The sequence below is a fragment of the Halorubrum sp. DM2 genome, assembly GCF_901686465.1.
Classification (GTDB): Archaea; Halobacteriota; Halobacteria; order Halobacteriales; family Haloferacaceae; genus Halorubrum.
Genome location: NZ_LR594487.1, coordinates 2263020 through 2319111, shown reverse-complemented (window position 1 = coordinate 2319111; position 56092 = coordinate 2263020). Strand labels below are relative to the sequence as shown.

General features: G+C 68.1%; 55 protein-coding genes. 30 read left to right on the top strand and 25 right to left on the bottom strand.

Annotated elements, in window-relative coordinates; genetic code table 11:
* Positions 1-118 precede the first annotated feature (118 nt).
* The gene (locus QOL69_RS11705) at positions 119-964 is read left to right on the top strand and encodes a beta clamp domain-containing protein (protein WP_283403307.1); all 846 of its coding nucleotides are present in this window, start codon (positions 119-121) and stop codon (positions 962-964) included.
* Positions 965-1214: 250 nt separating this feature from the next.
* On the opposite strand, the gene QOL69_RS11700 is transcribed toward QOL69_RS11705, so the two are convergent.
* Together QOL69_RS11700 and QOL69_RS11695 are read right to left on the bottom strand one after the other, a co-directional pair.
* The gene (locus QOL69_RS11700; protein ID WP_283403306.1) at positions 1215-1679 is read right to left on the bottom strand and encodes an NUDIX domain-containing protein; all 465 of its coding nucleotides are present in this window, start codon (positions 1677-1679) and stop codon (positions 1215-1217) included.
* Positions 1680-2099: 420 nt separating this feature from the next.
* A complete protein-coding gene (locus tag QOL69_RS11695; protein ID WP_283403305.1) occupies positions 2100-3035 on the bottom strand; it encodes an NAD-dependent epimerase/dehydratase family protein in 936 nt (311 codons plus the stop codon).
* Positions 3036-3157: 122 nt separating this feature from the next.
* Here QOL69_RS11695 and QOL69_RS11690 point away from each other — a divergent pair, with 122 nt between their 5' ends.
* From QOL69_RS11690 to QOL69_RS11680, 3 genes are all read left to right on the top strand, one after another.
* Complete coding sequence (locus QOL69_RS11690; RefSeq protein WP_154018069.1) at positions 3158-3394, top strand: hypothetical protein; 237 nt, start codon at positions 3158-3160, stop codon at positions 3392-3394.
* 106 nt (positions 3395-3500) lie between these two features.
* Complete coding sequence (locus QOL69_RS11685) at positions 3501-4472, top strand: phosphoadenosine phosphosulfate reductase family protein (protein ID WP_283403304.1); 972 nt, start codon at positions 3501-3503, stop codon at positions 4470-4472.
* A gap of 38 nt (positions 4473-4510) precedes the next feature.
* Entirely contained in the window at positions 4511-5032 is a 522-nt protein-coding gene (locus QOL69_RS11680) for a metal-dependent hydrolase (RefSeq protein ID WP_283403303.1), read from the top strand.
* A 54-nt stretch (positions 5033-5086) separates the two neighbouring features.
* Here QOL69_RS11680 and QOL69_RS11675 read toward each other — a convergent pair whose 3' ends face one another.
* Positions 5087-6130 carry a hypothetical protein gene (locus QOL69_RS11675; protein ID WP_283403302.1) on the bottom strand — a complete coding sequence of 348 codons (1044 nt, stop codon included), beginning with the start codon at positions 6128-6130 and terminating at the stop codon, positions 5087-5089.
* 435 nt (positions 6131-6565) lie between these two features.
* Here QOL69_RS11675 and QOL69_RS11670 point away from each other — a divergent pair, with 435 nt between their 5' ends.
* The 3 genes from QOL69_RS11670 (at position 6566) to QOL69_RS11660 (ending at position 10362) form a co-directional block, all read left to right on the top strand.
* Positions 6566-7987 carry a DUF7504 family protein gene (locus QOL69_RS11670; protein WP_283403301.1) on the top strand — a complete coding sequence of 474 codons (1422 nt, stop codon included), beginning with the start codon at positions 6566-6568 and terminating at the stop codon, positions 7985-7987.
* Between the two features lie 4 nt (positions 7988-7991).
* On the top strand, positions 7992-9110 hold the full coding sequence (locus QOL69_RS11665; protein WP_283403300.1) for a DUF5305 domain-containing protein: 1119 nt from the start codon (positions 7992-7994) through the stop codon (positions 9108-9110).
* A gap of 85 nt (positions 9111-9195) precedes the next feature.
* Positions 9196-10362 carry a signal peptidase I gene (locus QOL69_RS11660; RefSeq protein ID WP_283403299.1) on the top strand — a complete coding sequence of 389 codons (1167 nt, stop codon included), beginning with the start codon at positions 9196-9198 and terminating at the stop codon, positions 10360-10362.
* Positions 10363-10373: 11 nt separating this feature from the next.
* Here QOL69_RS11660 and QOL69_RS11655 read toward each other — a convergent pair whose 3' ends face one another.
* The gene (locus QOL69_RS11655) at positions 10374-11315 is read right to left on the bottom strand and encodes a response regulator transcription factor (protein WP_283403298.1); all 942 of its coding nucleotides are present in this window, start codon (positions 11313-11315) and stop codon (positions 10374-10376) included.
* 97 nt (positions 11316-11412) lie between these two features.
* Entirely contained in the window at positions 11413-12069 is a 657-nt protein-coding gene (locus QOL69_RS11650; protein WP_283403297.1) for a hypothetical protein, read from the bottom strand.
* Between the two features lie 185 nt (positions 12070-12254).
* Between QOL69_RS11650 and QOL69_RS11645 the strand changes: the two genes are divergently transcribed.
* Entirely contained in the window at positions 12255-12803 is a 549-nt protein-coding gene (locus tag QOL69_RS11645) for a hypothetical protein (RefSeq protein WP_048077003.1), read from the top strand.
* Positions 12804-12821: 18 nt separating this feature from the next.
* Here QOL69_RS11645 and QOL69_RS11640 read toward each other — a convergent pair whose 3' ends face one another.
* The 3 genes from QOL69_RS11640 to QOL69_RS11630 all read right to left on the bottom strand — a co-directional run bounded on the left by QOL69_RS11640 (position 12822) and on the right by QOL69_RS11630 (position 15524).
* Positions 12822-14261, bottom strand: a complete 1440-nt coding sequence (locus QOL69_RS11640) for a hypothetical protein (protein WP_283403296.1) — start codon at positions 14259-14261, stop codon at positions 12822-12824.
* Positions 14262-14468: 207 nt separating this feature from the next.
* Complete coding sequence (locus QOL69_RS11635; RefSeq protein ID WP_048077091.1) at positions 14469-15014, bottom strand: DUF7344 domain-containing protein; 546 nt, start codon at positions 15012-15014, stop codon at positions 14469-14471.
* A gap of 186 nt (positions 15015-15200) precedes the next feature.
* Entirely contained in the window at positions 15201-15524 is a 324-nt protein-coding gene (locus QOL69_RS11630) for a hypothetical protein (protein WP_283403295.1), read from the bottom strand.
* 450 nt (positions 15525-15974) lie between these two features.
* On the opposite strand from QOL69_RS11630, the gene QOL69_RS11625 reads away from it, so the two are divergent.
* From QOL69_RS11625 to QOL69_RS11605, 5 genes are all read left to right on the top strand, one after another.
* Entirely contained in the window at positions 15975-16883 is a 909-nt protein-coding gene (locus QOL69_RS11625; RefSeq protein ID WP_283403294.1) for a hypothetical protein, read from the top strand.
* Between the two features lie 341 nt (positions 16884-17224).
* Positions 17225-17581, top strand: coding sequence for a response regulator (locus QOL69_RS11620; protein ID WP_283403293.1), 357 nt, complete (start codon positions 17225-17227; stop codon positions 17579-17581).
* Between the two features lie 600 nt (positions 17582-18181).
* Positions 18182-18523, top strand: coding sequence for a DUF5658 family protein (locus QOL69_RS11615; RefSeq protein WP_283403292.1), 342 nt, complete (start codon positions 18182-18184; stop codon positions 18521-18523).
* A gap of 49 nt (positions 18524-18572) precedes the next feature.
* Positions 18573-18722, top strand: a complete 150-nt coding sequence (locus tag QOL69_RS11610; protein WP_195155733.1) for a DUF7550 family protein — start codon at positions 18573-18575, stop codon at positions 18720-18722.
* 14 nt (positions 18723-18736) lie between these two features.
* Positions 18737-19474, top strand: a complete 738-nt coding sequence (locus QOL69_RS11605) for a cobalt-precorrin-7 (C(5))-methyltransferase (RefSeq protein WP_283403291.1) — start codon at positions 18737-18739, stop codon at positions 19472-19474.
* Positions 19475-19521: 47 nt separating this feature from the next.
* On the opposite strand, the gene QOL69_RS11600 is transcribed toward QOL69_RS11605, so the two are convergent.
* From QOL69_RS11600 to QOL69_RS11590, 3 genes are all read right to left on the bottom strand, one after another.
* Positions 19522-20709 (bottom strand): ABC transporter ATP-binding protein, encoded by a 1188-nt coding sequence (locus tag QOL69_RS11600; RefSeq protein ID WP_283403290.1) that lies wholly within the window; start codon positions 20707-20709, stop codon positions 19522-19524.
* 159 nt (positions 20710-20868) lie between these two features.
* A complete protein-coding gene (purL, locus tag QOL69_RS11595) occupies positions 20869-23118 on the bottom strand; it encodes a phosphoribosylformylglycinamidine synthase subunit PurL (RefSeq protein ID WP_283403289.1) in 2250 nt (749 codons plus the stop codon).
* 493 nt (positions 23119-23611) lie between these two features.
* Entirely contained in the window at positions 23612-23989 is a 378-nt protein-coding gene (locus QOL69_RS11590) for a hypothetical protein (RefSeq protein WP_283403288.1), read from the bottom strand.
* A 112-nt stretch (positions 23990-24101) separates the two neighbouring features.
* On the opposite strand from QOL69_RS11590, the gene QOL69_RS11585 reads away from it, so the two are divergent.
* The 12 genes from QOL69_RS11585 to mtnP all read left to right on the top strand — a co-directional run bounded on the left by QOL69_RS11585 (position 24102) and on the right by mtnP (position 35312).
* Entirely contained in the window at positions 24102-25244 is a 1143-nt protein-coding gene (locus QOL69_RS11585; RefSeq protein ID WP_283403287.1) for a two-component system sensor histidine kinase NtrB, read from the top strand.
* A 66-nt stretch (positions 25245-25310) separates the two neighbouring features.
* A complete protein-coding gene (locus QOL69_RS11580; protein WP_283403286.1) occupies positions 25311-26360 on the top strand; it encodes an MBL fold metallo-hydrolase in 1050 nt (349 codons plus the stop codon).
* Between the two features lie 63 nt (positions 26361-26423).
* Positions 26424-27368, top strand: a complete 945-nt coding sequence (locus QOL69_RS11575) for a DUF4129 domain-containing protein (protein WP_283403285.1) — start codon at positions 26424-26426, stop codon at positions 27366-27368.
* A gap of 76 nt (positions 27369-27444) precedes the next feature.
* The gene (locus QOL69_RS11570) at positions 27445-27999 is read left to right on the top strand and encodes a DUF7269 family protein (RefSeq protein ID WP_283403284.1); all 555 of its coding nucleotides are present in this window, start codon (positions 27445-27447) and stop codon (positions 27997-27999) included.
* Positions 27996-29414, top strand: coding sequence for a DUF58 domain-containing protein (locus tag QOL69_RS11565; protein ID WP_283403283.1), 1419 nt, complete (start codon positions 27996-27998; stop codon positions 29412-29414). The genes QOL69_RS11570 and QOL69_RS11565 overlap by 4 nt, the downstream gene beginning before the upstream one ends.
* On the top strand, positions 29354-30013 hold the full coding sequence (locus QOL69_RS11560) for a DUF7519 family protein (protein WP_283403282.1): 660 nt from the start codon (positions 29354-29356) through the stop codon (positions 30011-30013). Before QOL69_RS11565 ends, QOL69_RS11560 begins: the two co-directional genes overlap by 61 nt.
* Before the next feature lie 138 nt (positions 30014-30151).
* Positions 30152-30847 (top strand): phosphoribosyltransferase, encoded by a 696-nt coding sequence (locus QOL69_RS11555; protein WP_283403281.1) that lies wholly within the window; start codon positions 30152-30154, stop codon positions 30845-30847.
* Positions 30848-30859: 12 nt separating this feature from the next.
* On the top strand, positions 30860-31567 hold the full coding sequence (locus QOL69_RS11550) for an HD domain-containing protein (RefSeq protein ID WP_283403280.1): 708 nt from the start codon (positions 30860-30862) through the stop codon (positions 31565-31567).
* A 167-nt stretch (positions 31568-31734) separates the two neighbouring features.
* Positions 31735-33171, top strand: coding sequence for an FAD-dependent oxidoreductase (locus tag QOL69_RS11545; protein ID WP_283403279.1), 1437 nt, complete (start codon positions 31735-31737; stop codon positions 33169-33171).
* A 54-nt stretch (positions 33172-33225) separates the two neighbouring features.
* Positions 33226-33393: a hypothetical protein gene (locus QOL69_RS11540; protein WP_283403278.1), complete on the top strand. Its 168-nt coding sequence runs from the start codon at positions 33226-33228 to the stop codon at positions 33391-33393.
* Positions 33390-34388, top strand: a complete 999-nt coding sequence (locus QOL69_RS11535) for a YeiH family protein (protein ID WP_283403277.1) — start codon at positions 33390-33392, stop codon at positions 34386-34388. The genes QOL69_RS11540 and QOL69_RS11535 overlap by 4 nt, the downstream gene beginning before the upstream one ends.
* Before the next feature lie 57 nt (positions 34389-34445).
* Positions 34446-35312, top strand: coding sequence for an S-methyl-5'-thioadenosine phosphorylase (gene mtnP / locus QOL69_RS11530; protein ID WP_283403276.1), 867 nt, complete (start codon positions 34446-34448; stop codon positions 35310-35312).
* A gap of 350 nt (positions 35313-35662) precedes the next feature.
* Here mtnP and QOL69_RS11525 read toward each other — a convergent pair whose 3' ends face one another.
* From QOL69_RS11525 to QOL69_RS11515, 3 genes are read right to left on the bottom strand one after another with little or no spacing between them, the layout of a single operon-like run.
* Positions 35663-36670, bottom strand: coding sequence for a segregation and condensation protein A (locus QOL69_RS11525; RefSeq protein ID WP_283403275.1), 1008 nt, complete (start codon positions 36668-36670; stop codon positions 35663-35665).
* Entirely contained in the window at positions 36663-40256 is a 3594-nt protein-coding gene (gene smc / locus QOL69_RS11520) for a chromosome segregation protein SMC (RefSeq protein WP_283403274.1), read from the bottom strand. Before smc ends, QOL69_RS11525 begins: the two co-directional genes overlap by 8 nt.
* Positions 40257-40274: 18 nt before the next feature.
* Entirely contained in the window at positions 40275-40751 is a 477-nt protein-coding gene (locus QOL69_RS11515) for a DUF7518 family protein (RefSeq protein WP_283403273.1), read from the bottom strand.
* A gap of 158 nt (positions 40752-40909) precedes the next feature.
* Here QOL69_RS11515 and QOL69_RS11510 point away from each other — a divergent pair, with 158 nt between their 5' ends.
* The 3 genes from QOL69_RS11510 (at position 40910) to ftsZ (ending at position 43159) form a co-directional block, all read left to right on the top strand.
* Complete coding sequence (locus tag QOL69_RS11510) at positions 40910-41518, top strand: double zinc ribbon domain-containing protein (RefSeq protein ID WP_283403272.1); 609 nt, start codon at positions 40910-40912, stop codon at positions 41516-41518.
* A gap of 215 nt (positions 41519-41733) precedes the next feature.
* Positions 41734-41913 carry a transcriptional regulator CdrS gene (locus QOL69_RS11505; protein ID WP_048076990.1) on the top strand — a complete coding sequence of 60 codons (180 nt, stop codon included), beginning with the start codon at positions 41734-41736 and terminating at the stop codon, positions 41911-41913.
* 4 nt (positions 41914-41917) lie between these two features.
* Entirely contained in the window at positions 41918-43159 is a 1242-nt protein-coding gene (gene ftsZ / locus QOL69_RS11500) for a cell division protein FtsZ (RefSeq protein ID WP_283403271.1), read from the top strand.
* A 73-nt stretch (positions 43160-43232) separates the two neighbouring features.
* On the opposite strand, the gene QOL69_RS11495 is transcribed toward ftsZ, so the two are convergent.
* Positions 43233-44243, bottom strand: coding sequence for a tRNA 2-thiolation protein NcsA (locus tag QOL69_RS11495; protein ID WP_283403270.1), 1011 nt, complete (start codon positions 44241-44243; stop codon positions 43233-43235).
* Between the two features lie 573 nt (positions 44244-44816).
* Here QOL69_RS11495 and QOL69_RS11490 point away from each other — a divergent pair.
* Positions 44817-45335 (top strand): DUF4442 domain-containing protein, encoded by a 519-nt coding sequence (locus QOL69_RS11490; protein ID WP_283403269.1) that lies wholly within the window; start codon positions 44817-44819, stop codon positions 45333-45335.
* A 20-nt stretch (positions 45336-45355) separates the two neighbouring features.
* Here the strand turns inward: QOL69_RS11490 and QOL69_RS11485 are convergent, their stop codons facing one another.
* The 3 genes from QOL69_RS11485 to QOL69_RS11475 are packed head-to-tail and all read right to left on the bottom strand — an operon-like array spanning position 45356 to position 47963.
* Complete coding sequence (locus tag QOL69_RS11485; protein ID WP_283403268.1) at positions 45356-46309, bottom strand: alpha/beta fold hydrolase; 954 nt, start codon at positions 46307-46309, stop codon at positions 45356-45358.
* Between the two features lie 46 nt (positions 46310-46355).
* Positions 46356-47543, bottom strand: coding sequence for a methylmalonyl Co-A mutase-associated GTPase MeaB (meaB, locus tag QOL69_RS11480; protein WP_283403267.1), 1188 nt, complete (start codon positions 47541-47543; stop codon positions 46356-46358).
* On the bottom strand, positions 47544-47963 hold the full coding sequence (locus QOL69_RS11475; RefSeq protein WP_048076987.1) for a cobalamin B12-binding domain-containing protein: 420 nt from the start codon (positions 47961-47963) through the stop codon (positions 47544-47546).
* Between the two features lie 141 nt (positions 47964-48104).
* Here QOL69_RS11475 and QOL69_RS11470 point away from each other — a divergent pair, with 141 nt between their 5' ends.
* Positions 48105-49040 carry a VOC family protein gene (locus QOL69_RS11470; protein WP_283403266.1) on the top strand — a complete coding sequence of 312 codons (936 nt, stop codon included), beginning with the start codon at positions 48105-48107 and terminating at the stop codon, positions 49038-49040.
* 45 nt (positions 49041-49085) lie between these two features.
* Here the strand turns inward: QOL69_RS11470 and QOL69_RS11465 are convergent, their stop codons facing one another.
* The 7 genes from QOL69_RS11465 to QOL69_RS11435 form a co-directional block, all read right to left on the bottom strand.
* On the bottom strand, positions 49086-50138 hold the full coding sequence (locus tag QOL69_RS11465; RefSeq protein ID WP_283403265.1) for a sodium:calcium antiporter: 1053 nt from the start codon (positions 50136-50138) through the stop codon (positions 49086-49088).
* Between the two features lie 49 nt (positions 50139-50187).
* Complete coding sequence (locus QOL69_RS11460) at positions 50188-50649, bottom strand: arsenate-mycothiol transferase ArsC (RefSeq protein ID WP_048076985.1); 462 nt, start codon at positions 50647-50649, stop codon at positions 50188-50190.
* A gap of 52 nt (positions 50650-50701) precedes the next feature.
* A complete protein-coding gene (phoU, locus tag QOL69_RS11455; protein WP_283403264.1) occupies positions 50702-51418 on the bottom strand; it encodes a phosphate signaling complex protein PhoU in 717 nt (238 codons plus the stop codon).
* On the bottom strand, positions 51419-52255 hold the full coding sequence (gene pstB / locus QOL69_RS11450; protein WP_048076984.1) for a phosphate ABC transporter ATP-binding protein PstB: 837 nt from the start codon (positions 52253-52255) through the stop codon (positions 51419-51421). It abuts the gene before it with no gap.
* Positions 52256-52258: 3 nt separating this feature from the next.
* A complete protein-coding gene (gene pstA / locus QOL69_RS11445; RefSeq protein WP_283403263.1) occupies positions 52259-53881 on the bottom strand; it encodes a phosphate ABC transporter permease PstA in 1623 nt (540 codons plus the stop codon).
* A gap of 1 nt (position 53882) precedes the next feature.
* Entirely contained in the window at positions 53883-54818 is a 936-nt protein-coding gene (gene pstC, locus QOL69_RS11440; protein WP_048076983.1) for a phosphate ABC transporter permease subunit PstC, read from the bottom strand.
* Between the two features lie 70 nt (positions 54819-54888).
* Positions 54889-55914, bottom strand: coding sequence for a PstS family phosphate ABC transporter substrate-binding protein (locus QOL69_RS11435; protein WP_283403262.1), 1026 nt, complete (start codon positions 55912-55914; stop codon positions 54889-54891).
* Between the last annotated feature and the right edge of the window lie 178 nt (positions 55915-56092).

Genomic DNA, 56092 nt, shown 5'->3' with positions numbered 1-56092 from the left:
GCCCTCAGCGGGGAGGTCGACATGATGGCAAACCGGGTCGTCGGTGACGCCAACGGATCAGCGAGGGTCCCGACGGAGACCGAAAAATACCTGTTACTGGAATGACGTGCTGGGTGTAATGCGCTCGTGGTTCCCGGCTACGTCCGCGCCCCCGCCGCGGCTCGAAGCCACAATCGACCGGCGTCACCTCCGGCGACTGTTCGCACCGGTCGCGGCCGTCGACGGCCCCACCGAACTCGCGGTGGCGGACGACGGACTCGTCGCCGCGAGCGTCGACGATGCCATGGTGACAGCCGTCCAGGCGAACCTCCACCGGACGCTGTGTGACCGATACGACGCCACCCCCGGCACGGTCGGCGTCGACGCAACCGCGCTCGCGGACGTCCTCGCGGCCGAGGGCGCTGACGGGCCCGCGACGCTCGGCTGTGACCCCGACGAGGAGACGCTCACCCTCGAACAATCAGCGTTCGTTCACACGCAGGCAGTCGAGACGGACGCGTCCGTGGAGCTGCCCGATGTCGGTGACCCGCCGCAGGGGGCGACGACGTACCACCACGGCGACGCGCTCGCCGACGCCCTCGACTACTTCGAGGACCGGACGGAGGTCGTCGCGCTCGGCTACGACGAGGTCACGGACGCGTTCTACGTCGAGCCGGCCACGACCGCCTCGCAGACGGCGACCGCCGACACCCGATACCGCCGCCCGCGGGCCGACCTCCCCGGCCCGGTCACGGCCGGGCCAGCGCGGTCGGCGTTCGGGGTCGACGCGCTCGCGGCCGTACTCGAAACGGTGCCGTCCGAGACGGTCGTTCGCCTCGACCACGCCGAGGCGTTTCCCGCGCGGTTCGCGTGGGACCTCACCGGGGGCGACGGGATCCGCGAGGGAACGCTCACGGAGGTCACGGCCACCGTCGCGCCCCGGGAGACCCCCGGAACGACGCCGGCCGACGACTCGTCGTCGTGACGCGGCCCGCCGACACGAGACGCCGATCGTCTACTCGGCCTGATGATCCGGTCTAGAACCGGGATACCGGCAGCAAACTCGACGGGGTCGATCGACAGGTATCGTCCCCGGAGGCGGCGTCACAGCGCGTCTTGGTAGTGACCGGCTGGGTTTTCCTACAGAAGCGTCTCGTGTCTCGAGTTGCGGAGTTGCGACGCCAACGTGTCGACCACGGGAGAGGGGCTATCACGCCGGCTGACCCCCGGTCGGCTCACGAGCGCTCACCGCGCTCTCGCCCCGAGGACGGAGCGGCGGCCGACCCCCGGTCGACCGCGCGTCGGTGCCGTGTGACCGCCGCCTCGACGGCCGCGGTCTGGGGGTCGCTCAGCCGCTCCGTGGCCGCCGCGGCCGGCCGCCACGCGGCGGTGTCGTGTTCGGGCGACAGCGACACCGGCTGCCGGGAGCCGCGACAGTAGTAGTACACCGCAAACCGGCCGTTATCGTCGTCGTTCACCCACGTGACGGTGTCCACCGGCGCGACGACCTCCGGGTCGAGTGACGTCTCCTCGCGCAGTTCGCGCACGAGCCCCGCAGTGGCATCCTCCCGGCGATCGACTCGACCACCCGGAAGCTCCCACCCGCCGTCTGACGCCCGTTGGACGACGAGGACGTGCTCGTCCGGCGTGACGACGACGCCACGCTGGGTGACCGTCGCTCGGAGCGGTGTGTCAGTCATACGTCTTGTTTCAGATCAGTAGTATATTAACGTGTTCCTCAGGGGAAGCCCGCACCCGAGGGGGCAACACAAACGCGGCGAGGGTGGCGGACTCACAGAGGCACGAAGCGGAAGCCCACGACTTCAGTCGTGGGTCACTGACGAGCAGTCAAAAGCGATCGCACGGAGCGACAGCACACCACTTGTCGGATACACCGAACCGGTCGGGTACAAGACCGAGGAGAGAGTGAGCCGTGTAACGACCGTGTGTCGGTGACATCGTCCGCGTACTCTGTACGCTGCTCGATCGCGAGTCCAATTTACACACCTTCGCTTGGGAGTGACGGGGTCGTCGGCGACCCGCACCGCTTCCCGACGACGACCGAGCCACCGGCGGCGCTGGGTTCAACGAGAGAACGACAGACCGACGACGGTTCGGCTTCAGTCCACGATCTCGTCGATCAGCTGCCGCGCCGCACGTCGGACGGCCGTGTCGCTCTCGATCGAGGGCTCCCAACCGAGCGCGGCCAGCTTCTCGATCGACAGCCGCATCTTCGGCACGTCGCCGGTCCAGCCGCGGTCGCCGCCGGTGTAGCTGTACTCGGGGTCGACGCCCAGCTCCTCGCTGACGATGTCCGCGATCCGGGTCACCGAGGTGGTCGTCCGCGTCCCGAGGTTGTACGTGTTCAGGTCGTCGTCCGCGGTCTCGACGACGTGCTGGATCGCATCGACGCACTCGGAGACGTGCATGTACGACTTCTCTTGTCGGCCGTCGCCGAGGATCTCCAGTTCGGTCGGGTCGGCGTCAAGCTTCTCGATGAAGTCGGGGATCACGTTCCCGCGCTGGCGCGGGCCGACGATGTTCGCGAAGCGGAACACCCACGACTGGACGCCGTACGAGTGCGCGAACGTCGAGATCAACGCCTCGTCCGCGAGCTTCGCGGAGCCGTACACGGAGATGGGTTCCATCGGCGCGTAGTCCTCGGGCGTCGGCCGGGGGGCCTCGCCGTACACCGTCGACGAGGAGGTGAACGCGAAGCGGTCGATACCGACCTCGCGCATCCGCTCTAACACGTTGTACGTCATCGCGGTGTTGTCCTCGAACAGCGCGCGGTCGTCGTCGTAGTTCGTGTCGGTGTACGCCGCGAAGTGGAAGACGATATCGAGGTCGTCGGTCACCGCGCGGGCGACATCCGCAGGGTCGGTCAGGTCCGCCTCGACGAACGCGGCACCGTCGGGCACGCGGTCGCGGGTCCCCTTCGAGAGGTCGTCGGCGACGCGGACGGTCGCGCCGCGGTCGAGTAGGCTCGCGGCGAGGTGACTCCCGACGAGGCCGGCACCCCCGGTCACGAGGACGCGTGAATCAGCGAGGTTCATACCCTCCCCTCACGGGAGACCTGTAAATGTGTTTGGAAGTACACGCCACCCCATCTTGATATCAGAATTGATAATATCCCGCGTAGATTTATACATAATGGCTCGCGAGAAGACATATGTTGATGACAGGCGTCAAGACGGTGATCGGGGCGGTGCGATTCCTCGCGCTCTTCGTCGTCTACGTTACGGCGCTGACCGCGATGGGCGTTATCAGAGTTGGGCGGGCAGCCTCTCGGCGGGCCGTCGGGCTGGTCTCCAGATCGGATCCAGCTCCGGGCCGAACGTCAGACGTCGACGTGACCGGGAGTTCGCATCCGGCCGCCGATGGGGACGGCATCGAAGAGTCGGCCAGTCCCTGATCGGCGGCCGCGACCGGACAGTCGGTCACGGACGGGCACAGACGCGGTTCTGACAGGCCGAGAGAGACGGAAAGATTCTTTTTATCATAACGACAGGTCAACTCGTATGAGCGAGGACTTCCCGGCGAGCGTCGACGTCGATTACGCCGACGGCGAGGGCGAGGACCCCGAGGACTACCCGTCGATCCAGCACAAAATCGAGAAGGCGGTCGAGGTCACCCGCCGCGGACTCGAACAGTACGACAATCCGGCGGTGATGTGGACCGGCGGCAAAGACTCCACGCTAACGCTGTACTTCATCAATCAGGTCGCCGAGGAGTACGGCTACGAGAAGCCGACCGCCGTCTTCATCGACCACTTCCAGCACTTCGATTCGATCACCGACTTCGTCGAACACTGGGCCGACGAGTGGAACATCGACCTGGTGTACGCCCGCAACGACGACGTGGGCGCGTACGTCGACGAACACGGCTTAGAGCCGGGCGACGACATTCCTGTTTCGGAACTCTCCGAGCACAACCAGCATCACATCCGCGACATCTTAGAGTTCGAGGAGGACACGTTCCCGTTCCTGTTGGACACGTACGTGGGCAACCACCTGCTGAAGACGGTCGCGCTCAACGACGCGTTAGAAGAGTACGACATCGACGGCGTCATCTCGGGGGTCCGCTGGGACGAACAGGAGGCCCGCGCCGACGAGACGTTCTTTTCGCCGCGCCACGACCCCGACCTGTTCCCGCCGCACGACCGCATCCAGCCCATCCTCCAGTTCGCCGAGGCCGACGTGTGGGACGCGTTCTGGAACTTCGTGGTACCCGACACGGTCGAGGCGTTCCCCGACGAGGGCTACGTCCCGCAAGCCGACGACGACCTCCCCGAGGGCGTCACCCAAGCGGACGTGCCCATCTCGCCGAAGTACTTCGCCGGCTTCCGCTCGCTCGGCAGCGAAGTGAGTACTGATAAGACGACCGAAGAGCCCGCGTGGCTCCAAGACCTCGAAGGAACGACCGAACGCGCCGGCCGCGCCCAGGACAAAGAAGACCTGATGGAACGGCTTCGCGACCTCGGCTACATGTGAACTGCGGACCCACCGCTCGCGGTCGGTATCGACACTGAATGTTTCCGATCGAGCATTGTATCGTTGCGGTCATCCCGATCATCGCGTACGTCCTCGTTCGCGACCGAGACGTTCCGACGGGAGGATTTCTCGCGATCGTGTTCGTCGGGAGCCAGCTGCCGGACCTCGTCGACAAGCCGCTCGCCCACCAGTTCGGTCTGATCCCGAGCGGCCGCGTCTTCGTCCACTCGCTGCCGGTCGCGGTTCCGATCCTCTGTCTCGCAGGATGGTACGCGTGGCGAACCGACCGGCTCCGAGCGGGCGGCGCGTTCGCGTTCGCGTACCTCTCGCATATCGTCGCGGACAACCGTCGGGTACTGTCACTACCGAACCCGACGCTGTCTGACGACATGCTGTGGCCGTTTCGGCCGGCGACCCCGCGGCCGGACGTTCCCTACTGGGCCGGCGAAGCGTCGATCAATGTCCGGCTGTGGACGCTGTTCTCCGCGGTCGTACTAGCGATCACCGTGTACTACCTCTATCGGGACATCAACGAGCAACTCCGGTCTAGCGCAACTTGACATCCACCCACGGCTACAGCCGTGAGATTCCCCCACGAGGGGGAAGAAGAGTCCTCAGTTCACACGCTCGGCGGTCCGAAGCACCGGTTTCGCGAAGGGGTTCCAGCTTTCGGCCGGTTCCGCGGCGACGAACGTCGCGTCGCAGTCGGGACACCTCGGTTCGTCGAGCATCGAGATGTCGATCGTCGTCTCACAGCGTTCGCAGCGACCGGTGTCGGTTCCGAGATCGAGGGCGTCTCGCCGGAGCGCGGCGAGCCGGTCGGTCTCCTCGTCGTCGCGGAGCGTGCTCACCGCGGTGTCGAGCGTATCGAGCCGCTCTTCGAGCGTGCCGGTCGTGTCGAGGAGCTGTTTGAACAGCCCCTCGATCTCGTCGAACTCCTCGTCGATCCACGTCTCAAACTCGCGCTGTGTTGAGTCGAGCCGGTCGATCTCGGCGGAGAACTCCTCGGCGATCCGATCGAGCTCCGTCTCGTCGACCGCGCCCTCGTCAAGCCGATCGTCGAGTGTTTCGACCCGACTGTGGAGCCGCGTCAGGTTGTCGGAGTACCGGTCGGCGAATTCCTCTTGCCGCGAGCGCTGCTGTTCGACATCGAGCGACAGGTCCGAGACCTGCCGCCGGAGCTCGGTGACCGTCTGGGTCACCTCGAGTTGCCCGTACATCGACTCCCGGAGCGACCGGACCTCGTCGGCGACCGCTCCGGACTCCGGCTTCTCGGGACCGTCGGCCGGTTCGGTTTCCTCCTGAGACCGGTCGTCAGCGGCTTCGTCGTCGGACGCGGTCTCATCCTCGTCGCCGTCTCGTCCGGCACTGCTACTACCGGATCGGTCGGCTGCGACGCCGGACGCGGCCTCGGCGTCGCCGACTGACCGCCGGTCGGGGTCGGACAGCTCCGGCGGATAAGGGGACGTCCCACCGCCGACCGGGTCGCGCTCCTCGGTGACGCCGTTCATCTCGTCGAGGATCCAGAACGCGGAGACCAGCTGGTTCAACAGCTCCTGTTCGTCGATATCTCGGGTCTCCGCGGTGTGTTCGACCCACTCCTGGAAGGCGTCGGCGTCTATCGGCGGACCGCTGTCTCGGCCCGTGGAGTCGGCCATATGATGCCGTTATACGGCCGTACAGGTGTTAATTGTTCCGAAGCATAACGCGAGCGTCGGCTACCCCACGACTGAAGTCGTGAGCTTCCGGCCTTGTACCGCGTGACTCAGGGCGTGACGGGAGCGTCTCGGTGGGGACTCCGCGCCCGATCCGAACAGAAACGCGGAGGGGACGCCGCTCGCGCTCGGACGATATATTTATCATTTGCGTCACCATAGTTGGTATCAGACCGCTGGAATGAGGGAACCGGCCGCGTCGATCGACGGACAGACACCGAGCGGAGTACCCGCAGCGGCGTCCACGTCCACCCTGCGGGCCGAGAGCCGGCCCATGACCGGACGCGTCCCGTCGCGACCGCCGGAACCCGTCGTGCGACCGAGCGGACACGCTCCGAACGACTCTGTGATCGCCCGGAGAGCGGACCGGTGTCGACGATGAGCGACGAGCGCGACGACGGTAAGCGACAAGCCGACGAGCCCGACACGGAAGTGACCGGGACGGACGACCGATCGTCGCGGTTCGGCGAGTTCAGAGAGCGGCTTGAGGGATCGACCTCGTCCGGCTCGGACGGGTCGACCGAGGCTGACGCCGACGGGAGCGACGGCGGCGAGAACGACGTCGACGGAACGGACTCAGCCGGACCGGAAGACACGGAAGAGCGGTCCGGGAACGGTCCGGCAGACTCGTGGGAGTGGATCGGGGATGACAACGAGCGCGACACGCGCGAGTCGACGGAGTCCGGACGCGACGGAGGGCCCGCCGAGGCGTCCGACGGCGAGGCCGACGACGAGGGGCGGAGAGACGAGCAGGCGCAGATCGACGATGCGTCGGCCGGTCGCCGGGTCTGGGATGACGACAGAGCGGACGACGAGGCGTCTCTCAGCGAACCGGACGCGACGGCGGACGACGACCCGGACGACGCCGTTCCCGCCGACGCGTCCGAGCGGAACGGAGACGCCGAGACCGAGTCGACTGCCGACGCGGCCGGGCAAAACGACTCTCGTGGAGACGACGACTCGCGTGGGGACGACGACTCGCGTGGGGACGACGACTCGCGTGGGGACGACGACTCGCGTGGGGACGACGACTCGCGTGGGGACGATGAGGGGGAAGAACGCTCCGAGCGTCGTCGACTGTGGAACCGTGAGGACAGTCGCGAGGGCACTTCGAGGGCGTCTCCGGAGTCTGGTACGACGGAGGAGGGTCAGTCGGAGCCGCTGTTGCGCGGCGGGACCGCGTCGACGAGCGGCGGTGACCTTGCCGCTGGGCCCGAGGAGAGCTACCAACGGCCGGCCGGACTCGATCTGGAGCCGGGAACGAGCGCCCTCGTCGAGTGCGGGTCACAGGACGAGCGAAAACACGCCGCCTGTCGGGACCTGCTCGGCCTCGAAACGGCGGCGACCGCGCGCGACGTACTCCTCGTCAGATACCGCCGAATGGATCCCGAGCAGCTCGAAGCGATCGCGAGCGCGGCACACCGAACGAAACTCGTCGCGATCGGTTACTCACAGTCCGTTCCGGACGACGTGCGCGACGAGGTGGAAGTCGCCTCGATCAACAATCCGAACGACATCACCCGGCTCGGGATCCTCATCTCGGGAACCGTCGAGAGCTGGGCGGAAGACGACAACGGGATCGTCGTGTGTTACGACTCGGTGAACGTCCTCCTCAAGTACAAGGACGTCCAGAGCGCGTTCCGGTTCCTCCACGTCTTCCTCGGGACGCTTCAGGGAGCGGGCGTGATCGCGCACTTCCACGTCGACCCGCGTGCGGGCGACCCGCAGAACGTCAACACGCTCAAGCCGCTGTTCGACGAGGTCGTCTCGATCGACTCGGTCGGCGTCCGACTGGAGTGATCGGATGGGCGAGATCGACCGCTCAGTCCGGATACGGGCGCTGCTCGATCGGTGGTTCCTCGTCGTCGCCGTCGCACTCCTCGTCGTCGCGGTCGCGGGCGGCACGTGGGCGTATCAGGTTCACGCCACCGAGACCGTCGAGACCGATCAGGTGACGACCGAGCGGTGGTCCGAGACCACGAGCTACGAACACAGCTCGGTCATCGTGAACGAGTCGATCCCCTTCGACGAGGGCGAGCGCGTCACGAACCGCCCGGTGTACTACACGAGGCTGTCCGAGGAGGTCGACGTCAGCTATCGGTACGAGTACGCGGCCAACGACGGTGCGGTACAGGTAAACACGGAGACGCGGGTTCAGTACCGTGGGATCGAGGGCGAAACGACTCTCTGGGAGTACTCGGAGCCGCTCGCGACAGGCACCGCGACGGGGCTCGATCCGGGGACACCACACACGGTCAACGCGACGCTAGTCATTACGGACGTATACGAGACGATCAACACGGTTGAACAACAGCTCGGTACCGTAGGAACCATCGAGATCCGGATCGTCTCGACATCGAATATCGAGGGAACGATCGACGGTGACTCGGTCGAGCACACCTACGAGAGCGAGATGCCGATCACGGTGACGCCGACGACGTTCCGCGTTCTCGAGATGGAGACCGTCGACGAGACCGAAACGCAGACGCGAACGGTCGAACGGCCCGTCAGATCGGGAGCAGTCGAGTCGACCGCACCGGTGGTCCTGTCGCTGCTCGCGCTGGCCGGGCTCGGCGGGCTTGTCCACGCGAGACGCACGGGACGTGTCGGCCTCTCCGCCGACGAGCGGGAACTCCTCGAACTCCACCAACAGGAACAGGAGTTCTCCGAGTGGATCACCCGCGGCACGTTCCCGTCCGAACGCGACTACGAGCAGACCATCCTCGTCGACGACCTAGAGGGGCTCGTCGACGTCGCCATCGACACGAACAAACGCGTGATCAAAGACGAACAGCTGGGCGTGAGCACCGTCCTCGACGGCGACTACATCTACGTGTACGTCCGACCCGACTCGCCGGCTGAGGACTGGCTCATCAACTACGCGGACACGACGATGGAGGAGTTCGAACGGTTTGGCGGATGATCGGACGACAGCGAACGCGCCCAGCACACGTGGCTTGGCCGCGGCGTATATACGTATGACCGACGAACGCACCGACGAATAGGGGATGGAACTTCGATCGTCTCTCGGCTCGGTCGCGACGCTCGCGCTCGTGGCCGTTATCGTCGCCATGCTCGTCGGTCAGCAGCTTGGCCAGCCGATCCTCCTCGGGTTCGTCGTCACCGGGAGCATGTCGCCGACGCTCGAACCGGGCGACGGGTTCGTCGCGGTCCCCCCGGTGCTGGCTGACGACATCGAGGAGGGAGACGTCGTGACCTTCGACGCACGGGAACTCCAGGGCGGCGGGCTCACCACCCACCGCGTGGTCGGCGAGACCGACGAGGGATACGTCACCCGCGGCGACGCCAATCCGTTCACCGATCAGGACGGCGATGAGCCACCGGTACAGGAGTCGCAGATCGTCTCGGTAGCGCTCCAGTTCGACGGCGAGTTGGTCGTCATCCCGTCGATCGGGACCGTCGCGCTCGCACTCCAAGGCGCGTTCGGCGCGGTGATAGGCGTCCTATCCGGCCTCCCGGGCGGCGACGCGGTCGCGGACGGGAACGTGGAGACGCTCATGGTCGGCGGCGGCGTCCTGCTGTTGCTGTACAGCTTCGCCGCCGATCTGCTGGGGAGCGACCGCGGCGGCAGAGACCGATCGCGGTCGCGGAAGGGGGCGACGCGGGCCGGTCTCGTGCTCGCCGTCATCCTGTTGCTAATCTTGGTGCCGGCGACCGCGAGCATGGTGATTCCCTCGGGCGTCAACGAGATCACGGTCGTGAGCTCGGAGTCGCCGAGTTCGAACCCGACGACCATCGAACGAGGGGGATCCCAGACCGTGACGTACAACATCTCGAACAGCGGCGTCTTCCCGCAGGTGGCGATCATCGAGCCCGCCAGCACGGGCGTCGAGGTGGCGGAGACGACCCACTGGATCTGGCGCGGGCAGAGCGCGGGCACCACCGCGACCATCCACGCGCCCGACGAGACCGGCGTCTACTACCGGTCGATCTCCGAGCGCCAGTACCTCGGACTCCTTCCGCTGTCGGTTATCGTGGCCCTTCACGCCGTCCATCCTGTCGTCGCGATCGCGGCGATCGACCTCGTGATCGCCGTCGTCGTCACCGTCGTCTTCGCGCTCGCCGTCGGGTTCCAGCCGCTCCGGTTCCGCGACACCGGCCGCGACACCTCCGTCGTCGACACCGTTCGCCGGACGGTCCGCAAGTGGCTGTGAGTCCGGCGTCCTCACCCGGCACCCGCGATCGTCGCGAGGTTCCACGCGGTGAGACCCACGCCGAGCAGCGCCATCACCACCGGCGGCCAGTAGTACGAGAACCGGTCGGCGGTCCGAGCGCCCTGAACGCTCACGGAGATCAACACAAGAAAGACAAGGAACTTCAGGAGGAGAAAGCCCGGTATGCCGAAGGTCGTCAGGAGCGACCCCACCACCGGGTTGACCTCGTCGATTCCGGTGACTCCGAGGACCGCGTACAGCGTCGAGACCACGTCGCCGACGCCGTACGTCAGCGCCGCGAGCAACCAGAGTCCGTAGAACTCGGTCGGTCGAGAGCGGTAGAGCGGCGGCTCTCCCGCCCCGGTCTCGCCGGTGCCGTCGACGCGCCCTTCGTCGTCCGGAAACATGGCCGAGGACTCGTCGGCGGGCGTTCCCAGCCGGACGAGCAGCGACTCGATCTGTCGGCGGCGCGCGAGCAGTTCCCCGGACGACGAGTCGGACCGTGAATCGGACGCCGGCTCCCCGTGGGAAGAGTCCGCCTCGCTCGCCCGTTTTTTCGCCAGAAGTGAGAGGTAGCCGTCGACCGCCTCCTCGACCGCCCGCCGGTCCGTGAGCCGCTCGACGAGCGCGCGGAGTTCGTCGCGCTTGACGGGTTTCGTGACGTACTCGTCGACATCGAGCTGTAAGACTCTGAAGTCGGGCTTGATCCCGGTTATCATCGCGGCCGCGAAGTCGCCGTCCCGCGCCCTGAGTCGGCCGAGCAGTCCGGCCCCGGAGGCGTCCGGAAGCTGGCGGTCGAGGAGGACGACGTCGACCGATTCGTCGAACTCTTCGAGGGCCGTCTCGGCGTCGATTGTGGTCCGGACCTCGTAGTCGTCGTCGAGCCACGCCGCGTACTGGTCGGCGAGGTTGGGTTCGTCCTCGACGATGAGGACGACGGGGGGGCGCGGCATTCGTGTACGGGTATACTTGGCCGCTTGTTAAATGGATGTACTGAAAAATCAGGTGCGCTCGATATCCAAAGGACCAGCGACGAAAATGAGAGTTATTCTACGGTGGGTTGGTGGCGGTGATGGTCGCTTCCGTCTCGAACAACGGGGCATCTGTGTTGAGATCGGTACTGTCGAATCCGACCGTGTCGATTTGAAGTGCCACGTCAACGGAGTTTCCAGATTCTAAACCAGTCAAATCGGTTGCGACGAGGTTCCCGATGTCACCTCCGATGTCTTCAGTCCCGCTCGCATCAGTCCAGAGCTTGAGAATGTCTTCTGGATTAGTACCACTCGGAAGTGAGTTCTGATTTCCGTTAAACCCGATATCGAAGCTGATGTCGACAGTTTGAGAGCCGTTATTCGTGATTGTGAACGCTGCCGTGTCCACTGTATCCGGAGGATCACCGCCGCTCACGGCACCGATAGTCGTCCGCGCGTTGAGATTGACGCCCCCTGCGAGATCATCCCCCGATCCGTTCTCACCGCTGGCGTTGTCGAAGTTGATCGTTAGAAGACCGTCGACGATATTTACGACATCCGAGCCTGTACCATCACCGGCTTCTGCAAATGCGAGGAGCGCGGAACTGTCGCCGGCAGTGTTCACCGTCACGGTCCGCTCTGCTTCCACCGTCGTGAACGCGCCCGTACCGATGAGCGCGCCGCCGCCGGCGACCAGTCCGCCGAGTCCGATCAGGACGTTGCGTCTGTTGGGCATATCTACACAATGTCCCCCTACCCACTTTGTATTGCGTCCCTTGACGCGGCGGCGGCGGCGTCTGGCCCGGCTTGAAAGGGTCGTTCGCGGCGTTCAAGCCGGCCTTGCTGCCCGACAGGACCGCCAATACAAAACCCGCCGGGCCACTAGGGAGATCCAACCGACGACTCCTCGCAAATCTACACATGGTGACACGCAGACAGACGATCATTGGACTCGCCTCGGCGGCCGTCGGCGGCGGCGCTGCCGCCTCTGCCGGGACGTTCACGTCGAGCGTGTCGGCCGGCGCGGACATGCGGGTCGTGGTCGTCTCGGACCTCCGGCTCGAACCCGCCAACGACGACGGGCCGTACGTGACTACCGAGGACGGGGAGGTCGTGATCGCGGTCGAGCGCCTGAACCGACACGCGCTGACGGAGTTCGGCGACCTCGTCCGCGTCGTGAACGACGGCAACATCGGCTACGACGAGCTGCGGTTCGAGTTCGACGCCGGAGACGGCGACGAGGCGGACGAGGTCGCGGCCGCGCTCGGGATCACCGCCGACGGCGACCTCGACGAGGAGAACGGGACGTTCACCCTGACGCCGGACGGCGGGCTGGGACCGGGCGACGGGGTCGGGTTCGGGATCTCCGTCGACCTCCTCCCGAGCTCCGAGTCGGGTATCTCCGACTTCCCGGAGTCGGCCGCGGAGCTCCAGTTATTCATCACGGCCGCACACGAGGGGGACGAGTAGACCGGCGTCGTCGAGAGACTACCCGCCGCACGCACTCTGCGGGGTGACGCTCCCGACCACCGCGGTACAGTCGGAGACGGACGCCTCGTCCGAGGTGTCGATCGCGACATCACCGCCGACCGACGAGCGGCCGCCGAGCTCGATCGCTACCTCGCCTTCGCTCGTGACCGTCGCGCCGCCGCCGATCGACGAGCTGCCGCCGAGCTCGATCCCCACCTCGTCCTCGTTCGTGACTGTCACGTCGCCGCCGATCGACGAGCGACCGCCGAGTTCGATCTCCACTTCGCCGGGCGTGTCGATCGTCACGTCGCCCTCGATCGTCGAGCTACCGGAGAGTTCGATTCCCACCTCGTCTTCGCTCGTGATCAACACGTCGCCACGGATCCGCTCGTTACCATCCAGCGTCAAATTCACGCCGTCGGGCGTCTCGATGTCGATGTCTCCGTCGATCTCCGAGCCGCCGCCGAGGCTCACGTCGACCTCACTGGACGCCTCGATAGAAAGCGGTCCCACCGACGCGTTACCGTTCAGATCGACGGTCACTTCATCGTTCGACGTCAGGGACATCGGTCCGCCGACGCTCCCCCCGCGGCCGACGGTCACGGTGAGGTTGCCCGCCTCGTCGGCACAGAATCCGCCGGCAACGCTTCCGCTGATGTCGGCGGTCACCTCGTCCGGCGTCGACAGCTGAAGTGGACCGCCGACCGTCGCGCCGCCGCCCATGGAGAAGGCGATCTCGCCGTCGGTGTCGATACCGAAGTAGTCACCGACGCTCCCGCGATGGGTGATATCGACCGCACTGTCCGTCCGGATGTCGACGGCACCGCCGACCTCGATCCCGCCGCCGATCCGCTCGGAGACTTCTCCGGTGGTGTCGATCACGACGCTACAGTCGGTGCCGCCCCACGGCGGGAACTCCGCGTCCGTACAACCCGACGGCGTGCGCGGCGCGCACACGCCCCGATCCGGGACCGTACAGCTCACGTCGACGGACCGGGTGAGATCGACCGACTGGTCCGCTCCGGTCACGGTGACCGCGACCTCGACGGTCGTGTCGCGGCTGGTCTCACACGACAGGTCAGCCTCGACGACGCCGGACTCACCCGGAGCCAACCCGATCGGCGTCCGCAGCGAGTTCGGGTCGACCGGCCCGTCGGACCCGCCGACCACCTCGGCGTCGATCGACTCGATCGGTTGACCGAACTGGTTCGTCAGTTCCAACAGCGTGATCGTCTCGCCGTCGGTCCCGGAGCGGTCCTCGGTGTCGACGCCGAGCAGCGCCGTATCGTCGCCCGCGGTGTCGACGCCGATCGAACGGTCGCCAGAAACTGAGTCAAACGCGCCGGTCGTGTACGCGCCGGTCGCGCTGGCGGTCCCGACACCCAGAAGCAGCAGAACGGAGCGGCGGCTTATCCCACCGCCCGACCGGCTTCGGCTCCGGCTACGTTTTCGTGCCATAAGTTGAATCCTCGGACCGACGTCGTTCGTCGCGTCACCGATCGCCTCGGCGTCCTCCGGACCGCACGCGTGACGATCGGAACGCCAGCCGGCGGACAGGGTGGAATAGTCGCTCTACGTAGGACTTCGAGTTCCACGCACTTCGTATTGGTGCCCTTGAACGTCGAGATTCTACCCGAACGAGTCGTCCGCGTCCCCGGAGCCGGATCATGGCGGGCGCTCGAACTGGTCGAGTCGGTTCCGGCGGATCTGTACCACGTGCGCGACCGAGGAGACGAGGAACGCGACGAGTACGAGCCCCGCCCAGCCGAGTTCGGGAACCGTCTCTGTGGGGACAAAACCCACCCAGACGCCGCCGAGGACGACGCCCGCCAGCAGCGACAGCCCGAGGTAGTAGACGCCCCACGAGATCGACTGCGGGGGGACGATATCGAGGTAGACGTCGAGCCCCTTCGCGTCGCTCGTAAGCGACACCTCGTCGCCGTCGTACTCGACGAGTCCAGCGTTTTCGAGGCGATCGAGGTGCGTCTGCTGGAGCGAGGTGTACACGCGCTTGCGTTCCGAGGACGTGATCTCCGGAACCGTCTTATCGTGTTCCCACGCGGTGACCTGTTCGGCGAGCTCCGAGAGGGTGACCGGCTCCTCGGTCTGTTTACAGTAGTGGAGGACGTACCGCCGGCGGTGGCTGCTCAGGAGGTCGTAGAGTTCGTCTTTTTCGGGAGCGTCGTACTTCTCTTGGCCCGTGAGCGACATCATTCGACCCGTCGCCGCGGCGGTCCGACGGCGACGCCGAGCCGTGTCCGACGCGCCGGTCCGGTAGTCGAGCGCTCCGGGACCCCGCACCGACGACGTATCATACAACCCAGTCACTCGGGTCGGTGATATTTAAGATAATCGTAACTTCTTCACGGCCATCGGGCGCGATTCCGCTGTTCGACGTCAGAAGCCGAGAATCTCCGAGAGCCCCTCCGGTTCGGTGATCGAGGTCGCGGACGCCTCCTCGACGAGTGACCGGTACTCCTCAATATGATCGTTTATCGTCGTGCCGTCAGCCTCCTCAACGGCCGCGACCGCGGCGGCCTGTCCCACGTCCGTCGCCTCGATCTGGGTCTGGACCTCCGCGAGCGTCCGCTCACAGATCGCGGCAGGATCAGGAGAGTCATCGCTGTCGCCATCATCGCCGTTGCCGTCGTCGCCATCGGACGTGTTCGTACCGGAGCCGTCGGAGTCGGCGGCGGGATCAAGCTCGGCGGCGGCCTCCACGGCGGCTTCGAGATCGGTCGCCGCGCTCCGGAAGCCCGTCCGGGCCGTCTCGAACTCGTCGACCGCCGTCTGGTACTGCTCCTCGTTGAAGAGGGAGATCGCTCGGTTGCGCGTCGAGATCCCGTCGTTGCGCCCCTCAATACCGGCTTCGTATCGGTCGAGGACCTCGCGCCGTCGGTCCTATTGTGCCAGTTCGTCGCCACCGCCGACGCCGGGGACCTCGATCCCGACGCCCTGACAGCCGGCGAGCCCGGCAGTCGCGGCGACGGCGGCAGCGAGCGTCGCGCGGCGTGAGTACATTCGCGTGTTTATTTGATAACATCACGCATAAAATCGGCCGTCGATCGGCTTCAAGCCGGGCTTTCTCCGGATTCAGGCCGAATCTGCGTCGTTTCAAGCTCCCTACTATTAAGTGGATCCTCCCCGTTCTCTCGCGTAGGTGGATATTTGATGCCAAAGCGACGCAGCATGTTGATCGGAATGGGCGCACTGGCGATGGGAAGCGGCGCGGCGTTCACGGGTGCCGCGTTCAACTCGTCGACGACGCCGAGCGCGGACCTCCGCGTCGTCGTCGAGGAAGCGCTCAACTTCAGACCGAATCCGGCCGCAACGAGTGCGGATAACGTGGTAAGCACCGACGATTTCGAGGGAGGGTTCTTCGACGGGGAAGATATCGACGACAGTGAGGACGGAGCGTTCGGCGGGGAAGACGTCGAGCCGCCGCTCGCGGCCACGAACGGCGAAGCGAACGGCGACCTCGAACTGTTCGCCGTCGCGGGCCTCGGCGCGTCGGACACGTTCGAGGAGCTGTTCATTCTCGAAAACGATTCGACGGATTCGGTTGCGGTTGGTATCGCGTATGACCGGGGGAACTCCGACTTCGACACGAGCGCGGCCGGCACGGGCCAGTACGGTGGCGACATCGACGTCAACGGAGAGGGTGGACTCACCCCGACGATCCCGCGGAACTCGTATCGGTTCAGGGTGAACACTTTCACCGATAACAGCGATCCGACGGGCAACGATTACCTCGACGGCGACACGGACGGGCTGATTTCGCCAGCCGTGAACGGAGATTTCACCAACGGCGAGATAACAGATGAAACAAATGCCAACTTCGTCGGCGGAGACGAGGGGATCAGTGATGACCGCGACAAGCCCGCCGACGCCATTATCCTCGAACCCGGAGAGGCGGTGACGATCGACCTGGAAGTAGACATCGATTACGGCGATACCGTAAAAGAGAGTATCCGAAACGCCGCCGGGATCTCGCTCGACGGCTTTGGGAGCGAACGCGCGACGGTCGACCTGCTGGACGGGATCACCGTCGGTACGCTGACCGGCGAGCCATCGAGTTAGTCGGAGAACAGCGACTGAAACCCGCGATTTTTCGTTACGTGACTCGGCGAAACGGATCTGGTTGATCGAGTGACTGGACCACCACGTAACGGAACACGGCCGGCGAGACAACCACAGGACTGTCGGCTATCAGTTAACGAGTTGTCGCTACATAACTGTATATATCTTAAAATCGCGATACGACCTAATAACCAATGTCACGGGTACGAGTCGAGCAGCTGCGTGGCCAACTGGGTCGTCGAGATATTTGTGAACCGACTTTCGATCACTAAAATGTTATTTGAATGTGAGACTAAGAGCTAAAAAGATGTTTTAATGCGGAACAAGATAACGTGCTGGTAATGGATGTCGTCATCGCCGAGGATGAGCCCCTCCAAAGCAGACTGATCGAGTACTTTACCGGCGAGGAGCACACCGTCGTTGCGACCGCCACGAACGGTGACGAGGCGATTCAGTATACGACCACACACGAGCCGGATGTCATCATCATGGACATCAACATGCCGGTCAAGGGTGGCGTGGAGGCCATCGAGGAAATCGATGCCTTCGATATCGACGTTGGCATCGTCGTCAGCACCGCCCACGTCGACGACGAGACGAGGGAGGCGGCGATGTCCGCCGGTGCCGACGCGTATCTTATCAAGCCGTTCTCCAAGGCGGACCTACTGGAGCAGATGGACCGATTCTCCGAAGCCTGACGTCGTCTGTGCGGGTCACGCTGCCCGTGAGAATGTGATCGAATCGGAGACGCGATGATTGACGCCGACACTGATTTTCATCCCCCTGATCGAAAACGACGATGTGCACCCGCACCGAGCGGCGACGTTCGGAGAGTTCGAGCCCTCGGTCGGTCGATGTCCGTCCGATCGCTGGCAGACTCCCGCTACCATCCCACGTCGACATTACAACTCCGTTAACGACCGGACGCACTCACGGAATCGTCCGAACGCCGGAGTCGTTCGAATCGACCTGAGTCCCGGCTCAGTACGGTCGCCCGTCTTATCCTGACGGTCCCACGAGTGACTCTGTTATTGCCATAAATTTATTTATCCTGAAATGAACTTCTGATATGACAGAGGATGGCACGGTCTCAGCGGGACCGGCGACCGGGGCAGTCGGAGGGGGAGGGAGCCCGTCGCTCGCTCGGGACAAAGCCGGGTGGCCCGCGACCCCCGTCGACTCGCCAGTCTGCCGACCGGGACCGAGATTCCGCTCGGAGTTCAACACGGCCGCGTCGGCCCCCGGAGTGCGCGACTGAGACCGGCGGCCACGACCGCATCACCCTCTCGGTGTCGGGCATGTGTCTCCTCCTCGCGACCAAGTTCGCGGACGCGCTCACGACTGGGGTCGGCCTCGCGTACGCGCCGGCCGTCTACGAGGCGAACCCGATCGCGCGACCCGTCTTCGAGGGGCTCGGGATCACCGACGGACTCCTCTTCGGCTCGTTCGCGGTCGTCGTCGCGATCGTCGCGGTGACCGAAATCGGCGCGCTCGCGGTCGCGCGATGGCGGCGGGACGGCCATCTCGCACCGGTGGTCCGCGCCGTCGGCTACGGGCTGCCGTCGCTGCTGTTCGCCGCCGTCGCGGTCCGCAACGCCGCCGTGTTGGTGGAGGCGGTCGAGCCCCTCGGTCCGCTGTAGCGCTCGCCGTTCAGATGGTCTTTTGTACTCGGCGACCGCACGCAGCCGTATGGACGACCACTCCCACGAGCCGGACCCGGACAAGCGCGTGACTGCCCCGATGCAGGCGTTCGGGGGCCGAGAGGTCGGCATCGGCGCGGCCGTCACGCTCGTCGGACTGCTGCTCGCGTACGCCGTTCCGTTCCTCGCCACGTTCTGAGCCGGAGGCGACCGATGACCGACGACCGACCCGACGCCGCGACAGCACCCGAACCGCCCCGCGACGCGGTCAATGACCCTGTGTGCGCCGTCGGCATCGGGCCGGGCGACCCGGAGTATCTCACCCGACGCGGAGCGAGAGCGCTGCGCGAGGCCGACGTCGTCGTCGGCTTCGAGACCGTCGTCGAGTACGTGAGCGACGAAACCGACGCCGACCTGCTGACCTGCGGATACGACGACGAGGCGGCGACGCTCGACCGGTTCGCCGACCGGGTCCGGGCCGGAGCCCGCGGCATCGCCGTGTTGATGGGCGACCCGAACCACTCCGGCTACCAGTTCGTCGGGAAGGTGGAACGCGCGATCGACGAGCCGGTGCGGGTGATCCCGGGCGTCTCGTCGCTACAGGTCGCCGCGAGTCGCGCACGGACGCCGATGGAGGACGCCGCGTTCGTCACCCTCCACAAGCGGGGAGCGATCGACGCCGACCTCGACCGACTCGGCGACGCGGTCGGGGACAGACACCTGCTCGTCCTGCCGCGCCCGTTCGACTGGATGCCGGGAGATATCGCCGCGCACCTGGTCGACGCCGGCGGTGACCCCGGACTCGACGCGCTCGTCTTCGAACGGCTCACTCATCCGGACGAGGCGGTGACCCGGACGACGCTCGGCGAGTTGCGCGAGTCGGCGGGCGGAACGGGCCGCGATTCGACCCCGTTCTCCGACCTGTCCGTGCTCGTCGTGCGGACCGGGTGAGGTTCGTACTTCGGGGTTTCGACCGGAAAGAGGACGCTTGGGGGGCCCTACCGCGGGTACCACGCGAGCGGGTGGTCGGCGGTGAGTTCGAGGGTGACTGACTCGTCGAGGTCGAACTCCTCGACGTGGTTGTGGAGGCAGTGGACCGCCTCACCGGAGTCGAGTTCGACGCGATAGACGAACGAGGGGCCGACGTACTGCCGCGAGGTGACGACGCCGTCGGCGAGTTCGGGGCTCGCGGGCGTCGCGCGGAGGTCGTCGGGACGCACGAGCACGTCGACGGGCGCGCCGTCGTAGACGGTGTCGTACCCCTCCAGCGTCACGGCGTCGAAACGACCGATCCCGGTCTTGACCTTCCCGTCGCGGAGTTCGCCTTCGAGGAACGACGCCCGGCCGAGGAAGGAGGCGACGAACTTCGACTCCGGGCGCTCGAAGACGGACTCGGGACGGCCGACCTGCTCGATTTTTCCGCCGTTCATGACGGCGACGCGGTCGGAGATGGACAGCGCCTCTTCCTGGTCGTGAGTCACCGAGATGGCGGTGACGCCGGCCGCCTTCAGTATGCGGCGGACCTCCTCTCGCATCTCCACCCGAAGGCGGACATCGAGGTTCGAGAACGGCTCGTCTAAGAGCAGCACCTCCGGTTCGGGAGCGAGCGAACGCGCGAGCGCGACGCGCTGTTTCTGGCCGCCCGAGAGCTGGTCGGGCGTCTTCTCGCCGTGATCGGTCATCTCGACGAGTTCGAGCAGTTCGTCGACGCGCGCCTCGCTCTCTGGAGCGTCGGCGTCGGTCAGCCCGAACGCGATGTTCTCGCGGACGGAGAGGTGCGGGAAGAGCGCGAAGTTCTGGAAGACGATACCGACGTCGCGCCGCTCCGGCGGGACGAACGAGCCGTCGCCGGCGACCACGTCGCCGTCGAGCGAGATTCGGCCCTCGGTCGGCTCCTCGAGTCCCGCGATGGTGCGGAGCGTCGTCGTCTTGCCGCAGCCGGAGGGTCCGAGGAACGTCAGCAGCTCGCCGGACTGAACGTCGAGCGAGACGTCGTCGACGGCGGTCTCCGGGCCGAACGCCTTCGTGACACCCGACAGCGACAACACCGGATCCGCGGAGGCGGCGTTCGCGTCGTCGGAAGCGGAGTCCGCCCGATGATCGACCGACCGATCGTCCGATCCCTCGGTCGCCGCGTCGTCCGACTCGGCCGAGCGCGTCGTCCCGACTGATTCAGTGGATGCCATCGATGAGGGGCGGGCACCGGGCGACCGGCGTCCCGCGGTTGCCGTCACATACTTTAGGAGTACCTAAAAGCGTATCGCTCGCTCTCGCGCCGTCGAAATCGGTAGATTCGATGCCGCGTCTTTCTCGGAGACGACGGCGCTCGACCGCGCCGCGACCGCTTAGGCCAGCTCTCGGTCGATCACGTCGCGGTGATCGCGGACCGCGTCGGCCGAGAGCGCGACCGACTCGTCGCCCACCGCGAGCGAGAGCGTCCCGTCCGTCGTCACGTCGCCGATCCGGAAGACGGGGAGCTCGCCCGTCACGGCCGCGACCGCCTCGGGGTCGGTCGTCTGGATCAGCAGTCGCCCCGGCGTCTCGTCGAAGGCCGCGACGCGGTCGGGGAGGGTCGCGTCGACGCCCGCCTCGTCGGTCACCAGTTCGGCGAGCGCGACCGCGAGCCCGCCCTCGCTCACGTCGTGGGCCGCGAGCGTCGACTCGTGGCGGGCGGCCGCCGCGAGCGACGCGACGAGGTCGCCGAGGTCGTCAGCGGCACCGGAGTCGTCGGGCAGCGTCGGGAACCGGTCGCTCCCGCCGGCGTGCGCGAGGTACTCGGAGCCGCCGAGGGCGTCGCCGCCGGCCCCGACGAGCAGCAGTTCGGAGTCGGCCGCGCGGTCGGCGTCGAGGGCGGTCGGCGGGGCCGAGTAGCCGCGCGTCGTGCCCAGCACCGCGAGCGTCGGCGTCGGCGGGATCGGTCCCTCGACGCTGTCGTTGTACAGCGAGACGTTGCCGCCGACGACGGGCGCGTCGAGCGCCGCGCAGGCGTCCGCCAGCCCGTCGACGATCCCCTTGAACGCGCCGTACACGTCCGGCTTCTCGGGGTTGCCGCCGTTGAGGCAGTCGACCGCGGCCAGCGGGAGCGCGCCGGTCGCGGCGAGGTTCGTCGCGTTCTCTACGGCGACCGCGCGAGCGCCCTCGTACGGCGCGACCGCGGTCCACTTCGGGTTCGCGCCGGAGGAGAGCGCGAGACCGACGCCGTCGGCGGAATCGTCGCCCTCGACGGCGTTCCCCTCGCCTTCCGTCTCCCGCATCGCGAGCAGCGCCGCGTCGTCGCCGGGCTTCACCGCCGTCCGCGTGCCGACCTCGTGGTCGTACTGCCGGTACACCCAGCGCTTGCTCGCGGTCGAGGGGGCCGAGAGGACGGCCGCGACCGCCTCGTCGAGCGGCGGCTCGTCGTCCGGGAGCTCGCGGTCGGGTTGACTCGGCGGCTCGCTCGCGAGGTCGTTCATCGGCGCGCCGTCGGCGAGGAACTCCGCGGGCGCGTCGACCACCGTCTCGGACTCGTCGGCGTCACCGGCGAACTCGCAGACGTAGTTGCCGTCCGTCACCTCGCCGATGACCGAGCAGCCGAGGTCGAACCGCTCCGCGAGCGCCGCGACGCGGTCGACGTCCTCGGGCGCGACCTCGTAGCACATCCGCTCTTGACTCTCGCCTAACAGGATTTCGGTCGGATTCATGTTCGGCTCGCGCTGGTGGACCGCGTCGAGGTCGATCCGCGCGCCGAGCCCGCCCTTCGCGACGAGTTCGGAGGACGCGCCGCCCAGCCCGGCCGCGCCGAGGTCGCGGGCGGACAAGATTAGGGCCTCGTCGACGAGGGCCTCGTTACACTCGATCAGCCGCTTTTCCGCGTAGGGGTCGCCGACCTGAACCGCTGGTCGGTCCTCGGTCTCGGCGTCCTCGGCGAGGTCCTCGCTGGCGAAGGACGCGCCGCCCAGCCCGTCGCGCCCGGTGCCGTTGCCGACGAGGACCAGCTTGTTGCCCGGCTCCTTCGCGGTCGCCGTGACCAGTCGGTCCGCGTCGGTGACGCCGACGCAGGCGACGTTGACGAGGGGGTTCCCCTCGTAGCCGCCGTGGAACGCGACGCTGCCGCCGACCGTGGGGACGCCGATACAGTTGCCGTAGTGGGAGATGCCCTCGACGACGCCCTCGAAGAGGTACCGCGAGCGCTCGCGGTCGAAGCCGCCGAAGTACAGCGAGTCGAGGAGCCCGACCGGGTACGCGCCCATGCTCATCGTGTCGCGGACGATGCCGCCGACGCCCGTGGCCGCGCCGTCGAACGGGTCGACGAACGAGGGGTGGTTGTGGCTCTCGACGCCGAAGGTGACGTAGGTGTCGCCGTAGTCGTCGGCGTCGCGCTCGGCCGCGGGCGCGTCCGCGGCGTCGGGGTCGGGGAGCGCGAGGACCGCCGCGTCGTCACCGGGGCCGACGACGACCTGATCGCCCTCGCTGTCGAACGCCGAAAGCAGGGGTCGGGAGGAGCGGTACGCGCAGTGTTCGCTCCAGAGGTTCTCGAACAGCGCGGCCTCGGCCGGCGTCGGCTCCCGACCGAGCTCCGCGACGACGAGCTCGTGGTCCGGGTCGGACAGACTCATTCACTCACGTGGTCACCGAGCCGGTTCTAATGCTTTTCTATACGCACGTTCGTGTTGATCGAGCCGACCGCGACGCCGAACTGACTTGAGATTCTGTGCGGTGGCGCGCGCCTCCGAGCGGTCGCCCCCGGCGACCGCGACGGAGCGCCGCGCGAGGGAGTCGCTGGCGGTCGAGCGAAGCGACGACCGCCAGCGACGAGGCTGGGGAGGCGTGAGGTGCTGTGCGGTCGGGTGGGACTCGAAGGGGCAGTCGGGAGGACGAAGCACGACGATATAAGCACCGCAGCGAGGGAGCGAAGTGACCGAGCGAGGAGCGCAACGAGTCGCGCGAGTCCTCCCGACTGGGGCTTCGGCGGTCACAGTCGCGACGAGATCAGCAGCGTACAGCCGACCGGCTGGGGCTTCGGCGGTCTCAGTCACGACGAGAATAGTTGCGTGCGGCCGAGCGGCAGGATTTTCGACCGGATTCACCACCACCGAACTGACAACCTACTTATAGTAGAACGAGCGATGCGCCGTAGACGGCCACCGTCCCGACCACGCCGATCCCGACTGCCTTGGCGTTGAGTGTGACCGCCTTCTTGCGGTCGGCGGCGAGCGCTTCCTCGTTCCGGATCTCGCTCGTGCCCTCGCCCACGTCGAAGACGCCGATGCCGGCGAAGCCGATACAGAAGCGCTCGCGGTACTGTAACCAGCCCATCGCGGCCCCGTACAGGGGGAACACCGAGAGGGCGAGCGACCACTGCGGCCACGCCAGCGCGACGACCGCCGCGACGTAGACCGCGGCGAGCGCGAGCGAGCCGACGCCGAGGAGGAGTCGCCGCCGCTGTTGGGTCGGTCCGATGTTGCAGACGCCCGGTTGATACTCCATGTCCTCGACACGGGCGCGAGCAGCAAAAGCACGCACGGATCGCGGCGGCCAAGCGGGGGCCCGTGACGACCGTTTTATTACGACATGCGAGTAACTTGAGCCGAAGCGGCAGATGACAGGGACCGACCGCCGAGACGAGGAACTACGGCGGTACGAGGCGATCCTCGACTCGATCGACGACGCCGTCTACGCCGTCCGTCCGGACGGCACCATCGCGTACGTCAACGACCGGTACGCCGAGATGAAGGGGGCGGGCCGCGAGGAACTGCTCGGGACGCAGATCTACGACTGGGTCACGGAGGAGGCCGCCGAAAGGGCGAGAGCGGTCAGACGGGAGATGGCGGCCGGAGAGCGGGACGACGGAGTCGTCGAGTACGAGTTCCTCACCGCGGACGGCGAGCGGTTCCCCGTGGAGATGCGGTTCAGTTTCATCGCCGGGGGCGGCGACGACCACGAGCCCGGCGACGAGGCGTTCGACGAGTTCGATCGCGTGGGCGTCATCCGCGACGTCAGCGATCGGAAGCGGCGGGAGGAGGCGCTCAGAGAGAAGAACGAGCGGTTGGCGGAGTTCGCGAGCATCGTCTCACACGACCTCCGGAACCCCCTTAACGTCGCCGAGGGGCGGCTCGATCTCGCCCGCGAGGAGTGCGACTCCGAACACCTCGACCACGTCGCTCGCGCCCACAACCGCATGAACGTCCTCATCGAGGACCTCCTGACCGTCGCCCGCGACGGCGAGGACGTCGACGAGACGGAGCGCGTCCCGCTCCGCGGATTCGTCGAGGAGTGCTGGGAGGGCGTCGAGACCGCCGACGCGACGCTGCGCGTCGAGACCGACCGCGCGGTCCGTGCCGACCGGAGCCGGCTCCGGCAGGTGTTCGAGAACCTCGCGCGGAACAGCGTGGAACACGGTTCCACGAGCAGTCGGGCGGAGCCCGACGACAGCGTCGAGCATGGCTCGACTGGCAGCCGGACAGAGTCCGGCGACAGCGTGGAACACGGGAGCGAGAGCGTAACGCTGACCGTTGGCGACCTCGACGGCGGCTTCTACGTCGCCGACGACGGCCCGGGGATTCCGGAGGCCGACCGCGAGAGGGTGTTCGATCCGGGATACACCACGAGCGACGGGGGAACCGGGTTCGGGCTGGATATCGTCGAGGCGGTCGCGACGGCCCACGGCTGGGACGTGCGCGTCACCGACGCCGACGGCGGGGGTGCGCGCTTCGAGTTCACCGGCGTCGACGTGGTCGACTGAACGGCCCCCGTTCTCCCCGGCTTCCGCGGTGGCAACCCTCAAATGGACGCCCGCCGACGGGACGGTGTGAAACGGATCCAGCTCGGGAACACCGTCTTCGAGGGCGAAAACGACGTCTACCTGCTCGACGGCGAGACGACCGCGCTCGTCGACACCGGCGTCGCGCTCCCCGAGGTACGCGAGGAGTTGGTCGACGGGCTCGACGAGTACGGAGTTGCCTTCGCCGACGTCGACGCGGTCGCGCTCACCCACTGGCACCCGGACCACGCGGGGCTGGCGGGCGAGATTCAGGCCGCCGGGGACGCCGACGTGTACGTCCACGAGGCGGACGCCGGACTGGTCGACGGGAGCGAGACGCCGCTTTTCGCCGACCGCGACCTCCGGCGCGAGACGTTCGAGCGGTGGGGGATGCCCGACGCCGACCGGGAGCGCCTGACGGCGTTCTTCGACGCAGTCAGCACGGACCTGTCGGGCCGGCCCGCCGACGTGACGGCGTTCGGCGACGGCGAGACGATCGAGGCCGGCGGCGTCGAACTCGAAGCCCTCCACCTGCCCGGCCACACCGCGGGACTCTCCGGGTTCGCGTTCGATCCGCGGACGGTCCCCGGCCACGAGCCGGTGGCAGGCGCGGACGCGACCGAGGAGGCGTTCACGGGCGACGCGCTGCTCCCGAAGTACACTCCCAACGTCGGCGGGGCGGACGTGCGCGTCGAGGGCGCGCTCGCGGCCTACGCCGAGAGCCTCGCGCGGATCGTCGACCGCGACTTCGACGCCGCCCATCCCGGCCACCGCTGGCGGATCGACGACCCGAGCCGGCGCGCCGCGACGATCCTCGACCACCACCGCCACCGGACGCGCCGGGTGATCGGCGTTCTCGACGAGTCGGGACCCGCGACCGCGTGGGAGGTCTCGGCCGCGCTGTTCGGCGACCTCGACGGGATCCACGTCCTCCACGGGCCCGGCGAGGCGTTCTCGCACCTCGACCACCTCGCGGCGGCGGGCGTCGTCGAGCGCGACGGGACCGCCTACCGCCTCGTCGACCCCGAACCCGATGTCGACGCGCTGTTCCCGACCACGCCGCTCGACGACCTGGTCGACGGGAGCGACGACGCGTAGTCGCGGTCTCCGCTACTTTCCGGTCGCCGAAAGGTATTCCTGCCGGCCAGCGTATTCGGGGACGTGAAGCGGGACGCCCTCGCCGCGGTCGTCGTCGCCCTCCTCGCCGTCGTCGCGCTCGGCGTCGCGGCCGCGACGCTGGACTCCGCGGTCGACACCGGCAGCGGCGGGTTCGGCGGCGGCGGCGGAGACGCCCCGAGCGTCGGCGAGAGCGAGGGGGACCCGGGCATCCTCACCTCGCCGGGGGAGTCGGGCGAACTGTCGACCTCCGGCGTCTGCCTGCCGTCTCTCAGGGAGCCGCCCGCCGTCGCCGCGCTCCTCCTCGGGATGGCGCTGCTCGCCGCAATAACGTATCGGGACACCGCGTCGCCGTTCGCGGGCGTCGCCGTCGCCGGCGTGATCGGTGCCCCGATCGGATTCCTCTTCTGGGTGCTGTCGGCGTGCGGGTCGGCCGCAGGGAGCGTCTCGGTGTCGATCGGTCTCGGCGGCAACGGGACGGGACTGTTCCCCGAGGGCGCTCCCGGGGGCGGCGGGGTCGGCGGCGGCGAGGGCGCGGCGTCGACACCGGAGGTCCTGTTCGCGCTGGTGGTCGTCGTAGCGGTCGTCGCGAGCGTCGCCGTCCTCCTCCTCGCCGGGGGCGACGACGAGACCGACGGGGAGAGCGCGGACCCCGAACAGCCGGACGAGGAGCCGCCGGACCTCGGCGCGATCGGGCGGGCGGCCGGCGAGGCCGCGGACCGGATCGAGTCGTCGGACGCCGAAAACGAGGTGTACCGCGCGTGGCGCGACATGACCGATGTCCTCGACGTCGACCGCCCCGCCTCCTCGACGCCCGCCGAGTTCGCGACCGCCGCGGTCGACGCCGGCGTCGACGAGGAGCCGGTGACCGCGCTCACCGAGGCCTTCGAGCGCGTACGATACGGCGGCGAGGACCCGACCGACGACCGCGAGCGCCGCGCCGTCGAGGCGCTGCGCCGGATCGAGGAGCGACACGGGGGCGATTCGTGACGCGCGGACCCGCCGGGAGCGGACACGTCGGACCCGCCGGGAGCGGGCACGTCGGTCCCGACGGAGGTGACCGGTAGTGCGCTTCCTCGTCGTCGCTGGAGTAGTCGCGGTCGCCGTCGGCCTCCTCGCGGCGCTCGATCGCGGCGTGGCGGCGGCCATCTCCCCCACCGCGACCGTCGTCACGCTGATCGGCGTCCTCGGCGTGGTTCAGGGGATCCGATACGCGAACGCGCGCCGGGACCGGCGGCGACTGCCGACGGACCCCGGCGAGCCGGAGCGCCGCGCGCCGGCCGCGGTGCCCGGCGCGGACCTCGACGAACGGATCGCGCGGGTCGCCAGCCCGGGACCGGGCGGCTATCGGGACCGCCGCGACCTCCGCGGTCGGGTTCGGGGCGTGGCGATCGAGACCGTCGCCCGCGACCGCGACTGCCCGCGAGAGGCGGCCGAGGCGGCCGTCGACGACGGGACGTGGACGGACGATCCCGTCGCCGCCGCGTTCTTCGACGCGCGGACCCGGTACCCGCTCCGCGTCCGCCTGTCGGCCACGGTTCGGGGACGCTCGCGCTACTGGTACGGGCTGCGGGCGGCGATCGACGAGATCGACCGGATCGAGTCCGGGGGTGAGGCGTGAGCGACTCCGGGGCGGAGGTCGCGTCCGACTCTGCCAATTCGGCCGATTCGACCGGATCACCCAACTCGACCGATTCGACCGACCCGACCGATCCCGAGGTCGACGCGACCGCGACGGAGTCGCCCGCGACCCCGATCGATCCGGAGCATCGACGAGTGGTCGAGACGGACCGGTGGCTGGGGATCGCCGGGGCGGCGCTGGCGCTCGTCGGACTCGGCGTGGTCGTCCGGCAGTCGTCGCTGGTGATCGCGGGCGCGGTCGGCGTCGGCTACGCCGTGTACGCCCGGGCCGGCGACGCCCCGACGCCGGCGCTTGCGGTGACGCGGTCGGTGAGCGACGAGACCCCCGCCCCCGGCGACGAGGTCCACGTGACCGTTCGCGCGGAGAACGTCGGGGAAGCGGCCCTCCCGGACCTCCGGCTCGTCGACGGCGTCCCGCCCGGGTTGGCGGTCGTCGACGGGCCGGCCCGGGTCGCGACCGCGCTTCGACCGGGGACGGCGGTCGCGTTCGAGTACACGGTGCGGGCGGCGCGCGGCGACCACGAGTGGGAGCCGCTGACCGCGATCACGCGCGACGCGGCCGGTGCCCGAGAACGCACGACGGCCCTCGACGCGCGGACGACCGTCGCCTGTACGCCGGAGCTGTCCGCCGGCGGCGACCTCCCCCTCCGCGGGCTGACGACCGTCCACCACGGGCGCGTGCCGACCGACGTGGGCGGTTCCGGCGTCGAGTTCCACGCCACCCGGGAGTACCGCCGGGGCGACCCGCTCAAGCGGGTCGACTGGAACCGCCGGGCGCGGACGGGCGAGCTGTCGACCGTCGAGCTGCGCGAGGAGCGCTCCGCCACCGTCGTGCTGCTCGTCGACGCCCGCGAGCCCGCGTACGTCGCGCCCGATCCCGACGCCGAGACGGCGGTGGAGGCGAGCGTCGCGGCCGCCGGGCAGGCGTTCTCCGCGCTCCTCGACGGCGGCGACCGCGTGGGGATCGCGGCGCTGTCGCCGCTCGACTGCTGGCTCCCGCCGGGCAGCGGGACCGTCCACGCGGCCCGGGGGCGCGAGACGCTCGCCACCGACCCGGCGCTGGCACCGACCCCGAGCGGCGAGGGGTTCTACCGGTCGCTGTGGCTCCGGCGGTTCCGACGGCGGCTCCCGGCCGACGCGCAGGTGCTGTTTTTCACGCCGCTCGCGGACGACACCGCGGCGTCGCTCGCGCGCCGGATCGACGCGCACGGCCACCTCGTGACGGTCCTCTCGCCGGACCCCACGGCGGCCGAGACGGCCGGCGAGCGGCTGACCGCATTCGAGCGCCGACAGCGACTGCGGACGCTCCGGTCGGCCGGGATCCGGGCGCTGGAGTGGCGAGACGGCTCGTTCCCGGTCGCCGTCGCGGCCGCGACGAGGCGGTGGTCGCGATGAGCGGTGAGAGTTCGACGGGCGCGATGAGCGGTGAGGGCTCGGCAGGCGCGACGAGCGGCGACGCTTCGACGGGCGCGACGAACGCCGACGATCCGACCGCCGACTTCCACGAGACGGACGCGCGGCCCCCGACGGTGGCGATCGTGGCGAGCCTCGCGGCCGCCGGCGTCGCGGCGACCGCGGGCGCGGTCGCGAGTCCGGTCGGCGGGGCGCTGCTCGGGGTCGCCGCGCTCGCGTTCCTCGGCGGCGCGCTCCGGGGGTCGACGCGAGCCCTGACGTGGGGCGCGGCCGTCGGCGTGATCGGGATCGGGGTCGCGGGCTACCGCGGCGCGCCCCGCGAGTCGCTGCTCGTCGCCGCCGTCGGACTGGCGGTCGCGTGGGACGTCGCCGACCACGGCGTCGCCCTCGGTGAACAGGTCGGCCGCGGCGCGCGGGTCCGGCGGAACGTCGCGGTCCACGCGGGGACGAGCCTGCTCGTCGGCTCGGTCGCGGCCGGCCTCGTCTACGGGGTCACCCTCGCGGTCGGCGGCGGACAGCCGGTGGCCGCGCTCGCGCTGCTGCTCGCGGGCGGCATCGCGCTGATCTCGGCGCTTCGGTGACGGCGCGGGGCACGGGCCGAGCAGCGTCAGGCCACGAGTCGAGCGGCGTCTGGCGACAATCGATCGGCGGCCGAGCGGTACGGCCGCGCGCCGGCGGAGCTAAACCCTTATGAGCGCGCGGCTGGCAGGTACGCCCGTATGAGCGACCTCCCGGACGACTTCGACTGCACGCTCACCAACTGGGAGTACATCTACGGGCTCTGCCGCAACGTCTCCGACGCGGTGAAGCGGGCCGACTTCGAGCCGGACGTGGTCGTCGCCCTGGCCCGCGGCGGTTGGTTCGCGGGCCGCTGTGTCTGCGACTTCCTCGGTCTCAACGACCTCACGAGCCTCAAGATGGAACACTACGTGGGGGCCGCCGAGAAGAGCGGCGAGCCGCAGATCCGCTACCCGATGCCCGAGGGGAGCGTGGAGGGGAAGAACGTCCTGATCATCGACGACATCGCCGACACCGGCGGCTCGATCCGCCGCGCGGAGGAGTACGTCGAGGACCGCGACGCCGGCGAGGTCCGGACCGCGACGCTCCAGCTGCTCGGCACCTCAGAGTTCCAGCCGGACTTCGTCGGCGAGCAGTTAGAACAGTGGACGTGGGTCGTCTACCCGTGGAACTTCCTCGAAGACATGGTCGACCTCACGGAGGGCGCGATGGAGCGCGCCGACGAGTCCGCGTTCTCGCGCGACGACCTGCGCCACTACCTGGAGGAGTTCCACGGCATCGGCCGGATCGAGATGGAGGTCGCCCAGCCCGACCGCCTCGACGAGGTTATCGAGGAGATGGTCCGGCGAGACGTGGCGGAACCCGTCGGCGACGGGAGTTGGGCGCTCGCCGAGTAGCCGATCCGAGCGATGGGCGACGACGGCGACAGTGGCGACCGCGACACGAGAGACGACCGCGACGACGACCTCGACCGCGCGCTCGACGCGGTGCTCGCGGCCTACGAGCTGAAAGACGAGCGGCGCACGGGCTGGCAGCTCCGCGGGGTCGACGACCCCGAGTCGGTCGCGGCCCACTCGTGGGGGGTCGCGTATCTCGTCGTGGCGCTCGGCGACCGGCTCGCAACGGACCTGCCGGGCGTCGACCTCGACCGCGCGCTCCGGCTCGCGGTCGTCCACGACGTCGCCGAGGCCGAGACGGGCGACGTGGCGACGCGGGCGAGCGACGCGGACGACGGCGACGATGCGGGCGACGGCGGCGACTCGGCCGCGGAGGCGGCCGACCGCGAGGCGAAGGTCGCCGCCGAGCGCGCCGCGATGCGCGACCTCGCCGGACCGCTCCCGGAGCGCGTCCGGGACGCGTGGGAGGCGTACGAGGCCCGCGAGTCGCCCGAGGCGCGCCTCGTCAAGGAGTGTGACCTCCTCGACACCTGCCTTCAGGCCGTCCGCTACGAGCGCGGCGACCGGTACGACCCGGACCGCGGCGACCCCGACGCGTTCCGCGAGTACGACGACCTCGACGAGTTCTTCGCGACGACCGAGCCGCGGCTCCGCACCGACGCCGGACGAGAGCTGTTCGAAGCCGTCCGAGAGCGGTATCGGACCGTACGAGACGGGTGAGGAGACGCGGAAACGAAGCGATCGAACCGGTCGAGAATCCCCCAGATATTTCGACGATCGTCGTACAGTTAATCGACGTTTGTAGCCTCTCTACCGCTCGATTTCGGGAATGGATGGTAAAAGGGTTAACGGGGGAGGTCGTCTGACGACGTGAGCTTTCACCACGCATGTCTGACACCGATCTCGTAATCGTCGGCGGTGGAATCAGCGGGGCGTCGCTTCTGTACACGGTCGCGAAGTTCACCGACATCGAGGACGTCACGCTGATCGAGAAGGAGCGGGAGATCGCCGCGATCAACTCCCACCGGACGAACAACTCACAGACCCTCCACTTCGGGGACATCGAGACGAACTACACCTTAGAGAAGGCGGAGGAGGTCAAGGAGGGCGCAGAGCTGCTCGCGGGGTACCTCGAAGGGAAAGACCCCGACCGCGAGATGCACAGCAAGCGGAGCAAGATGGTCCTCGGCGTCGGCGACGAGGAGGTCGCCAAGCTGGAGGAGCGCTACCGCGAGAACGGGTTCGGCGACCTGTTCCCGAAGCTCCGCGAGATCGGCCGCGAGGAGATCGAAGAGCTGGAGCCGAAGGTCGTCGAGGGGCGCGACCCCGGCACGGAGCTGAAGGCGCTCCAGACGCCCGACGGTTACGTGGTCGACTACGGCGCGGTCGCGGAGTCGTTCGTCGACGCCGCCCGCGCGGAGGAGGGTGTCTCCGTCCACCTCGGCACGACCGTGACGAACGTCGACGAGCGCGGCGACGGGTTCCTCGTCGAGACCGACGACGGCGACTTCGACGCCGAGGCGGTCGTCGTCGCGGCCGGGTCGCACAGCCTCCAGTTCGCCAAGGAGATGGGGTACGGCGAGGGGATGTCGCTGCTCCCGGTCGCGGGGAGCTTCTTCCTCGCGGACGACCTGCTGAACGGGAAGGTGTACACGCTCCAGATGAAGAAGCTCCCGTTCGCGGCGGTCCACGGCGACGCCGACGTCCACGACGACGGGATCACCCGGTTCGGCCCGACGGCGAAGCTCGTGCCCGCGCTCGAACGCGGTCACCTCTCGACGGTGAGCGACTTCGTCGACGTGTTCGGCTTCAACCCCGACTCCGTCCTGAGCTACGTCAACATCCTCTCGGACAAGATCCTCTTCCCGTACGTCGTGCGCAACCTCGTGTACGACCTCCCGGTGGTCGGCAAGCGCGCCTTCCTGCCGGACGTCCAGAAGGTCGTCCCGAGCGTCGACGTCGACGACATCGACCGCGCGAAGGGGTACGGCGGCGTCCGCCCGCAGATCGTCGACACCGAGAACAAGGAGCTCGACATGGGCGAAGCGAAGATCACCGAGGACGGCATCCTGTTCAACATCACGCCCTCGCCGGGCGCGTCGACCGCGCTGAAGAACGCGATGACCGACGTGGAGACCGTCCTCGGCTTCTTCCAGAACGACTACGAGTTCGACGAGGAAGCCTTCCGCGACGCGACCATCGAGAACTTCCCGCGGCTCGACGAGGAGGCGGCGGACGAGGATGCCACCGACGACGAGGCGACGGACGCCGACGCCGTCGCGACCGACCCGGACGACGAGGTCGCGGCCGAGGCCGACGACTGATCGGACCCGGACGCGAGCGACACCAGTAAGTGGCGTCCCGGCCGAGTCGCAGCCATGGCATCGAACGGCGACGACGGGACGGGACCGGGCGGCCCGACGGCGGAACGCTCGGCGGCCGACGGCGGGATCGTCGACCGCTGGACCGCGCTCGACCGCGGCTGGCAGGCGCTCGCGCTGGGGCTCGGGATCGTCGCCGCGCACCTCGTCGGGCAGGCGCTGTGACCGGGATCGCCGAGGCGGTCCGAGCGTACCTGCCCGGTCTCGCGCTCCTCGCGGGCGGCGCGCTCGTCGCGACGCTCGTCGCGGACGGGGTCCCCGGCCTCCAGCCGCTCGTCGTCGCCGTCGCGCTCGGCGTCGGCGTCGGGAACACGGTCGGGACGCCCGAGATCGCGGAGCCGGGCGTGGGCGTCGACAAGCTGTTCTTGGAGACCGGGATTGTCCTGCTCGGCGCGGCGGTCGCCGTCGAGGAGTTCCTCGCGGCCGGACCGACCGTCCTCGGACTGGTGGTCGCGTTCGTCGCCGGCGGCCTCCTGTTCGCGGAGGTCGTCGCGCGCGGTCTCTTTCGGATCGGGTCGCCGACCTCGTCGCTTCTGGCGGCCGGCGCGAGCGTCTGCGGCGTCTCCGCGGTCGTCGCGATCGGGCGAGTGTTGGACGCCCGCGGGGCCGCGATCACCTTCGCGGCCGCGACCGTGCTGCTGTTCGACGCGGTGACGCTCGTCGCGTTCCCGCTGGCGGGCGAGTGGCTCGGCCTGTCGAGCCGCCAGTTCGGCGTCTGGGCGGGCGTGAGCATGTTCTCGACCGGTCCCGTCGCGGCCGCGGGGTTCGCGTACTCACCCGAGGCGGGCCAGTGGGCCACGGTGACGAAGCTGGCGCGCAACTCGCTTCTGGGCGGGGTCGCGGTCGCGTACTCGCTTGCGTACACGGCGCGCTCGGCGGCGGAGCCGGGCGTCCGGCGGCTGTGGGCGGAGTTCCCGAAGTTCCTGCTGGGCTTTCTCGCCGTGGCGGCGGCGGCCAACAGCGGGCTGCTGTCGCCGGCGGCGCTGGCGTCGATCGGCCGCGTCTCGGACGCGCTGTTCGCGCTGGCGTTCGTCGGACTCGGCCTCTCGATCCGGGTCGACGACATGCGCGCGGTCGGCGCTGCGCCCGTCGGCGCGGTGTTGGTCCACCTGCTCGTCGTGAGCGCACTCGCGCTCGCGGCGGTGCGCTGGCTGCTGTGAGGCGAGTCGGCGACGCGGGTTCACTCCTTATAAGTAGCGAGCGGGCGCACTCCGGGTATGGGAACCATCGGATTCATCGGCGGCAGCGGCATCTACGAGGCGCTCCCCCTGAACGACGTGCGAGAGGTCGAGTTCGACACGCCGTACGGACAGCCGAGCGACGCGGTGACGATCGGCGAGTTCGGCGACACCGGCCGCGAGGTCGCGTTCCTCCCGCGGCACGGCTCGAACCACGGCGTCTCCCCGACCGACCTGCCGTACCGCGCCAACATGTACGCGCTGAAGAAGGCCGGCGTCACTCACGTGTTCGCGTCGAACGCGGTCGGCAGCCTGAAGGAGGAACTAGAGCCCGGCACGCTCGTCGTCCCCGACCAGATCTACGACCGGACGAAACACCGGGACCTCTCCTTTTACGGCGACGGCGTCGTCGTCCACCAGCCGTTCGCGGACCCGTACAGTCCCGAACTCGTCGACCACCTCACCGAGGCGGCCGAGTCGGCCGCGCCCGACGACACCGGCGTCGTGAAGGGCGGCACGTACGTCTGTATCGAGGGGCCGCAGTACTCCACGCGCGCCGAGTCGGAGTTCTACAAGAGCCAAGGCTGGGACCTCGTCGGCATGACCGCGATTCCGGAGGCCAAACTGGCCCGCGAGGCCGAGATCGCGTACGCGACGATCGCCGGCGTCACCGACTACGACGTCTGGAAAGAGGACAGCGAGGTGACGCTCGAAGAGGTGCTGGAAAACGCGGAACAGAACCAGAAGGCGATCAAAGCCGCCGTCGAGGAGGCCGTGCGGACGCTGCCGGAGGATCTGGAGTGTGACGCGCACAGCTCGCTGGAAGGCACGGTCAACACGCCGACCGAGGCGATTCCGGACGAAACCAAAGAACGCGTCGAGCCGTTGCTGGGCGACTACTTATAAACAAATCTGCGGTGCGGTGGCGCGCGCCTGCGAGCGGCCGACAGGCCGCGAGCCAGCACGCGCGAGGGAGTCGGTCGCCGAGCGAAGCGACGGCGACCGACGAGGCTGGGGAGGTGTGAGGTGCGGTCGCTGTGTGGGGTGGGACTCGAAGGGGCAGCCGCGAGGCGGGCGGAGGCGAAGCAAGGACCGCAAGGAGCGAACGAAGTGAGCGACTGAGGACCACAGCGAGCGTGCGCCCGCCTCGCGGCTGGGGCTTCGGCGGTCTCGGTCACGGCGTCGGTTTCGTCGTAGCGAGCGGCTGGGGCTTCGGGAGTGTCCGTGTCGATCAGCGATTTATAACCGGAAACGTATTAGTCCGCGATCGCTTCCGACTCTCCGGTCATCGCCGTCGGATCTTTCACCCACAGGTCGCCGAACAGCTCGTCCTGCTGGAGCCGGACCGAGCCGCGGTGGGCCATAAAGAGGAGCGCGAGGTACGTCATGAAGGGTCGCCCGCCCGCGCTCTCGATCTCGGCGAACAGCACCTCCGTGCGCCCGCGGTCGAAGTGCGTCCGGAGGGCGTTGTCGATCTCGACTATCACCTCCTCGATGTCCTCGTCGTGGGTGCGGTCGGTCGCCTCGCCCGCGGTCGGCTCGCCGTCCTGCCGGAACTCGTCGCCCGTGTGGTAATCGAGCGTCTGCGTGCCGCGGGCGTGGCCGCTCGGCGACTCGGAGGTGTCGTACTCGCGGGACTCTTTCCACCACGAGCCGCGCTCGGCCTCGCGCAGTTCGCGGACGAGTTCGTCGAGCGTCTCCGGCGATCCCCGGGTGTTCTTGCGGTCGAGCCGACGGTCCATCTCGGCTTCCAGCTCGTCGACGGGGTCGAAGTCGCCGTCCGCGGGGTCGGGCGCGCCGCCCTCCATCGCGACCTCCCACGGCTCCGGTTCCGGCTCCTCATCCTCGTCGTCGTCGGCCAGCATGCCGTCGCTTTTCATGCGGAGTAAGACGCTGGCGTAAAACAGCGCCCGCCCGGTCGTTCGGAGGTCCGTCTCGTCGAGCTTCTCCAAGAAGGCGTCCGTCACCTGTACGATGTCGATGTCCCACGGCTCGATCTCCCCCTCCTCGGCGAGTTGGACGAGGAGTTCGACGGGTTCGACCTCGTCGTCGTCGGTCTCGTCCGGCGGCGAGACGCCGGTCACGTCAGGGCCGGGAGCGGGGTCGTCACCCGGGTCGGAAGCGGGATCGTCGGCCGCGTCGAACTCCTCGTCACCGGACCCCTCGTCACCGGACCCCTCGTCACCGGACTGGTCGTCGGCGAACGGGTCGGCCCCGTTGCGCTCGCTCGTCAGGTCGAGGTCGGGGACACCGTCCTCAGTCATCCGCGCTCACCTCGCTTTCCTCCCCCTCGTCGGCGTTGTCGCCGAACTGCATCCCGGTCACCGCCGAGAGGTTGTCGCCCTGCATCGTGACGCCGATGGCGCGGTCCGAGCGCTCCAGCAGCGCCGAGCGGTGGCCGACGACGACGAACTGCGCCTCCTCGGCCAGCTCCTCTATCATCTCGCCGACGCGCTCGGCGTTGACCGCGTCGAGGAACGCGTCGATCTCGTCGAGCGCGTAGAACGGCGCGGGGTTGTGCCGCTGGACGGCGAAGATGAAAGAGAGCGCGGTGAGCGACTTCTCGCCGCCGCTCATCGCGTCGAGCCGCTGAACCGGCTTGTCCGCCGGCTGCGCTTTCATCGTCAGCCCCTCCTCGAACGGGTCCTCCGGGTTCTCCAAGACGAGGTCACCCGACCCCGCGGAAAGGCGAGCGAAGATGTCCTGAAAGTGATCGTTGATCGACTCGAACGTCTCCATGAACGTCTCCTTTTTCGCCGCCTCGTACCCCTCGATGCGCTCCTCGATGGCGTCGCGTTCTTCGACGAGGACGTCCCGGCGCTCCTGCAGCTCGTCGAGCGCCCCCTGAACCTCCTCGTACTCGTCGATCGCAAGCATGTTCACCGGCTCTAACGCCTCCATCTCCGCGTTCAGATCCTCGATCCGCGACTCCACCTCGTCGAGGTCGGGGATCTCCGCGGCGTCGTAGTCGCCGACCTGCGACTCCAGTTCGTCTATCTCCCACTCCAAGCGGTCGCGGCGGTCGGTCAGGTCCGACAGCTCCGACTCCGCCTCCGAGACGAGCGAGCGCTGCTCGTCGCGCCGCTGTGTCGCCTCGCGGATCTCCTCGCGGAGGTCTTCGCGCTCTTCTTTCAGCTCCGTGAGCTCTTCTTCGAGGTCGGCGATCGCCTCCTTCTTTTCGTCGAGTTCCGCCTGCTTCTCCTCGATGGCGGCCTCGTGGTCCGCGATCGCCTCCTCCGCCTCGGCCTTCGCGTTCTGTGCCTCCTCGACGTCGTCGTGGAGGTCGTCGAGCGCGTCCTCGGCGTACCCCTTCTCCAACTCCAGCTCGTTGATCCGGCCGTCGAGCGAGTTCATCCGGTCTTCCAACTCGTCGATCTCGGCGCGGATCTCGTCGGCCCGTTCGGAGAGCTCCGGGATCTTCGAGTCGGCGAGTTCGGCTTCGATCTCGTCTATCTCGGCCGCGAGTTCGTCGATCTCGGCGTCGATCTCCGACAGCTCCTCGTCCAACGAGGTCATCTCCGCGTCGACGGACTCGCGTTCCGCCTCCAGTTCCTCCAGTTCCGCCTCCAACTCCTCGATCCGCGCTTCGGCCTCCGCGAGGTCGTCTTCGGCGCGCTCGACGTCCGCCTCCAGCGACCGGACGCGCTCGGCCGCGTCCGCCTTGCGGTCGCGGGCGTCCTCGATGTCGTCGTCGAGCGCGTCGATCTCCGACTGGACCGACCGACGCTCGTCTTCGAGGTCGGAGATCTCCGTCGCGAGGCGTTCGAGCTTCCCGCCGCCGGACTTCGTGAACGAGTAGCGGGAGCCGCCGCCGGAGCCGCCGGTCATCGCGCCCGACTTCTCGACGAGGTCGCCGTCGAGGGTCACCATCCGGAAGTCACCCATCAGCTCGCGGGCGGTCGACATGTCCTCGACGACGAGCGTCGAGCCGAGCACGTACGAGAAGATCGACTCGTACTCGGCGTCGTAGTCGACGAGGTTCCGCGCGAAGTCGACGACGCCCGGCAGCGAGGGCTTCCGCGGCAGGCTCCGGTCGTCCATCTTCGTGATCGGGAGGAACGTCGCCCGCCCCGCGTTCCGCTGTTTCAGGTAGTCGATACAGGTCGAGCCGACGCCGTCGTCGTCGACGACGACGTTCGCGAGCCGACCGCCCGCGGCGGTCTCACAGGCCTCGGCGTACTCGGCACCGACCGAGCCGAGTTCGCCGACGGCACCGTGAACGCCGTCGATGCCGCCGTTCTTCACCTCGGTGACCGCCCGGGGCCACGAGGCGTCGCCGCGCTGGTCGGCGGCCGCCTCCAGCTTGGCGTACTCGTTTTGCTTCTCGCGGAGCGTCGACTCGATCTCCTCTAAGCGCTCCTCGCTCTCCGCCTTCTCGGCGAACAGGTCCGCGACGGCGTCCTCGATGGTCGCCTCGTTCTTCTCGGCTTTGTCCAGCTCGCTTTTTAGCTCGGAGATGCGCGCTTTGTGCTCCGGGAGCGACTCGCGGGCCTCCTCCAGCTCCTCGCGGGCCTCGCTCACCGCGTTCGAGCGGCGGCGAGCCTCGTCGAGCAGCCGGTCCTTCTCGCGTTGCGTCTCGTTTTTCTCCTCGCGCAGCGACTCGATCGACTCCTTCTTCTCCGAGAGGTCGGCCTTCAGCTCGTCGAACTCGGTGTCCGCGCCCTCGATTTCGGCCTCCACGTCGGCGAGCTCCGAGCGCTTCGTCGCCAGCTCCGATTTTACCGAGGCCTTCTCGACTTTCGTCTCGCGAATATCGTCGTCCAGCTCCTCGATCGTCTCCTCCTTGCGGTCGATCTGGACGAACGCCTGTCTGCGGTCGTTTTCGGCCGACTCCGCGCGCGACTCGGCCGACTCGATCTTGTCTTCGAGCCGCGAGATCTCGCCTTTGATCGACTCGATCTCCGACCGGATCTGGATCTGCTCGTCTTCCCCTTTCGTCTCGATCTCGTGGTTGAGGTCCGCTAAGTCCTCCTCCAAGCGGGTGAGCTTCCCCTGTCTGGCGTCGAGTTCGGAACGCAGCTCGTCGAGCTCCGCCTCCGCCTCCTCGACGTCGTCCGCGACGGTCGCGAGCGTCTCGCGTTTCTCCTCCAGCTCGGAGGCCTTGCGAAACCCGCGGTACTCCTCCAGCTCGTCGCGGAGGTCCTGATACTGGAGGGCGGTCTCGCGCTCGTCGGCGAGCTGGTCGAGCCGCTCCTCCTTCTCGCCGATGCGGAGGTCCGCCTCGCCGATCCGGTCTTCGACGGTGTCCAGCTCCTCGTAGGCGGCCTCCTTCTTCTCGTCGAACTCGGCGACGCCGGCGATCTCGTCGACGATCCCCCGGCGCTGGTAGGGCGTCATGTTGATGATCTCGGTGACGTCGCCCTGCATCACCACGTTGTACCCCTCCGGCGTCACGCCCGCCGCCGCGAGCAGGTCCTGAACGTCCGAGAGGTTCACCGACCGGCCGTTGAGGTAGTAGTACGAGTAGTAGTTGTCCTCCGTCTCCTTCACGCGGCGTTTGATCGTGATCTCCGAGACGTCGCCGACGTTCTCGGTGCCGGCCGCGGAGACGACCTGCGACCGGTCGAGCGCGCCGTCCTCGTTGGAGAGCACGACGGTGACGGACGCCTCCTTCGGCCCGCCGGACTCCTCGCCGTCGTCGTGGCCGGGGTTGTAGATGAGGTCGGTGAGCTTCTTCGCGCGGATCCCGCGGGTGCGCGCCAGCCCGAGCGCGAACAACACCCCGTCGATGATGTTCGACTTCCCGGAGCCGTTCGGGCCGGTGACGACCGTGAAGTCCTCGTAGAAGGGGATCCTCGTCGTCCGCCCGAAGCTCTTGAACCCGTCCAGAACGACTTCAGTAATGTGCATGTGGTCGGAGGCGACCGCTTACGCGACGATGATGTCGTCGCCCTCGCTCGACTCGCCGTCGTCGTCGCCGTCGGCCGCTTCGCCCTCCTCGGCGCGCGACTCCGCGTCGGGCGTCGTCGCCGACTGTTCGGGCACGATGACGTCGTCCCCGTCGCCCGCGTCGTCGGACGCCGTCGCGTCGGCCTCGGGCGCGCCGTCGGACGACTCCTCGACGGACTCGAAGACGTCGACGTGGTCGTCGGAGTGCGTCGTCCGCTCGCCGCCGGACACCTGCTCGGTCGCGTCGTCGTCGGCCGCCGGCTCGGCGGCGGCCTCCTCCGTGCCGCTCTCGGAGCCGGCTTCCGCGCCGGCCGCGTCCGCCTCGACCGCGACCGAGCGCTCGTCTTCCAGCTGTCGGACGCGCTCTTTCATCTCGACGAGCTCTTCGGTGAGTCCGTTGACCGCCGCCTGTAGCTCCGCGACCTGCCGTTCGAGATCCTCGACGCGGTTACTCATTATACACACGCATGCTCGCGCGACGCGTATAAATCTGCGTCAGACACATGTGTGACCAAATCACACGATTCGGCGGCGTTCCGCCGAACGTTTCGGCGTTGTGAAACATGTCAGACGACGGGGGAAGATACTTGTACTGACCACGAATACGCTCGGGTATGAGCAAGATCACCTTCCGGGCGGACGACGGACTCGTCGACCGGCTGGAAGCGTGTGACGCCTCGAAGAGCGAGGTGATGCGGGAGGCGCTCCGGACGTACCTCGACGGCGAGGAGGAGACGGCGTCCGACGGGTCAGACGCGTCGGCCGGCGGCGTCGACGACGCCCTCGCGGACCGCGTCGACGAACTGATCGCGGAACGGCTCGACGCCGCGCTCGACGAACGCCTCGGGCCGCCGGGCGGTGCCGCGGTGCCGAGGCCGGCTCCGGGAAACGCCGGCGACATCAACGTAAACATCACGCTCGATGCGCCGAACGCCGGACCAGACGAGGACGAAGAGGCCGTTAGTGTGACGCGTGAGACGGCCGACGACGCGGAACCGAGCGCGCGTAAGACGAGCGAGAGCCCGGGCGCGAAACCGCGCGAAAACGTCTGCGGCGGGTGCGGCGAGAACGTGCCGTCGGATCACGTGTACTGCCCGAACTGCGGGGAAAAACAGTCACACAGGGCGTTCTGCGAGTGCGGCGACGAGCTCCGGACGGACTGGGCGTTTTGCCCCGGCTGCGGTCGGCGAACCCCGGCCGCGGACGTGTTGAACGATCGGTGACCGTCCACGGATCCTGTCATACGCCACGGGCCGCGCGTTTCGCCGAGTGTCTTACACTCGCCGGTAGTTTTATATGTTTAGCATTAATTGGTTGAGCCGCGTAAGACGGTCGTCTTACAGGCGGCGTCCGGCGTGGGTCGGTATCCCGCGTCCGGGCGGTCCCGCGCTGTAAGACACACGCGTCGCGTGTCCGCCGTCTTACCGGGGGAATACCAATGGAGCGTGTGACACTACGAATCCCGAAACAGCAGATCGACGAGGTCGAACAGATGGTCGAGACGGGCGAGTTCCCGAACCGGAGCGAAGCGATCCGGTCGGCCGTCCGCGAGATGTTGAACGAACAGGACGGCGAGCGCGACGAGCGCGGCCGCAACCGCAACTGGGCGAAGGTGTAAACAGATGCAAGATCTCGTTCAGGACGCCCTCGACAACGCGGAAGCGGAGAAGCGCGACATGGACGTCGACATGGAGGACGACGAGTTCGGGGACCCCCGAATCGTCATCGTCGGTGCCGGCGGTGCCGGTAACAACACGGTCAACCGACTGTACAACATCGGCGTCGACGGCGCTGAGACCGTCGCGATCAACACCGACAAACAGCACCTCAAGATGATCGAGGCCGACACCAAGATCCTCGTGGGCAAGTCGCTCACGCAGGGGCTCGGTGCCGGCGGCGACCCCAAGATGGGCGAGCGCGCGACCGAGATGGCCCAAGGGACGATCAAGGAGGTACTCGGCGACGCCGACCTCGTCTTCGTCACCGCCGGGATGGGCGGCGGCACGGGCACCGGCGCGGCCCCGGTCATCTCGAAGATCGCCAAAGAGCAGGGAGCCATCGTCGTCGGGATGGTCTCGACCCCGTTCAACGTCGAGCGCGCCCGCACGGTGAAAGCCGAAGAGGGCCTAGAGACCTTGCGTAACGAGGCCGACTCGATCATCGTCCTCGACAACAACCGCCTGCTCGATTACGTCCCGAACCTGCCGATCGGGAAGGCGTTCTCCGTGATGGACCAGATCATCGCGGAGACGGTCAAGGGGATCTCGGAGACGATCACCCAGCCGAGCCTCATCAACCTCGACTACGCGGACATGTCGACGATCATGAATCAAGGCGGCGTCGCCGTGATGCTCGTCGGCGAGACCCAAGACAAGAACAAGACCCAAGAGGTGGTCAACGACGCGATGAACCACCCGCTCTTGGACGTCGACTACCGCGGTGCCTCCGGCGGGCTCGTCCACATCACGGGCGGCCCGGACCTCACCCTGAAGGAGGCCGAGGGGATCGCGAACAACATCACCGAGCGGCTGGAGGCGAGCGCCAACGTGATCTGGGGCGCTCGCATCCAGGAAGAGTACAAGGGCAAGGTGCGCGTCATGGCGATCATGACGGGCGTCCAGAGCGCGCAGGTGCTCGGCCCCTCGACCCAGAAGCAGGCCGACAAGTCGCGCGCCGCGGTCAACGGCGACGACATCGACGACCTCGGCGACTCGCGTTCGCGCGCGGCCGAAGCGAACGAGGCCGCGGGCGGCGGCAACAGAGGCGAGCCGGCGGTCTCCGGCGGCACCGACCGCAACGCGTGGGAGTCCGACGGCGGCAACGAGCCGGTCGAGAAGAACAACGGGCTCGACGTCATTCGCTGAGCCATCCCCCGTTTTCCGGAGAACCGACGGCCGAACGCCGTTTCGACGCGGTCCGCTGACGAACGTTTTTCGGCTAAACCGCCTCGATCGACTCCAGTAGCCGGCACTTCCGACAGACGTCCCGACTGGTCTGTGAGCCGCAGCGCTCGCACTCGCGGAGGGCGGGCGAGTCCGGTACGTCGGCGTCACCGGCGTCGTCCGCGTCGCCGCCCTCGCCGCTCCCGCGGTACGCCTCGGCAGCGAGCGCGGACAGCTCCTCGTAGCCGGCCATGATCGAGTGGCGCGCGCCGGGGTGGTTCTCCTCTAAGGCGTGGATCGTCGACTGGATCTCGCCGCGGTACGCCTCCTCGGCGTGGGGGCACTCGGCCATGTGAGTCGGCAGGTCGCGGACGTGACAGTATAAGGCGATCTCCTTTTCCGGCACGTCGCGGAGCGGTTTCGCGCGCGGGACGAACGCGTCGGTCTCGGCGCGCTCGTCGAAGGGACCGAGCGAGGCGTCGAAGTGTTTCGCGACCTGTCGCACGTCGCCTTCGAGGAAGTTCATCAGCGCGGTCTGGGCCTCGTCGTCGAGGTTGTGGCCGGTGAGCAGCTTGTCGGCGTCGAACTCGGCGGCGTACTGTTCGAGGAGGTCCCGGCGGAACACGCCGCAGTACGCGCAGGCCGCCATGTTCTCGGGGTCCTTCTCGACGACGTCGTCCATCTGGACGCCGAACTCCTCCTCGTAGGAGACGAGTTCGTGCCGCATCGAGAGGTCGTCGGCCAACTCCACGCAGGCGTCGACGCTCTCGTCGCGGTACCCCTCGATCCCCTCGTGGATGGTTAAGGCGAGCATCTCCACGCGGGGGTCTCTCCCGAACACGTCGTCTAATATCTGCGTCAGGGCGACGCTGTCTTTCCCGCCGGAGAGCCCGATCACCCAGCGGTCGGGGTCGTCGGGGGTCGCGTCCGGATCGAGCAGCCCGTCCTCGCGGACCCGACGCTTCACGCGCTTCTCGACCGATTCCCGGAGGTGGTGGCCACAGAGGTGCGCCCCGGAGTAGGCGGCGTGGTGGATCGCGTCGGCTCCGCACTTGTCGCACTCCATCGATGTCGGGTTGCGGTCGCGCGGGGATACCCGTTTCGGGCCGAGACGAATACGTGGGAACAGCAGTTGGGAGTGGCGAATCCGATACCGGCGTAAACGCTATTGAACTTCCGTTTAGCCGGTGATACGTGACTTCGTCTCCGAACACAACCGCCGAAGTCCCAGCAGCTCGGTGATACGTAGTCACTAACGTGAACACAACCGCCGAAGCCCCAGCCGCGAGGACTCGATGCGCTCGCTGCGGTCCTCACTCGGTCGCTATCGCTCCCTCGTTGTGGTCCTTGCGTCGCGCGTCTTCGTCCTCGCGGCTGCCCCTTCGATTCCCGCCCCGCACCGTTCCGCACCGCCCCGCACCACACAGCACCGCCCTCACACCTCCCCAACCTCGTCGGTCACCTCCGCTTCGCTCCGGTGACCGACTCCCTCGCGCGACGCTGCTTCGCGGTCGCCTGTGGCGACCGCTCGCAGGCGCGCGCCATCGAGACTGCGTAGAGAGATGTAAGACATCGACAACCCCGGGCGCGTTGTCGCCGGTTCCGACACCGGTTTGTCGCCGGCCCGCCGCGGATCGCCGTGAGCGATTCCCCGATCGGAGTCGACCGCGACCCCGACCCCCGGCCGCTGCGCGACGATCCGCCGGCGGAGAGCCGTCGGAGTCGGCTCTGGCGGCACGGGTTCAACCTCCTGCCCGCGTACCGCGGCACAGGTGCGCGCGTCGACCACATCGCGGCCGACTGGCGCTACGTCCGAATCCGGCTGCCGCTGAACTGGCGCACCCGGAACGCGGTCGGAACGATCTTCGGCGGCAGCGTCTACGGCGCGATCGACCCCGTGTACATGATGATGCTCCGGCGAGTCCTCGGCGACGGGTTCACCGTGTGGGACAAGTCGGCCGCGCTGGAGTTCATCGAACCCGGGCGCGACACGCTGTACGCCGAGTTCGAGCTACCGAGATCCGAGACCGAGGCGATCCGCGAGACGCTCGACCCCGGCGAGTCGACCGACCGCGAGTACCTCGTCTCGCTCGTCGATGAGAGCGGGACGGTCCACGCGGCCTGCGAGAAGACGCTGTACGTGCGCCGCGACGGCTGACGCGACCGGTCGAGCGTGTCTTACGCCACCGCGCCCGCCGCGAGCGCCTCCTCGACGGTCTCGACGAAGCGCTTGGGGTGTTCGACGTGCGGGAGCAGCCGCGCCCGGTCGAAGACGACGAGCCGCGCGTCGGCCGCGTCGGCGAGTTCGCGCCCGTCAGTGAGCGGGCTCACGGTCGCCTCGCGGCCCCAGACGATGGTCGGGGGGACGTCCAGGTCCGCGAGCGCGGCGGCGAGGTCGATCTCGCTGTTCAGGCTCCCGGAGACGAACGAGGCGGGCGCGAACCGCGCGTTCTCGACGTGGGTCGTGCGCCACTCGTAGTCGGTCCACTCCGCGCTCGGGTTCGCGGGGTCGTCGTAGCCGTGGTCGGCGTTGAAATAGCGGATCGACGGCTTCGACGAGATGACGTTGAACAGCGCCTGCCCGACGAGGGGGGCACGGAGCAGCTCGCGGAGCCACCCCTTCGCCGGACTCGGTCCCGCGGTCGCGGTCGGACAGACGGCGACGAACCCGCGCAGGTCGACGTCGCCCGCCGCGTCGCCGCCGTCGACGGCCGCGACCGCGTACGCCGCCGACAGCGAGGAGGCGACGACGGCCGGCTCGTCGAACTCGGCGAGGAAGTCGTGGACGAAGTCCTCGTACAGGGCGGCGGAGTACCGGAGCGGCGGCCGATCGGAGCGGCCGTACCCCGGGAAGTCGGGCGCGACGACGTGGTAGTCGGCGGCCAACTCGTCGAACACCGCGCGCCACTCGCCGGAGGAGCCGGCGGCGTTGATCCCGTGGAGCAGGACGAGGTCCGGGTCGTCCGGGTCGCCCGCCTCCGTGTACGCCACGTCCATCCCGCGCCAGCGGAAGACGCCGTCGTCGCCGTCGAGCGGAGACTCCAGTTCGCCCTCGTACCGGAGACCGGTGTTGAGCGCGGCGAGCGCGCCGACGCCGAGGACGGCGCTGCCGAGGAGGTTCCTGAGCTTCATAGAAAACTGTTGGTTCGCTGGCGACTTATACCCGTGGGACGACGCGTCAGTCGTCGCGCTCCCAGTCGCCTGCCTCCTCGACGCAGTCGGCGATCGGTCCCACGATCGCCTCGGCGACCGCGTACGGGTCCGTCTCGCGGTCGCGGACGCGCTCGGCGAGGCGGTCGATCCCGCCCCGACGCTCGATCTCGGCGGTCGCGAGCGCCCCCACGTCCGCGCGCACGAGCGTGCGGATCTCCTCGGCGTACCGCCGCCGCTCGGTCGCCGCGATCTCGCCGGACTCCCGCAGGTACGCCGCGTGCGCGTCGAACGCCTCGATCAGCGCCGCGACGCCCTCGCCGGTGTTCGCGACGGTCTCTAAGACATCCGGCGTCCACGACTCGTCTGCGCCCGGACCGTGGTCGTCTGAGTCCGGACCGCGGCCGTCGGAGTCCGAACCGCCCGCGCGACCGGCGTCGCGGTGGCCCGCCGCGGAGCCGCCCGCGCCCGTCGAGGCCATCGAGGCCGCGCCGTGGTGGCCGGCGTCGCGGCCGGTCGTTCCACCCTCGCGGCGGTGGACCATCTCCTCTAACTCGGCGACGGTCCGCTGTGCGCCGTCCATGTCGGCCTTGTTGACGACGAACACGTCACCGATCTCCAAGATGCCCGCCTTCAGCGTCTGGACGTCGTCGCCGGAGCCGGGCTGGACCAGCACCGCGACGGTGTCGGCCGTGCGGACCACGTCGACCTCGTTTTGCCCCGCCCCGACGGTCTCTAAGATCACCACGTCCTTCCCGAAGGCGTCGAGCGCCTTCACGGCGTCCGCGGTCGCGGTCGAGAGGCCGCCGAGCTGGCCGCGCGCGCTCATCGACCGGAAGAACACGTCCATGTCGCCGACGTTCGACCCCATCCGGATCCGGTCGCCGAGGACGGCCCCGCCGGTGTACGGCGACGAGGGGTCGACCGCGATCACGCCCACCGTCTCGTCGCGGTCGCGGTAGGCGGCCGCGAGCTTGTCGACCAGCGTCGACTTCCCCGCCCCCGGCGAGCCGGTGATCCCGACGACGTCCGCGCCGCCGGTGTGTTCGTGGAGCGCGGAGACGATCGCGCGGTACCCGGGTGTGTGGTTCTCGATCTTCGTTATTACCCGGGCGAGCGCGCGGTGACTCCCGTCGAGCAGGTCGTCGACGAGCGCCGCGTCGGCCGCCGAGAGCGTCGGTGCGTCCCCGGGTTCGGGTGCGTCCGACCGGTCCATCTACGCGCGCTCCGGGACGTTGTTTCGGATGAACTCGATCGTCTCCTCCATCGGCGTCCCGGGCCCGAACACCTCTGCGACGCCGAGTTCCTTCAGCTTCGTCTCGTCCTCGTCCGGGATGATCCCGCCGACTAAGACGAGGGTGTCGTCGAACGCGTCGTACTCTTTGAGCCCCTCGATGACTTTCGGGACGAGCGTGTTGTGCGCGCCGGAGAGAATCGAGATGCCGAGCACGTCGACGTCCTCTTGTACCGCCGCCTGAACGATGTCGTCCGGCGCGCGGTGGAGCCCGGAGTAGACGACCTCGAAGCCGGCGTCGCGGAACGCCCGCGCGATCACGTGTGCGCCCCGGTCGTGGCCGTCGAGCCCGACCTTCGCGACCAGACACCGGACGGCTCGTTCCTGCTGTTCGGCGCTCATGCCCCACTCTGGGTCGCGTGTCCGCTTGATTCTAACGGACGATTGGGAGGGTTCGGGCGCTCGGACGGGGGTCGCCGCGGCCCTTCCGCAGCCGACGCCGCGACCGACGCGTTGAACGCGCGGGCGACCGTAACGGGTCCAATGACCGATCGTGCCGAGCGCGACGACGCCGACCGACTCCCCGCGGGGACGCGCATCGGCCGCGCGGCGCTCCGGGTCGCCGACCTCGACGAGACGACCGCGTTCTACCGGGACGTGGTTGGTCTCGCGGTTCTCGACCGCGCGGCCGAGCGCGCGACGCTCGGAGTCGACGGGACGCCCCTGCTCGTCGTCGAGCGCGACGCCGACCGCCCGGCGCGGAGCCGGACCGACGCCGGGCTCTTCCACACCGCGTTCCGAGTCCCGTCCCGGGCGGCGCTCGGCGAGGCGCTGGGCCGGGTCCGGGAGCGGTGGCGGCTCGACGGTGGCTCGGATCACCTCGTCAGCGAGGCGCTGTACCTCGACGACCCCGAGGGCAACGGCGTGGAGATATACCGCGACCGGCCGCGGGAGGAGTGGCCGGTCGACGAGAGCGGCGCGGTGCGGATGGCGACCGAGCCGCTCGACGTCGAGGGGGTCGCCGCGGCGGCGGCCGAGGAAACGGAGGCGGAGGAGGCCGCGGCCGGCGAAACGGAAGCGGGCGAGACCGCCTCCACTGACCTCGTCGACCGCGCTCCGGCCGACACCGACGTCGGCCACGTCCACCTCGAAGTGACCTCGCTGTCGGCGTTCGAGGCGGTCTACGTCGACGGCCTCGGCTTCGAGGTCGGGATGACCGGCCCGGACGTGCGGTTCGTCGCGGCCGGCGGCTACCACCACCACCTCGGCGCGAACACGTGGCGAGGGCGGACGACGTCGGCGGCCGGACGCGGTCTCGCGTGGTTCGAGGTAGTCGTGCCCGACGAGGCCGCGCTGGACGCGGTGCGCGTCCGGCTCGACGCGGTCGCGGCCGAGCGCGAGGTCGCCGTCGACGAGCGCGACGACGGGATCGCCGTCACCGACGGCGACGGGATCGAGGTTCGCGTTCGGACGGAGTGATCGCTTGCCACGGAGGAGTCCGGTCCCGGGCGGCGAGCGCGCCCGTCACCCGACGATCGTCCGGAGCGTCGATTCGGTCAGCAGCGTGGTGACCCCGAGCGCCTCGGTCGTCATCCAGCCGAGGAAGGCGAAGTACATCGCGAGGAAGACGTACCCCTCCTCGGTGGTGATCTCGAACTCCGTCGCGGCCATCACCACCACGGCGAGGGTGGTGTAAAACAGGAACAGGAGGAGCGGCACGGAGGTGAGGAAGCCGATCGAGACGCCGCCGGCGAGGATGACGCCGATCGGCAGCGCAGCGACGAGGTTGAACGTGTTCGTCCCGAAGACGTTGGCGACCGCCGCCCGTTTGTCGCCGGCTTTGCCCATCTTCACGCCGACGAGCAGGTCGGGGAACGAACTCATCGCCGACAGCAACGTCACGGAGACGAGGAACGACGGCGCGTCAAGCGCCTCGGAGATCTGCACCGTCATGGTGACCATCGACTCGACGCCGACGAGCACGACGACTAGCCCGGCCGCGAACAGCCCGACCTGTTTCGGGAGGTTCGCCGATTCGGTCCGCTTCAGGTCCGATGCGCCGCTCTTGCCGCCGGCGAGGAGGATGACGTACACGCCGTACAACACCAGCAGACCGACGCCCATCTGGGGGGTGATCCGCGCGATCTCCCGCCCGTCGGTCCCGAGGACGCCGAGCGCGATCACGCCGAAGAGGGCGAGGACGGCGACCATGTAGAAGATGGCGTCGCGGTAGACGATCCCCTGCGTCGTCGTCGTGTCGCCGCTCGTGATGGAGACGGCGGCCGGGATGACCAAGATGTTGAACACCGCCGTCCCGATGAGCGCGCCAGCGCCGACGCCGAAGTCACCGAGGACGAGCACCGAGATGATGATGATCGCGAGTTCGGGGAACGACGTCGCGGCCGCGACGATGAGCCCCCCCTGAACGGCCTGCGAGACGCCGAAGTGGTCGCTGATCTTCGAGGTCGTCGACTCGATAACGTTCGCGCCCTTCCACGTCAGCAGGAACCCGATCGCGCCCAACACGATCCAAACGACGAGCGACTGGTCACCGATGAGTTCCTGTAGTACGGTCACGCCTCACTACAGTGTACGGAGTCGATTATGACTTCCGGAGGCGGGCGTCCTACTCGCCGTCGAACTCGCCGAACCGCTCGTCGAAGACGGCGATCACACGCCGTTCGATCTCGTCGCGGATCTCGCGGACCGCCTCGATCGGCTGCTCGCCCGGGTCGTCGAGCGCCCAGTCGTCGGTGTCGACGGTCTCTAAGTCGAGCGTCGAACAGCCCATCGTGGCGACGAAGTCCGACTCGGCGAGCGCCGCGTCGGAGATCGCTTGCGGCGTCCGGCCGTTCGCGTCGAGACCGACTTCCGCGAGCGCCTCGACGACGACCTCGTGGACGGACTCGGCGGGGTCAGTACCGCCGGTCCGGATCTCGACGCGGTCGCCGAGCCCGCGTCGGTCGCGCTCGCGTTCGGCGAACGCCGTCGCCATCTGGCTGCGCCCGGCATTGCGGACGCACATGAACGTGAGGATGGTCGTCTCGTCGGTCGCCGTTTCGTCGTCCGCGGTGTCAGTGGATGTCATGTGTTGTGTGTCGTGTTCCGTCGTGAACCGCCCGCCGCGGGGCGGACCGCCCTCAGTAGATCAGTTCGTCGTCGTTTTCGACCATGTACAGGGTCCGCGCCGCGATGTTGACCGCGTGGTCGGCGATCCGTTCGAGGTCGCGCACGGCGAGCAGCGCCTGTGACACCTCGTCGAGCGAGGCTTCGAGCGCCTCGTCGTCGGTCGCGCCGTCGTCCGTGTCGCCGTCGGCGTCTCGCGCCTCGCTGCGGGCACGGTCGGCCTCCAGCAGCTCGCGGACGACGGCCTCGCTCGCGCGGCGGCACCGCTCGTCGAAGTCGTCGTCGCGGGCGGCGATGTCGCGGCAGGCGGCCGAGTCCCGCGCCGCGTAGGCGGCGACCGCGTCCGCCACCATCTCGCGGGCCGCCTCGCCGAGTCGCCGCACGTCCACCGCCGGGTGGACGCCGCCCTCGGGACCGCCGTAGTCCGCGAGGTTCGTCGCGAGGTCGGCGACGCGTTCGAGGTCCGTGATGATCTTGAAGGAGGCGGCGACGAGCCGCAGATCGCCGGCCACAGGCTGCTGGAGGGCCAGTAGCTCCGTACACTCGTCCTCCAAGGCGAGGTACGTCTCGTTCACCTCGTGGTCTCCCTCGATCACCGAGCGGGCGAGGTCGTCGTCGCCCGACACCGCCGCCGCGACCGCGTCGTCGAGGCGGTCGCAGACGGTCTCGCCCATCTCGACCACGCCGTCCCGGAGGTCGTCGAGCCGCTCCTGGTAGTTTTCTCTGGGCATCTATCCGAACTTCCCCGTGATGTAGTCCTCGACGCGCTGCTCTTCGGGGTCCTCGAATATCTTCGCGGTGTCGTCGTACTCGACCAACTCGCCGCCGGTGAGGAAGACGGCCGTCCGGTCGGAGATGCGCGCCGCCTGCTGCATGTTGTGCGTGACGATGATCACCGTGTACTCCTCGGCGAGGTCGTCGATCAGGTCCTCGATCTTCGAGGCCGCGACCGGATCGAGCGCCGAGGTCGGCTCGTCCATCAGGATGACTTCCGGGTCCGGGGCGATGGCGCGGGCGATACAGAGCCGCTGTTGCTGGCCGCCCGACAGGTCAAGCCCCGAGGAGCCGAGTTGGTCTTTCACCTCGTCCCACAGCGCGGCGCGCCTGAGCGACTCCTCGACGCGCTCGTCGACATCGCCCTCGTATCCCTGAATTTTCAGGCCGTACGCGACGTTCTCGCGGATCGACTTCGGGAACGGGTTCGGCTTCTGGAACACGATTCCGATCTTTCGGCGCAGGGCGACGGGGTCGACGTCGTCGTCGTAGACGTTCTTGCCGTTGAACTCCACGTCGCCCTCGACGCGACAGACATCGATCATGTCGTTCATCCGGTTGATACATCGGAGGAACGTCGACTTACCGCAGCCCGAGGGGCCGATCAGCGCGGTCACGTCGTGTTCGTTTATCGCCATCGAGACACCGTTCAGGGCCTGTTCTTCGCCGTAGTAGACATCGAGATTTCGTGCCTCGATGACCGTCTCTTCGGCGTCGAGGGGGGCCTTTCCGCGATCCTCGTCGCCGGTCTCTATCGTCGTCTGTATCTTCGGGGAAGTGTCTGATTCGCTCATTTGTTAGTGCTCACGTCCGTACTTGTTCCGGATAACGATTGCCGTCGCGTTCATCAGTAACATTAGTATCAGCAACACCACCGCTGCCGCCGGGACGACTCCGTGTCGGAACTCCGGCTTCGCGTTCGCCGACGCGGCGAATATCTGTAGCGGGAGCGCCGTCGCGCTGGAGAACAGCCCGCTCGGCGGGCTGTACGTCGTCGTCGCGACCGCGATGATGACGAGCGGCGCGGTCTCGCCGATCGCCCGCGCCAGCGCGAGGATCGTCCCGGTGAGGGTACCGGGGATCGCCTCGGGTAAGACGACCTCACGGAGCGTCTGCCACCGGCTTGCCCCCATGCCGTACGACCCCTGCCGGAGGTCGTCGGGGACGGAGCGCAGCGCCTCCTGTGTCGAGACGATGACGATGGGGAGGATGAGCAGTCCGAGCGTTCCGGACGCGGTGACGACGATACCGGTTCCGAAGTCGAGCGTCCGCCGGAACAACGCGAGTCCGAGGAGCCCGTACACGACTGACGGAACGCCGGCCAGATTCGAGATGTTGATCTCTAGGAGCGTCGCGAGCCGGCCGCGGAGCCCGGTGTCCGGCGCGTACTCCTCCAAGTAGATGGCCGCGCCGATCCCGACCGGGAACGCGAGGACCGCCATGAAGCCGACGATGATGATCGATCCGACGATCTGCGGGTAGACGCCCGCGTTGCTCGCGGTCAAGCCGTCCCACGACTGTAAGAGTAGGTTCGGCGTGAGGAACGTGTCCGGGTTCCGGATCCCGAACTGCTCGACGAGCGCGGCACCGACCAGCGTGCCGCCGAGGAGGACGAACGGTCCCGCGACGCCGACGCGTCCCTCCGGGTCCGTCCGGATCGACCGCCAGAGGACGTAGCCGGTGGGGACGGCGAACATCGAGTAGAGGACAACCAAGAGCGACGCGTTGGTCCCGGTGGCGATCGACGCGACGGCGACCGCGAGGCCGCCGGCGGCGACGATCCCCCCAGCGAGGGCACCGGAACGGCGACCGCGACGGGACGCGGTCAACGTCCCGACAAGGAACGCCGCTGGGACAGTGACCAGGCCGACGTACATGATCCACTCCGCGGCGACGCCGATCGGGCCACGGACGAAGTCGTACAGCAGCGCCGCGACGGCGATACCGACGGTGATCGACGCGGGGATCGCCGGGCCGGTGTACCTCCGGTCGCCCGTCGTCCGGTCGTACCCGACGACGAGCGCCGGCAGAAGCGACGCGAAGAATGCGTAGATGAACACGTCGTACGGGCTGAGCGAGTCGACGACGACGTAGACGACGAAGCTCAACAGGAGCCCGCCGAACACCGCCGCGAACGCCTTGGCGTTCGTCTCCCGAACCGCCGGTCTCCGGCGGGCGTACAGCGTGAACGCAGCCGTCGGCCCAACGAGCGTACCGAGGTAGACGAGGAACCACGCGGGCGACGCGGTTTGCGGCTGGAACGCGTCGCTCGAGATCTGTACGAACAACGCGAGCAATGCGAGGATGCCGACGAGCGTCGCCGCGACGAGCGCGACCTCGAAGAGCTGTCCCTTCAGCTGCTGGAGTCGGAGCGCGGTGCTTCGTCCGAGTTGGTCGCTTGTGCTCTCTTCGGTTGCCATATCAGTACTCCTCCCTGAACCGCCGTCTGACCAGTTCTGCGAGGACGTTCATCGTCAGCGTGATCGCGAAAAGCGTCATGCCGAGCGCGAACATCGCCTCGTAGGTGGGGCCGCTGCCGAGCGAGTCCGCGTTGGCGATCTGGACCATCGCCGCCGTGATGGTCTGTCCCGACTCCGCGAGGTTCCGGAAGACGTCCGGGAAGTACGGCATCTGCGGGCTCATGCCCATCGCCATCGTGACGGCCATCGTCTCGCCGATCGCCCGCGAAATCGCGAGCACGTACGACGCGACGATCCCGGAGGTCGCCGACGGGACGACGATCTTCGTCGAGACGTCGAACTTCGTCGACCCGAGCCCGTAGCCGCCCTGTCGGAGGCTGTCCGGGACCGCGCTCAGCGCGTCCTCGCTGATGGAGGAGACCATCGGAATGATCATGATCCCGACGACGATGCTCGCCGAGAGCACGTTGAACGTGCGGAGTGACGGGAAGATCCCCTTGAAGAACGGCGTGATGTACACGAGCGCCATGTAGCCGTAGATGACGGTTGGCACGCCGGCGAGGATCTCCAGAGCCGGTTTCAGTATCGAGCGGGCTCTATCGCTCGCGTATTCGCTGAGATAGATCGCCGCCGCCAGACCGATCGGCAGCGCGATCAGCGCCGAGAAGACGGTGACGAGAAGCGTCCCACTGATCAGCGGGAGCACGCCGTAGTTCCGGGCGATGACGGGACTCCAGCTCGTTCCGGTGAAGTACGCGACCGGCGAGATCTGCGACCAGAACGAGAACGCGCGTCCCGACAGTGCCAGGATGATTCCGACGGTCACGGCGATCGTCAGGACGGCGCACGCCGCGATCAAACGGCCATAGAACCGCTCCTTGCGGACGACGAATCCGCTGCGCTGGAGCGACTTCGCCTCGTTCGATTCGCTACTCATGATGGCCCATGAATTTGGTCAGGACAACGTCCCTATTGATTATTGCGTTAGTAGAGCGGGATCGGCCCTACTATCGCGTCGAGATCGGTTCGAACTCGTATTCGCCGGCAATCGCCGCTTCGAGGTTCTCGAGGTTGGCGTCGACCATGTCCTGACTGCTCGGGACGTAGCCGATATCCTGCGCGATGTAGTCCTCCGCGGCCTCGTTGATGTAGTACTCGAGGAACTCCTGGAGGTGGTTCTTCTCCTGGATCTTGCCCATGTGACCGTAGAAGAACAGGGGGCGGGCGAGCGGGTAGTTCCCGCTCTGTGCGCCTTCAAGGCTCGGTTCGACCGGGTCGCTGCCGCCCTCGCTGAGGCTGAGCGCCTTGACCGAGTCGGGGTTGTTCGTGTAGTACGCGAAGGGGAGATACCCGAACGCGTACTGGTTGCCCTGGACGCCCTGCGCGATCAGGTCGTCCTCCTCGGTCCCCTCGAAGTCCTCGCGGATGTCCTGATCCGCCTCGGTCTCTCCGATCACCGCCTCGATGAAATAGTCGTACGTCCCCGACGTGCTCGCCGGGCCGTAGAGGTCGAACGGCTCGTCGGGCCAATCCGGGTTGACGTCGCTCCACAGTTCGGGGGCGGTGTCCGGCGACCAGATGGTGCGGAGGTCCTCCAGCGAGATCTCGTCGATGAAGTCGGCCTCGTTGTTGACGACGACGGTCAGTGCGTCCTGCGCGACGAAGAACTCGACCGGTTCGATGTCGTTGTCGCGGCAGCGCTGAATTTCCTCGTCCTGGATCGGTCGGCTCGAGTTGTTGAGGTCGCTGTCGCCGGGGATGAACACGTTCTCGAACCCGCCGCCGCTGCCGTCGCGAGTGAGGTTGAAGCTCACGTCGGGGTTCTGTTCGGCGAACGAGCGGGTAACCTCCTGAGCGACCGGGTAGACGGTACTACTCCCGGAGATCCGGATGTCTCCGGAGAGGTTTCCGGAGTCGTCGCCATCGCCTCCGGAGGTACAGCCCGCGAGCCCGAGCGCCCCCGCGCCGGCGAGCGCCGCGAGCGATTTCCGCCGCGTGATTCCCGCTGTGTCCGCGTCGTGGCTGGAAGCCATCACCTGAATTCAGACGAGTTCCGGTTAAGTAGTATGCTATGAGGACTACGGGGTAGCGCGTACAACATGGTACGGCTACGTTTGGGTCCGTACTCTATATAGTGGTATATAACGTCATGGCGTGCGATCGGCAGGCCGCGTACACCGGTGTCGCGTCGCGTCGAATCCGGCCGCGAAC

Excerpts from the sequence above, each read along its gene's own strand:
- pstA (WP_283403263.1), bottom strand. The coding sequence starts at position 53,881 with ATGGCAACCGAAGAGAGCACAAGCGACCAACTCGGACGAAGCACCGCG.
- QOL69_RS11435 (WP_283403262.1), bottom strand. The coding sequence starts at position 55,914 with ATGGCTTCCAGCCACGACGCGGACACAGCGGGAATCACGCGGCGGAAA.
- QOL69_RS11665 (WP_283403300.1), top strand. The coding sequence starts at position 7,992 with ATGGGCGAGATCGACCGCTCAGTCCGGATACGGGCGCTGCTCGATCGG.
- QOL69_RS11545 (WP_283403279.1), top strand. The coding sequence starts at position 31,735 with ATGTCTGACACCGATCTCGTAATCGTCGGCGGTGGAATCAGCGGGGCG.
- pstB (WP_048076984.1), bottom strand. The coding sequence starts at position 52,255 with ATGAGCGAATCAGACACTTCCCCGAAGATACAGACGACGATAGAGACC.
- QOL69_RS11640 (WP_283403296.1), bottom strand. The coding sequence starts at position 14,261 with ATGGCACGAAAACGTAGCCGGAGCCGAAGCCGGTCGGGCGGTGGGATA.
- QOL69_RS11650 (WP_283403297.1), bottom strand. The coding sequence starts at position 12,069 with ATGCCCAACAGACGCAACGTCCTGATCGGACTCGGCGGACTGGTCGCC.
- QOL69_RS11555 (WP_283403281.1), top strand. The coding sequence starts at position 30,152 with ATGAGCGACCTCCCGGACGACTTCGACTGCACGCTCACCAACTGGGAG.
- QOL69_RS11700 (WP_283403306.1), bottom strand. The coding sequence starts at position 1,679 with ATGACTGACACACCGCTCCGAGCGACGGTCACCCAGCGTGGCGTCGTC.
- QOL69_RS11510 (WP_283403272.1), top strand. The coding sequence starts at position 40,910 with ATGAGCAAGATCACCTTCCGGGCGGACGACGGACTCGTCGACCGGCTG.
- QOL69_RS11600 (WP_283403290.1), bottom strand. The coding sequence starts at position 20,709 with ATGGCATCCACTGAATCAGTCGGGACGACGCGCTCGGCCGAGTCGGAC.
- QOL69_RS11475 (WP_048076987.1), bottom strand. The coding sequence starts at position 47,963 with ATGAGCGCCGAACAGCAGGAACGAGCCGTCCGGTGTCTGGTCGCGAAG.
- phoU (WP_283403264.1), bottom strand. The coding sequence starts at position 51,418 with ATGCCCAGAGAAAACTACCAGGAGCGGCTCGACGACCTCCGGGACGGC.
- QOL69_RS11485 (WP_283403268.1), bottom strand. The coding sequence starts at position 46,309 with ATGAAGCTCAGGAACCTCCTCGGCAGCGCCGTCCTCGGCGTCGGCGCG.
- QOL69_RS11540 (WP_283403278.1), top strand. The coding sequence starts at position 33,226 with ATGGCATCGAACGGCGACGACGGGACGGGACCGGGCGGCCCGACGGCG.
- QOL69_RS11610 (WP_195155733.1), top strand. The coding sequence starts at position 18,573 with ATGGACGACCACTCCCACGAGCCGGACCCGGACAAGCGCGTGACTGCC.
- QOL69_RS11655 (WP_283403298.1), bottom strand. The coding sequence starts at position 11,315 with ATGCCGCGCCCCCCCGTCGTCCTCATCGTCGAGGACGAACCCAACCTC.
- QOL69_RS11705 (WP_283403307.1), top strand. The coding sequence starts at position 119 with ATGCGCTCGTGGTTCCCGGCTACGTCCGCGCCCCCGCCGCGGCTCGAA.
- QOL69_RS11685 (WP_283403304.1), top strand. The coding sequence starts at position 3,501 with ATGAGCGAGGACTTCCCGGCGAGCGTCGACGTCGATTACGCCGACGGC.
- QOL69_RS11675 (WP_283403302.1), bottom strand. The coding sequence starts at position 6,130 with ATGGCCGACTCCACGGGCCGAGACAGCGGTCCGCCGATAGACGCCGAC.
- meaB (WP_283403267.1), bottom strand. The coding sequence starts at position 47,543 with ATGGACCGGTCGGACGCACCCGAACCCGGGGACGCACCGACGCTCTCG.
- QOL69_RS11605 (WP_283403291.1), top strand. The coding sequence starts at position 18,737 with ATGACCGACGACCGACCCGACGCCGCGACAGCACCCGAACCGCCCCGC.
- QOL69_RS11680 (WP_283403303.1), top strand. The coding sequence starts at position 4,511 with ATGTTTCCGATCGAGCATTGTATCGTTGCGGTCATCCCGATCATCGCG.
- QOL69_RS11495 (WP_283403270.1), bottom strand. The coding sequence starts at position 44,243 with ATGGAGTGCGACAAGTGCGGAGCCGACGCGATCCACCACGCCGCCTAC.
- QOL69_RS11645 (WP_048077003.1), top strand. The coding sequence starts at position 12,255 with ATGGTGACACGCAGACAGACGATCATTGGACTCGCCTCGGCGGCCGTC.
- QOL69_RS11615 (WP_283403292.1), top strand. The coding sequence starts at position 18,182 with ATGTGTCTCCTCCTCGCGACCAAGTTCGCGGACGCGCTCACGACTGGG.
- QOL69_RS11585 (WP_283403287.1), top strand. The coding sequence starts at position 24,102 with ATGACAGGGACCGACCGCCGAGACGAGGAACTACGGCGGTACGAGGCG.
- QOL69_RS11515 (WP_283403273.1), bottom strand. The coding sequence starts at position 40,751 with ATGAGTAACCGCGTCGAGGATCTCGAACGGCAGGTCGCGGAGCTACAG.
- QOL69_RS11460 (WP_048076985.1), bottom strand. The coding sequence starts at position 50,649 with ATGACATCCACTGACACCGCGGACGACGAAACGGCGACCGACGAGACG.
- pstC (WP_048076983.1), bottom strand. The coding sequence starts at position 54,818 with ATGAGTAGCGAATCGAACGAGGCGAAGTCGCTCCAGCGCAGCGGATTC.
- mtnP (WP_283403276.1), top strand. The coding sequence starts at position 34,446 with ATGGGAACCATCGGATTCATCGGCGGCAGCGGCATCTACGAGGCGCTC.
- smc (WP_283403274.1), bottom strand. The coding sequence starts at position 40,256 with ATGCACATTACTGAAGTCGTTCTGGACGGGTTCAAGAGCTTCGGGCGG.
- QOL69_RS11620 (WP_283403293.1), top strand. The coding sequence starts at position 17,225 with ATGGATGTCGTCATCGCCGAGGATGAGCCCCTCCAAAGCAGACTGATC.
- QOL69_RS11470 (WP_283403266.1), top strand. The coding sequence starts at position 48,105 with ATGACCGATCGTGCCGAGCGCGACGACGCCGACCGACTCCCCGCGGGG.
- QOL69_RS11660 (WP_283403299.1), top strand. The coding sequence starts at position 9,196 with ATGGAACTTCGATCGTCTCTCGGCTCGGTCGCGACGCTCGCGCTCGTG.
- QOL69_RS11670 (WP_283403301.1), top strand. The coding sequence starts at position 6,566 with ATGAGCGACGAGCGCGACGACGGTAAGCGACAAGCCGACGAGCCCGAC.
- QOL69_RS11590 (WP_283403288.1), bottom strand. The coding sequence starts at position 23,989 with ATGGAGTATCAACCGGGCGTCTGCAACATCGGACCGACCCAACAGCGG.
- QOL69_RS11525 (WP_283403275.1), bottom strand. The coding sequence starts at position 36,670 with ATGACTGAGGACGGTGTCCCCGACCTCGACCTGACGAGCGAGCGCAAC.
- ftsZ (WP_283403271.1), top strand. The coding sequence starts at position 41,918 with ATGCAAGATCTCGTTCAGGACGCCCTCGACAACGCGGAAGCGGAGAAG.
- QOL69_RS11635 (WP_048077091.1), bottom strand. The coding sequence starts at position 15,014 with ATGTCGCTCACGGGCCAAGAGAAGTACGACGCTCCCGAAAAAGACGAA.
- QOL69_RS11690 (WP_154018069.1), top strand. The coding sequence starts at position 3,158 with ATGACAGGCGTCAAGACGGTGATCGGGGCGGTGCGATTCCTCGCGCTC.
- purL (WP_283403289.1), bottom strand. The coding sequence starts at position 23,118 with ATGAGTCTGTCCGACCCGGACCACGAGCTCGTCGTCGCGGAGCTCGGT.
- QOL69_RS11505 (WP_048076990.1), top strand. The coding sequence starts at position 41,734 with ATGGAGCGTGTGACACTACGAATCCCGAAACAGCAGATCGACGAGGTC.
- QOL69_RS11625 (WP_283403294.1), top strand. The coding sequence starts at position 15,975 with ATGCCAAAGCGACGCAGCATGTTGATCGGAATGGGCGCACTGGCGATG.
- QOL69_RS11695 (WP_283403305.1), bottom strand. The coding sequence starts at position 3,035 with ATGAACCTCGCTGATTCACGCGTCCTCGTGACCGGGGGTGCCGGCCTC.
- QOL69_RS11550 (WP_283403280.1), top strand. The coding sequence starts at position 30,860 with ATGGGCGACGACGGCGACAGTGGCGACCGCGACACGAGAGACGACCGC.